23 protein-coding genes and 2 pseudogenes are annotated in these 46,213 nt (G+C 49.5%); 18 read left to right on the top strand and 7 right to left on the bottom strand.

Annotated elements, in window-relative coordinates; all coding sequences use genetic code 11:
• Positions 1-14: 14 nt before the first annotated feature.
• A complete protein-coding gene (locus tag Xenpb_RS20520; RefSeq protein WP_255523164.1) occupies positions 15-155 on the top strand; it encodes a transposase in 141 nt (46 codons plus the stop codon).
• Positions 156-177: 22 nt separating this feature from the next.
• Here Xenpb_RS20520 and Xenpb_RS15790 read toward each other — a convergent pair whose 3' ends face one another.
• Positions 178-891, bottom strand: coding sequence for a conjugal transfer protein TraG N-terminal domain-containing protein (locus Xenpb_RS15790; RefSeq protein ID WP_255523162.1), 714 nt, complete (start codon positions 889-891; stop codon positions 178-180).
• A gap of 56 nt (positions 892-947) precedes the next feature.
• On the opposite strand from Xenpb_RS15790, the pseudogene Xenpb_RS15795 reads away from it, so the two are divergent.
• The 16 genes and pseudogenes from Xenpb_RS15795 to Xenpb_RS15875 form a co-directional block, all read left to right on the top strand.
• A pseudogene (locus Xenpb_RS15795) lies at positions 948-1,298 on the top strand (DUF3438 family protein); the annotation flags it as partial.
• On the top strand, positions 1,288-3,090 hold the full coding sequence (locus Xenpb_RS19700; protein ID WP_222943016.1) for a TIGR03752 family integrating conjugative element protein: 1,803 nt from the start codon (positions 1,288-1,290) through the stop codon (positions 3,088-3,090). The pseudogene Xenpb_RS15795 and the gene Xenpb_RS19700, both read left to right, overlap by 11 nt.
• A 337-nt stretch (positions 3,091-3,427) precedes the next feature.
• Positions 3,428-5,131, top strand: coding sequence for a ShlB/FhaC/HecB family hemolysin secretion/activation protein (locus Xenpb_RS15810; protein WP_187655197.1), 1,704 nt, complete (start codon positions 3,428-3,430; stop codon positions 5,129-5,131).
• A gap of 10 nt (positions 5,132-5,141) precedes the next feature.
• Positions 5,142-5,681, top strand: a complete 540-nt coding sequence (locus tag Xenpb_RS15815) for a toxin-activating lysine-acyltransferase (protein ID WP_187655198.1) — start codon at positions 5,142-5,144, stop codon at positions 5,679-5,681.
• Entirely contained in the window at positions 5,678-19,732 is a 14,055-nt protein-coding gene (locus Xenpb_RS15820; protein ID WP_187655199.1) for a hemagglutinin repeat-containing protein, read from the top strand. Before Xenpb_RS15815 ends, Xenpb_RS15820 begins: the two co-directional genes overlap by 4 nt.
• The gene (locus Xenpb_RS15825; protein WP_187655200.1) at positions 19,716-19,964 is read left to right on the top strand and encodes a hypothetical protein; all 249 of its coding nucleotides are present in this window, start codon (positions 19,716-19,718) and stop codon (positions 19,962-19,964) included. The genes Xenpb_RS15820 and Xenpb_RS15825 overlap by 17 nt, the downstream gene beginning before the upstream one ends.
• Positions 19,965-20,222: 258 nt before the next feature.
• Complete coding sequence (locus Xenpb_RS15830) at positions 20,223-21,158, top strand: hypothetical protein (protein ID WP_187655201.1); 936 nt, start codon at positions 20,223-20,225, stop codon at positions 21,156-21,158.
• A gap of 4 nt (positions 21,159-21,162) precedes the next feature.
• Positions 21,163-21,462: a hypothetical protein gene (locus Xenpb_RS15835; protein ID WP_187655202.1), complete on the top strand. Its 300-nt coding sequence runs from the start codon at positions 21,163-21,165 to the stop codon at positions 21,460-21,462.
• A 39-nt stretch (positions 21,463-21,501) separates the two neighbouring features.
• Complete coding sequence (locus Xenpb_RS20085) at positions 21,502-22,428, top strand: hypothetical protein (RefSeq protein ID WP_255523163.1); 927 nt, start codon at positions 21,502-21,504, stop codon at positions 22,426-22,428.
• Between the two features lie 207 nt (positions 22,429-22,635).
• On the top strand, positions 22,636-23,565 hold the full coding sequence (locus Xenpb_RS15845; protein ID WP_187655203.1) for a hypothetical protein: 930 nt from the start codon (positions 22,636-22,638) through the stop codon (positions 23,563-23,565).
• Entirely contained in the window at positions 23,549-23,788 is a 240-nt protein-coding gene (locus tag Xenpb_RS15850) for a hypothetical protein (protein WP_187655204.1), read from the top strand. The genes Xenpb_RS15845 and Xenpb_RS15850 overlap by 17 nt, the downstream gene beginning before the upstream one ends.
• Before the next feature lie 4 nt (positions 23,789-23,792).
• Positions 23,793-25,661 (top strand): VENN motif pre-toxin domain-containing protein, encoded by a 1,869-nt coding sequence (locus tag Xenpb_RS15855; protein WP_187655205.1) that lies wholly within the window; start codon positions 23,793-23,795, stop codon positions 25,659-25,661.
• Positions 25,661-25,864 (top strand): hypothetical protein, encoded by a 204-nt coding sequence (locus Xenpb_RS15860; protein ID WP_187655206.1) that lies wholly within the window; start codon positions 25,661-25,663, stop codon positions 25,862-25,864. Before Xenpb_RS15855 ends, Xenpb_RS15860 begins: the two co-directional genes overlap by 1 nt.
• A 141-nt stretch (positions 25,865-26,005) precedes the next feature.
• Positions 26,006-26,254, top strand: coding sequence for a hypothetical protein (locus tag Xenpb_RS15865; RefSeq protein ID WP_187655207.1), 249 nt, complete (start codon positions 26,006-26,008; stop codon positions 26,252-26,254).
• A gap of 65 nt (positions 26,255-26,319) precedes the next feature.
• Positions 26,320-26,544: a hypothetical protein gene (locus tag Xenpb_RS15870; protein ID WP_187655208.1), complete on the top strand. Its 225-nt coding sequence runs from the start codon at positions 26,320-26,322 to the stop codon at positions 26,542-26,544.
• A 150-nt stretch (positions 26,545-26,694) separates the two neighbouring features.
• Positions 26,695-27,753, top strand: a complete 1,059-nt coding sequence (locus Xenpb_RS15875) for a hemagglutinin repeat-containing protein (RefSeq protein WP_187655215.1) — start codon at positions 26,695-26,697, stop codon at positions 27,751-27,753.
• Between the two features lie 218 nt (positions 27,754-27,971).
• On the opposite strand, the gene Xenpb_RS15880 is transcribed toward Xenpb_RS15875, so the two are convergent.
• The 6 genes and pseudogenes from Xenpb_RS15880 to Xenpb_RS15905 form a co-directional block, all read right to left on the bottom strand.
• A complete protein-coding gene (locus Xenpb_RS15880; RefSeq protein ID WP_187655209.1) occupies positions 27,972-31,022 on the bottom strand; it encodes an RHS repeat-associated core domain-containing protein in 3,051 nt (1,016 codons plus the stop codon).
• A 53-nt stretch (positions 31,023-31,075) separates the two neighbouring features.
• Complete coding sequence (locus tag Xenpb_RS15885) at positions 31,076-35,533, bottom strand: SpvB/TcaC N-terminal domain-containing protein (RefSeq protein WP_187655210.1); 4,458 nt, start codon at positions 35,531-35,533, stop codon at positions 31,076-31,078.
• A 52-nt stretch (positions 35,534-35,585) separates the two neighbouring features.
• Positions 35,586-43,220 (bottom strand): neuraminidase-like domain-containing protein, encoded by a 7,635-nt coding sequence (locus Xenpb_RS15890; protein WP_187655211.1) that lies wholly within the window; start codon positions 43,218-43,220, stop codon positions 35,586-35,588.
• 663 nt (positions 43,221-43,883) lie between these two features.
• Positions 43,884-43,988, bottom strand: a pseudogene (locus Xenpb_RS15895) (IS1 family transposase); the annotation flags it as partial.
• Positions 43,989-44,508: 520 nt separating this feature from the next.
• Entirely contained in the window at positions 44,509-44,760 is a 252-nt protein-coding gene (locus tag Xenpb_RS15900) for a YdgH/BhsA/McbA-like domain containing protein (RefSeq protein ID WP_187655212.1), read from the bottom strand.
• A 128-nt stretch (positions 44,761-44,888) separates the two neighbouring features.
• Positions 44,889-45,800, bottom strand: coding sequence for an NAD(P)/FAD-dependent oxidoreductase (locus tag Xenpb_RS15905; RefSeq protein WP_368666833.1), 912 nt, complete (start codon positions 45,798-45,800; stop codon positions 44,889-44,891).
• A 305-nt stretch (positions 45,801-46,105) separates the two neighbouring features.
• Between Xenpb_RS15905 and Xenpb_RS15910 the strand changes: the two genes are divergently transcribed.
• A partial coding sequence (locus Xenpb_RS15910; protein WP_304952540.1) for an IS1 family transposase occupies positions 46,106-46,213 on the top strand: 108 nt, incomplete at its 3' end.

Consider the following 46,213-nt stretch of genomic DNA (forward strand, 5'->3'; position numbering starts at 1 on the left):
ACAGCAGATGTCAACTGGAATGGCTTCCCGCTTATAGTCCGGATTTGAACCCGATAGAACACAAATGGGGCGGAGCAAAAGCGGTAAGGAGGCAAAAAAGATGTTCAGTTGATGAGTTGTTTACGGAGCATATTGAATATGTCAGGTTATGTTGATTCTGCTATAGTATCTGCTCCCTTATGCTGTTACTTTCCCTTCGACAACATCTTCTGCATCACCATTTGCCCGAACAGGCCCGCTGACTGCCTGACCTGTCCCACCCCCCTGACTCATCATGCCCGCCATATCGCCCATCTGCACCCCTGCCCAGGCCAGTGCTCCCTGCCAGATCATCGGCAGCACAATAAACAGCGTGCCTATCACCAGCCCCATAATCAAATCGTCCGAGGTATTCTGAACCCCCGCCAGATTCAACAGGCTGTGGGTGTCTGAGCCATACAGGGCGTCCAGTAAATAGCTGTCCAGCCAGCGGGCCGTTTCCCACCAGAAGGTCAGGAAATTCAACGCAAACAGGGCGAACGTCAGTGTGAGTACCGTCTTAAATTCATAGGCGGCAAACAGCAAAACCAATGGTATCAGGATATACAACGCCATCAGGATCACTGCCTGTATCATCGGCAAAACCTGACGCACCGCATCAAACGCCGGCATGCTGAGGAATCCCCCCAGCAGGGTCCCCGCAGAAGAACCCACTCGATTTGATCTGTCCCAGACCATAAAATCGGTATTACCGCCATATCCCGCATACACATAGCCGTCCTGAGACATTGTCAAGTTAACCGGACTGACTAAACGGCGGATCACCGCTTCTTGATATTCGCGGGTTTCCTTGCCCAGCATTTTGAGGGCTGCCGACAAACGCAGCCAGACTCCCGGATCAGCCTGGGCCAATACCCTGGCCTCCAGCCCGGTTTTAGGGGTTGATCACCAGGCCTGACAGGTGGGATACCGTCGAGCCGGTCATGGGAATTTAGCCCGTGAACCTGCATTTGGCCTCATCCATCACCACCCTCTATCCGTCAAAGCCGATTGAAATTATCCCGCTGGCTGGCTGGAGGCTGCACCATCACACTGTGGTAGCACTGAAACTGCGCAATCCCACCCAACGAAAAATCACGCCCGATCCGCGAGAATTACAGGGGCAGTTTGTCGCGGCCACTTTTCAGCATCGTTGGCTGGCTGAAACGGGGACGCCGGAGGATACGACAGTATTGTACCTTGTCACAAAAGGGCAGCCGGATAATACCTTTATCCCTGAGCCGGCATCGGTGAAACCGGGAGGCCGCCATGGAAGTTAAGTCTAATGCGTTGGTGAAAATACTGGTGCCGACAGTATTGCTTATCGGCGGGGGTATTGGCATCAAAAGTTGCCGTTCAACGGAAAGTGCCGTGCCCGGCACGACGGCGAATAATGTACTGGCCACGCTGTCACCGGAGGAATTACAGGCGCTGGGTGTCGGGGGCGATACGCCGGAAGATACCCTGCGTACCCTGATAGGCGCCCTCAATAAAGTGCGCGCAGAGCAGAAACGCTTAGGCCAGCAGAATGCCGATATTTTGAAAGAAAATAACCAGTTAAAGCACCAGTGCCTTGATGTTGCCAGCCAGATAGATGCGGCGGTTGCCGCCATCCGTCAGGAAGATGAACAGCGCCGGCGCGAGTTACAGGATGAGCAGCAGGGATTACTGTTACAGATTGATTTGCTCACCGAGCGGTTAAATTCAGCGCCTTTGTTTTCTCAGGACAGCCCAATACCACTTGGCTTGGGGCTGACAGGGAGACAGTATGCTGCTAACCCTGTCATGGGGCAGGACGAACTCATTTGGGTGACGCCGGCCGATGAAAAACCGGTTGATCCCCCAAACGGGGTTTACGGCAAACCGGCCACTAAATTCCCGACCGCTTTTTTAAGTGAACAACCAGCAACTGAGCAAAATAAGCCACAGCATTCCTCGCTTAAGGAAGAAAACGAAAAACCGGTCTATACCCTGCCGGAAAATGCCACGCTGGCAGGCAGTCAGGCGATGACCGCGTTATTAGGCCGGGTGCCGGTCAATGGCACAGTGACTGACTCTTATCCTTTCAAGATTCTGATTGGCAAAGACAACCTGACGGCCAACGGTATCGAACTGCCGGAAGTGGAAGGGGCCGTGGTACACCGATTGTCAAAAGGCTTGACACAAGCGGCGGAATTGCAGGATTTCACCCATGACGGTTATGCCCTGGCATTGTATCAGTGGAAACAACGGGATCAGGGGCAAACCACCGATCCGGCCACACTGTATGATATTGACTGGCTGGGCAGTCGCACCTTCTTATCCGGCGGTTATCCCACCTGTCAGGCCTGGTGGTCAACCCCTAAAACCGGGCTGAAGGCCAGGGTATTGGCCGAGGCTGATCCGGGATTGTGGTTGCGTCTGTCGGCAGCCCTCAAAATGCTGGGCAAAGAAACCCGTGAATATCAAGAAGCGGTGATCCGCCGTTTAGTCAGTCCGGTTAACTTGACAATGTCTCAGGACGGCTATGTGTATGCGGGATATGGCGGTAATACCGATTTTACGGTCTGGGACAGATCAAATCGAGTGGGTTCTTCTGCGGGGACCCTGCTGGGGGGATTCCTCAGCATGCCGGCGTTTGATGCGGTGCGTCAGGTTTTGCCGATGATACAGGCAGTGATCCTGATGGCATTGTATATCCTGATACCATTGGTTTTGCTGTTTGCCGCCTATGAATTTAAGACGGTACTCACACTGACGTTCGCCCTGTTTGCGTTGAATTTCCTGACCTTCTGGTGGGAAACGGCCCGTTGGTTAGACAGCTATTTACTGGACGCCTTGTATGGCTCAGACACCCACAGCCTGTTGAATCTGGCGGGGGTTCAGAATACCTCGGACGATTTGATTATGAGGCTGGTGATGGGAACCTTGTTTATCGTGTTGCCGATGGTCTGGCTGGGGGTATTGGCTTGGGCGGGTGTGCGGATGGGTGATATGGTGGGCATGATGAGTCAGGGAGTGGGACAGGTCAGGCAGTCAGCGGGCATGTTCGGGCAGATGGTGATGCAGAAGATGTTGTCGAAGGGAAAATAGTGAGACAAGTTTTTTGTCATAAGGGGAATTGCTACCCCGTCAGAATACTCTGAAAAACGCACCATTTGTTATTTTTTCTAATCATATTTGTCGGGCTTTTATTTTTTGGATATGCAAAATGCAGATGAATATGCTTAATGCTATACATGGTGTGTTTCATTAATGTTAATTAATTAACGTTTTGTTGCATAATTACAGTTAATCAGTCTGAATATTGGTCTTTTAATTAAAAATTAATCAAACGGGTTGAAAATAAAACATCCTTAACCATAATTACCCTCTCTCATACTTCTTTCAACATCATTCAATAATAATTAAGTATCCGACTGGTTCAATTATGGCAACGGTAACTCGCAGCAATCTGTTCGCAGGGTTGGCCGGATGGGCTGTATTCGCTATTCAGCCTGTGCAGGCAGATGATCAACCCTTTATTCATCAAAAACAGCAGCAACAAGCGTTAGAGCAACGCCTGGAGGCAAAGGCACCGACGGTGCGGCTTTCAGCCGCAGATGAGACAACCTCTGTGTCTGCCCCGAAATTTCCCAAAGAATTCCCCTGTTTTGTAATCCATAAAGTCACCTTATCCGGCCGGGAAGACTTGCCGCACTGGGTGCCGCTGCAACGGCTGGCCGAACAGGCTAAGGGGCACTGCCTAGGTGCGCAGGGGATTGGTGTTTTGATGAGCAATATGCAGAATCGGCTGATATCACACGGCTGGGTGACAACACGTATTTTGGCACCAGAGCAGGATCTGAGCCAGGGTGAACTGAAACTCAATGTTGTCGCTGGCAAAATCCGGCAGGTGCGCTATACCGATGAGTCAGATAAATACGCCACGCTGTATACCGCTATGCCTGCCCATAACGGCAATGTGCTGGATTTACGGGATATCGAGCAAGGCCTTGAAAACCTCCAGCGTATACCTAATATCCAGGCATCCATGGAGCTGGTGCCGGGTGAGCAGCCGGGCGAGAGCGATATCGTGATTAAACGCCAGCAATCGCGTTTCTGGCATGTGGGTGCCTGGGTGGATAACAGCGGTACCAAAACCACCGGACGCACGCAGGGCGGGCTGATGTTTGCGCTGGATAACCCGACGTCGCTAAGTGATCTGTTTTATCTCTCTCTGAGCCGTGATTTGGCTTTTTCCCACCGCAAGGATTCCACCAACTATACCGCACATTATTCGGTGCCGTTCGGTTACTGGCAGTTTGCGGTCACCGGCAGCAAATATAACTACATGCAAACCGTACCGGAACTCAACGGGGATGCCAAATATCGCGGAAAAAGCCGCAGCCTGAACGCGCAATTAAGCCGTGTCCTGCATCGTAATGCCCGTTCAAAAACCATATTAACTTATGGCGTGAATGTGCGCGAAACCCGCAATTTCATGAAACAGACCGAAATTGATAACCAGAAACGCCGCACCAGCAGCTGGAACCTGGGGCTGGATCACCGCCATTATATCGGCGCGGCGATACTGGATGCGGGTATCCGTTATCAAAAAGGCACCCGCTGGTTTGGAGCGCTGCCGGCGTATGAAGAGCGCAATAATAAATCTTCCTTAAACTACGCCACGGCAAAATCAGAAATTATCCAGTTGTCGGTGGCACTGAATATTCCATTTAAGCTGGGTAGTCAATCCTTTCAGCACAAGATGGAATACCAGAAGCAATGGAGTAACACCCCGCTGACACCACAGGATCAATTCAGTATCGGCAGCCGCTGGACGGTGCGTGGTTTTGATGGTGAACGTACACTCAGTGCTGATGAGGGCTGGGCATTGCGTAATACCCTGTCATGGCAGACTCCACTGCCGGATCAACAGCTTTACCTAGGGACGGATTACGGCCGGGTCGGCGGACATGGGTCAGAAATGATTATCGGGCGCACACTGGCAGGGGGTGTTTTCGGTTTGAAAGGCCATATCCGTCCGGTGAATCTTGCCTATGACGTGTCGGTCGGTACGCCGTTTTCCAAACCGGATGGGTTTAAAACCGACCACGCCCACGTCAATTTCAGTCTGAACTGGCAGTACTGAGGGGGCTGTGATGCTAATTGGTGATTATGACGTGCGTGCCCCCCTGATCCTTGGCGGGCACGAAAATGACACAGAGATGCTGGGCGCCACAACCTGGCTGTGGATACACTCCTCTCTGCACCGGGATGCGCCGTTAAATTCGCTTGCCACATTGCTCCTGCCTTTTATTAAAGCCCAACAGTATGTGCTGGTCAGTCAGCAGGGCCAGCCCGTGTTTTACCTGAGCTGGTCACGGTTTGATGAAGAAACCGAACGGTATTACCTGACGACAGATGACGGGGATAACCGCAGCCTGGCATCGAACCGGGGTGCTCGGATCTGGATTGTGGACTGGGTAGCCCCGTTTGGCCATAGCCGTGTGATGGCTGATTTAATCAAACATGACATTTTTCCTTATCAGTGTGTCCGGGCGCTTTATCACAAAGGCTCAGAGCGCGGGGCGCAGGTGATCCGTTTTCGAGGGGCAGGCGTCAGCCGTGAACAGGCCGCCGCATGGTGGGACAACCATCCCCTGACCGTAGACTTACCTGAAAGAGGGACTGCGCGATGAATAAACATTGCTACCGCGTGATTTTTAATAAAACCCGTCAGATGCTGATGGTGGTGTCGGAGTTAGTCAGCAGCCATACGGCCGGACAGGCACGGAACCGCATATCGGTGCCTTCATTATCGTCAGCCCGTGTTGCCTTAACACCTCTGGTGTTCGGAGTCTCACTGGCGCTGGGGCTGGTCAGCCTGAGTGCACAGGCTGACATTGTGGCGGATAATAATGCACCCGGTACGCAGCAGCCCTCGGTTATTGCCACAGCCAACGGCACACCCCAAATCAATATCCAGACGCCGAATGGTGATGGGGTTTCCCGTAACCAGTACAGTCAGTTTGATGTAGAACAACGGGGTGCCATCCTCAATAACAGTGGCATCAATACCCAAACTGAACTGGGTGGCCTCATTACCGCGAATCCGTGGTTAACCCAAGGCGAAGCGAAGATCATCCTCAATGAAGTGAACAGCCGCAACCCCAGCCAACTGAACGGCTTTATTGAAGTGGCCGGTCAACGAGCGGACGTGATTATCGCTAACCCGGCCGGTATTACCTGTCAAGGTTGTGGTTTTATCAATGCCAGCCAGACCACGTTGGCGGCGGGGAAAACCCTGCTGGAAGGTGGGCGCCTGAAAGGGTTTGAAGTGGATGAGGCGCATAAGGGTATCATCAGCGTGGAAGGTCAGGGGCTGAATGATACCGGCAGTGATTATACCCGCCTGATTGGCCGCGCCGTCAATATTAACGCCAAACTCCACGCCAACCATTTAACCGTGACAACCGGGCACAACCGGGTGGATGCCCAGGGCAATGTGACCGAAATCTTGTCAGAGAGCCAGAAGAATAGACCGGCGTTCAGTCTGGATGTGGCGGCCGTGGGCGGTATGTATGCCAATAAAATTAAGCTGGTAGGCACCGAACAGGGCGTCGGGGTACGCAATGCCGGACAGTTAGGGGCGCAGGCCGGCAATTTGACGCTGGATAGCAAGGGCAAATTGACGAATAGCGGGGCGATAACGGCGTCTTTGGATGTCGCTATCGCCGCTCAGGGGGCACTGGCGAATCAGGGGGATATCACGGCGGCTCAGGATATCACGCTTAACACCCGCAATGAGATTGAAAATCAGGGGCGGATGTTGGCAGGGCGTCATCTGGCGCTTGAAAGTGCTGCCTTCAACAGTGGTGAAAAAGGCCAGTTGATTGCCGGTGTCGATAAAAACGGTCATCGGACTCAATCCGGCAACCTGACCATTCAAAGTCGTGGCTTCCTCACCAATCAAGGCACGATAGCAGCGTCGGATAACCTGACTGTCGACAACCAGGGCGATTTGACGAACCAGGGGCGGTTAGTGGCGGGCGGCAATCAATCAGGCCGCCTGAAGCTCAACAGTGGCGGTCATCTTACTAACAGCGGGATGATAGACGCCTCTGCGGAGGTTAAGGTTGAGAATCAAGGGAATTTCATCAATCAGGGCGATATCACGGCGGGTCAGAATATTTCCGTCAACACCCGCGATCACCTGGATAATCAGGGACGGATGTTGGCAGGTCGTCACCTTGATATCCACAGTGCGTCGTTGGCAAGCCATAAAAATGTTCAACTGCCCACAGATCGCCGGCAACACAGTGTCCTGGCCGCCGGCGCTGATAAAGACAGCAAATTAACGCAGCCGGGTAACCTGACACTCGATATCAAGGGGAAACTGGATAATCACGGTATTGTGACCGCGTCAGACAATATCGACATTCAGAATAAAGAGGCGCTAACTAACTCCGGTGATATCAGCGCCGGGAAAGGTATGACGATAAAAACCCCGGGCGAGCTGGCCAACCAGGGCAAAGTGTTGGCCGGTCATCATCTCACTATCCAAAGTGCGTCCTTAACGAGCGGTCAGAATGGGTTACTTTCTGCGGGAACGGATAAAACGCAACCGGGCAAACTGACTATCAACAGCCATGGCCAGCTGGTTAATCAGGGGATGATGACCGCCACGGAGGATATTGTTATCGAAGAACCGGCGACGCTGGATAATCAGGGCGAGATAAACGCTGACCGTACTATCAGGATCACAACACCCGGAAAGCTGACCAATCAGGGCAAAGTGCTGGCCGGCCATGACCTCGCTATTCAGAGTGCGGCGTTAGAAAGCGGCCAGAAAGGGGTGCTGGCGGCGGGGATGGATAAAACGCAGCCGGGCAACCTGAAGATCCAGAGCCAGGGCAAACTGGGCAACCAGGGCATTATCACCGCTTCCGAGTCTATCCATATTGAGAATGAAGGCGCTTTTACTCACTCAGGCGATATCACTTCGGGGGGTGATATCACGCTAAAAGCCCGTGATGATCTCGATAATGCCGGAAAAATGCGCGCAGGCCGTCATCTTAATATCCACAGTGCCGCGTTAGTCAGTCATCAGAACGGGCTGCTGGCGGCTGGTACGGATGATCAGGGCAACCTGACCCGGCCGGGCAATCTCATCATTGATAGCCGAGGCCAACTGGTCAATCAGGGGGTGATGACGGCATCGGTAAATATCACCCTCGATAATCAGGCTGCGCTGGAGAACCAGGGGGAGATAAGTGCTGACCAGAATATCCGGATCAACACCCCGGGCAAGCTGACCAATCAGGGCAAGGTATTGGCCGGCCATTACCTCGATATCCACAGTGCAGATTTAGACAACCAGACAGCGGGTAAACTGGCCGCGGGAAGGGATAAAACCCAGCCAGGCAACCTGAAGATCCAGAGCGAGGGCAAACTGGACAACCAGGGCATTATCACCGCCTCTGATAATATCCATATTGAGAATGAAGGTGCTTTTACTCACTCAGGGGATATCACTTCGGGGGGCGATATCACGCTAAAAGCCCGAGATGATCTCGATAATGCCGGAAAAATGCGCGCAGGCCGTCATCTTAATATCCACAGTGCCGCGTTAGTCAGCCATCTGAACGGGCTGCTGGCGGCTGGTACGGATGATCAGGGCAACCTGACCCGGCCGGGCAATCTCATCATTGATAGCCGAGGCCAACTGGTCAATCAGGGGGTGATGACGGCGTCGGCGGATATCACCCTCGATAATCAGGCTGCGCTGGAGAACCAGGGGGAGATAAGTGCTGACCAGGATATCCGGATCAACACCCCGGGCAAGCTGACCAATCAGGGCAAGGTATTGGCCGGCCACTACCTCAATATCCACAGTGCAGATTTAGACAACCAGACAGCGGGTAAACTGGCTGTGGGAAGGGATAAAACCCAGCCAGGCAACCTGAAGATCCAGAGCGAGGGCAAACTGGACAATCAGGGTATTATCACCGCTTCCGAGTCTATCCATATTGAGAATGAAGGTGCTTTTACTCACTCAGGGGATATCACTTCGGGGGGCGATATCACGCTAAAAGCCCGTGATGATCTCGATAATTACGGGAAAATGCGCGCAGGCCGCCATCTTAATATCCACAGTGCCGCGTTAGTCAGCCATCAGAACGGGCTGCTGGCGGCGGGTACGGATGATCGCGGCAACCTGACCCGGCCGGGCAATCTCATCATCGACAGTCGCGGTCAACTGGTCAATCAGGGCGTGATGACGGCATCGGATGATATTGATATCCAGGATCAGGCTGAGTTGAAAAATCAGGGAGAGATAAGTGCTGGCCGTGATATCAAGCTCAACACCCCGGGCAAGCTGACCAATCAGGGCAAGGTGCTGGCGGGTCATCGCCTTGATATCCACAGTGCAGATTTAGAAAACCAGCAAGAAAGTAAACTGGCGGCGGGTATAGATAAAACGCAGCCGGGCAACCTGAAGATCCAGAGTCAGGGCAAACTGGACAATCAGGGTATTATCACCGCCTCCGAGTCTATCCATATTGAGAATGAAGGCACTTTTACTCACTCAGGGGATATCACTTCGGGGGGCGATATCACGCTAAAAGCCCGTGATGATCTCGATAATGCCGGGAAAATACGCGCAGGCCGCCATCTTAATATCCACAGTGCCGCGTTAGTCAGCCATCAGAACGGGCTGCTGGCGGCGGGTACGGATGATCGCGGCAATCTGACCCGGCCGGGCAATCTCCTCATCAACAGTCGCGGTCAACTGGTCAATCAGGGCGTGATGACGGCATCGGATGATATTGATATCCAGGATCAGGCTGAGTTGAAAAATCAGGGAGAGATAAGTGCTGGCCGTGATATCAAGCTCAACACCCCGGGCAATCTGACCAATCAGGGCAAGGTGCTGGCGGGTCATCGCCTTGATATCCACAGTGCAGATTTAGAAAACCAGCAAGAAAGTAAACTGGCGGCGGGTATAGATAAAACGCAGCCGGGTAACCTGAAGATCCAGAGCCAGGGCAAACTGGACAACCACGGCATTATCACCGCGTCCGAGTCTATCCATATTGAGAATGAAGGCGCTTTTACTCACTCAGGCGATATCACTTCGGGGGGCGATATCACGCTGAAAGCCCGTGATGATCTCGATAATGCCGGAAAAGTATTGGCCGGACGTCATCTTAATATCCACAGTGCCGCATTAGTCAGTCATCAGAACGGGGTGCTGGCGGCCGGCACGGATGATCGCGGCAAACTGACCCGGCCGGGCAATCTCCTCATCGACAGTCGCGGTCAACTGACCCATCAGGGCGTGATGATGGCATCGGATGATATTGATATCCAGAATCAGGCTGAGTTGAAAAATCAGGGAGAGATAAGTTCTGGTCGTGATATCACGCTCAAAACCCCGGGCAATCTGATCAATCAGGGCAGGGTGTTAGCCGGCCATCACCTCGATATCCACAGTGCCGCGTTAGAAAACCAGAAAAAAGGGGAATTGGCGGCAGGCACAGACCCTCATGGCAAACCGACTCAGCCGGGTAATCTGACCCTCGACAGTCGCGGTAAGGTCGTTAATCAGGGGGTGATGGTGGCGTCGGATGATATCGCCATCGACAATCAGGCGGATCTGGACAATACGGGGGAGATGAGTACCGGGCGCGATATCCGGCTTAAAACGCCCGGACATCTGGCTAACCCGGGCAAAATGTTGGCAGGCCGTCATTTGAATATCCACAGCGCGTCCTTATCCAATCAGGAAAAAGGGGTGCTGGCCGCGGGTGTCGATAAAGCAGGCAATCTGTCCCAGCCGGGTGATCTGACGCTCTATAGCCCGGGTGAGCTGACCAACCTGGGACTCATTACGGCTTCGGACACGATGACCATCCAGGAGCAGAGTCAACTGGATAATCAGGGGAACATGACCGCCGGCCGGGATCTGTCAGTCAGCATCCGTGATCACCTTGCCAATCAGGGTAACATACAGGCCGGCTATCATCTTGATATCACCAGTGCATCACTGGACAACGCCAAACATGCGGTATTGGCGGCAGGTATTGGTCACAATGGTAAATCCGCGCCTTCGGGCAATCTGGTGCTTCACAGCCGTGGGCAATTGACCAACCGCGGTGTGATAAGGGCGTCCGGTGATGTGACCCTGCCTGATCAGGGTAACCTGATGAATGAGGGAGACATCACCGCCGGGCAGGACATGACAATTACCACCCGCGAGCACCTCGACAACCAGGGGCGCATACTGGCCGGGCGCCACCTTGAAAGCCAAAGCATGTCATTGTATAGCCACCAAGGCAGTACCCTGGCGGCGGGTATGGATAACACGCTCAGACTGACCCAGCCCGGTAATTTGACCCTAAAAGTCACAGAGACCGCCCGGCTTCACGGCCAGAATCTGGCCCATGATCAGTTATCGGTGAACGCAAAAGATCTCTCACTGGCGGGCAGTCAAACAAATGCCGGCGATCTGACACTGACGTCTGACACGCAGTTACATTTACAGGATGCCCACGTCAGTGCCCGTCAGCACCTCACGTTATCGGCTCCGGAACGGATTGATAACACGCGTGGCCGGTTACGGGCTGAAACGCTGACCCTCCGCAGCCAGAAACTGCACAATCATCAGGGTAAAATTACCCAGACCGGGCAACAGTCGCTCATCCTGGAACATCAGGCCGGGATTGACAATACGGCCGGGATAATTGAATCCCGCGGACAGGATTTGAGGTTGAAGGCGCAGCGTATTACGCATGATAGCGGCAGACTGATCCATGCCGGAACCGGCGTGATGACCATTGACACGACCCACTTTCAGGGCAAAGCAGGCTTCCTGATTTCTGACGGTGCATTGAAACTGGATGGGGGGGATTACCATCTGGTGAACAGCGAGACGTCGGCACAACATATCACGGCCCATATTCAGTCACTGGATCACCGTTTAGGGAAGATGACCCAACGGGGCACCGGTGCAATGACGCTGGATGTTCAGCATGAACTGGATAATGGCAGCGGAACGATTTCTGCCAATGGCACGGTGAAGGTCAATGCAGAGTCACTGAATAACCACACCCTGACGGAAGAACAGCAGAATAATCATCAAGAGAACCCGCAAAAACAGGGGCTGGATCAAGGCGAACTGAATCACCCGTCGGGCCAAATCATTGCGGCCGAAGACGGCCAGCTTCAGGTCACCGTAAAAAATCGGCTGAATAACCAGCAAGGCCAGTTAGTGGCCTCAGCCGGTATGACCGTGGTGGCTGACGAGATTAATAACCGTCAGGGGAATATTGCGGCGTCGAACGGGGATATCACCCTGACCACCGGGCAGCTCACCAATACCGGGGGGAAAATTGCCGGTCAGCACAACCTGCAACTGACAGCTCAGAAGATTGATAACGAAAGCGGCCAAATCCGGGCGGGCACGGCGGATATCGATACGTACCAGCAGCAACTGAATAATACCGCGGGTCTTATCGCTGCAGAACGGCATATGACGTTACGGACCGGTGAATTGCTGAACCGCTACGGGTCGATACGAAGCGGCCAAAACCTGACCATCGACACCCACGGTCAGCAACTGGATAACCGGAACAGTGGTCAGAACGGCGGTGTGTTCAGCCAGGGGGCTTTGCGCCTGACTGTCGCGGACCTGAATAACCAGTCAGGCCATATTGAAAGCCATGACCCACTGAATGTGAGCGGAAACACTATCCTTAACCAGCACGGTCAGCTCCTGGGCGGGAAAGACACTCAACTGCGTGTGGATGCACTGAATAATGATCAGGGTTTGCTACAAAGTGGCGGCAAACTGACACTTAACGCAAAATCCTTAATTAACCGCAACAGTGGTGATCATCACGGGATCACCAGTAAACAGGCTATGGTGCTGAATACCGGGGCGCTGGATAACGAAAGCGGGGGAGTGGCCTCATCAGGCAGCCTGGATATCACGGCGGACAATATCAATAACCGGCAGGGGTTATTGGCAGCGCAGGCCCGGCTTGCCCTGACAGGCCAAAGGTTGGATAACCAGTCCGGGCGGATCGCCGCCCGTCAGGATTTATCTGTCGATACGCAGGGGCAGGCACTCGATAACACCGAGGGTGTGATTGACAGTCAGGCTGAGCTTAAGGTGAAGAGCGGGGATCTGAAAAACCAGCGCGGTACCTTGCATGGCAAATCGGCCATTCTCACCACCAACCAACTGGATAACCGTCAACAGGGTAAGATCCTGAGCGAGGCCGGGCTGCGTATTGATACGGGTGAGCTGCTCAATACTCAGGGACAGATATTGGCGCTGGGCGATTTGACCGCGCACGTCAATCACCACATGGATAATCAAGCCGGTTTAATCCGCAGTGGCGGTGATGCCGAACTGAGTGCGCAGGAAATCCACAATCAGGACACGCAGCAGCAGGATAAAGGCATTGAGGGTAAAAATGTCCTTATCACGGCAGACAAACTGTACAATACCAAAGGGCAACTATTCGGCACCGAAGATGCCACGCTAAAACTGGCTTCGGCGCTCAATAATACGCAGGGACAGTTACAGGCCAACCAGAAACTGACTGTGCAGGGCAGCCAGCTAGCGGTGACCAATACGGACGGTGAGATCAAAGCCGGTAACGCATTGACGATGGAGGCAGACTCTGCCACCGGTGACGGAAAACTGCGCTCACTGGGTGATATCCAACTGACCCTGCTGAAAGATTTTATTCATACCGGTGAAATCATTGCCAATGGGCGCTTACGGCTGAGCAGTCAGGGCAATGTCATCAATAATGGCCTGATCAGTGCCGGCACCTTAGCGGGGGAGGCGGATAGCTTGACCAACGAGGCAACCGGGAAAATCCTGGCGGATCGCCATCAATGGATCGTCAAAAATAAACTCGTCAACACCGGGTTGTTGGATGGTGCCCAAACCTACCTGCGTGCCGCTGAGCTGACCAACCAGGGCACCGGGCGGATTTATGGTGATCATATCGCGATTGAAGCAGGGACGCTGAATAACGGGGTGGATGCCGGGACAAAGGCAAAATCGGGCAATGCCAACGAGATCATGGCCCAAGGTCAATCAGCGGTGATTGCGGCCCGCCAACGCCTTGATCTGGGTGTAGGAGAGTTAAATAACCAAGCCCACAGCCTGATTTACAGTGACGGTGATTTTGCCTTCGGCGGTCAGCTGGATGACCAGTATCAGGCCAGTGGAAAAGGGAAAGTTATCAATAACCACAGCGCCTATATGGAAGCGATGGGGGAGATGCGGCTGGCGGCTGACACCATCAATAACGTCAATGACCATTTTGAGACCGAAATTGAGCGTATTTCGCAGACGCCAATGGAGGAATATCAGGTCTGGGGGCAACGTTATGATGCGAAAAATCATCATATCACGATTGATAATGATGAAGTGGATCACGTCTGCGTGGATGACCTGGGATGCCGGGATAACTTTCAGATTTACCGATACACCCGCACAACAGAAGAAACCCGGGTGAAAATAACCGATCCGGCGAAGATACTGGCCGGGAAAAACCTGGTCATCGATACCACGACACTGACAAACGATAAGAGCCAGGTGGTGGCAGGGGGATTGCTGACGGTCACGGGCGGGGAGATCCATAACCTGGATATGCAGGGCGAGCGTTATATCACCGATAAAGGCCAGGTGGAGAATTTTTGGCGGATTAAGAAAAAAGGGCGTGACCGGCAAGGTTGGGGGTCATCGCGCTATGAACCTAATGCGCAAATCCAGGCCATCACCCTGACCCCCGGGACGATCCGGTCATCACAGGGCACGGTGATGCTGGATGGCCAGCGGCCGGCTGATTATCAGGGCACCGCGGCACAGATGACGCCAGTTCGTGGCGGGCAAATCAACGCCGGCCTGACGGAAGCGGCAACCCCGCTGCGTGAAGTCGCATTACGGCCGGGACAGCGGCTGGAAGTACTCATCCCGCCCGCGGCGGTGACGGGACAAAGGCCGATAATCACGGGTGGCTCAGCAGAGACACCGGTTATCTCGGGGGAAAAACTGACTGAACCGGGTAAAACCTTCACGGTGGGTGAACGATCCACTGTGGGTGAGAAACTGACCGGCGCCGGTGAAAAAAACACCGGGCGGGATGAAAAAATCACAAACGTGGGCGAGAAATCCATTGGCGTGGCGGAAAAAATCACCAATGTGGGCGAGAAACCCATTGGCGTGGCGGAAAAGATCACGAATGTGGGTAAGAAACCCACCGGTGTGGCGGAAAGGATCACCCATGTGGGCGAAAAACCCATTATCGTCCGCACGGAAGTGCCGAATTATCAGTTACCGGATAACAGCTTATTTAAACTGAATCTGCCACCCGAAAATACGCCACCCACACAGTCGGTAGCGGTGATCGACAACCTGCCGCTGATTGAAACCGATCCGCAGTTTACCCAGCTAAAAAAATGGCTGGGGACGGACTATATGCAACAGCAGCTGCGCTGGGATCACAATAACCTGCACAAGCGGTTAGGTGATGGTTTCTATGAACAGCGCCTGATCCGTGAGCAGGTGATTAACCTGACCGGTAAACGTTATCTGCCGGGACACCAGAATGACGAGGAGCAATTTAAGGCGCTGATGAATGCCGGCGTGCGTGCCCAGCACGCCTTTAATCTGGCGCCGGGGATTGCCCTGAGTGCGGAACAGATGGCCCACCTCACCGAAGACATGGTCTGGCTGGTCAATGCGACTGTGACCTTACCGGACGGCCGCCGGCAAACCGTACTGGTTCCCCAGGTGTATGTGCGCACGCAGGCCGGTGCACTGGATGGCGCCGGTGCCCTGCTCAGTGGCAGCCAGGTCAATGTGCAACTGCGTGGCGACCTGCTCAACCAGGGCCGGATTATCGGCCAGGATATCCACATTCTGGCAGAGAATATCCGCAACCAGGGCGGGCTGCTGCAAGGCAACCAGATTGATTTGCAGGCCCGGACCGATATGATCCAGCGGGGCGGGGCGATGGGTGCCAGTCAGTCACTGACGATAGGGGCAGGGCATAATATTGATATTGCCAGTACCACCCGCCGTGGTGAAAATCAGGTCGGCAATAACCGGTTCAATGCCACTTATGTAGATAACGTTGCCCGGGTGTATGTGCAGGGCGCGGATGGCAAACTGCACCTGCGGGCCGGCAAGGATATTGATACGTCGGCTGCGCAACTGATGTCACCGGGCCAACACAGTGAGATCCAGTTAGAAGCGGGGCGGGATATTCAGTTCGGGACGGCCAAAACTGCGCAGGGTGAACACCTTGAATGGAGTCGGGATAATTATCTGACCCACACAGGATCAGGGGAAACCGGTACGGACCTTCACAGTGCCGGACAGGTCAGCCTGCACGCCGGGCGCGATGTTAACCTTCGCGCCACCGGTATCACGGCCGGTAAGACACTGCAAGTGGCTGCCGGGCGGGATGTGGCGGTTGTGGCGGGTGAACAGCAGCAAACCCATGACGAGTACCTGAAAGTGAAAGGCGGCAACAGCTGGGTTTCCTCGACGACCACCACAACCCGGGAGCAATATGACCGCACCCAGGCAGTCAGCAGTACCCTGAGTGGCGATACGGTAAACATCCAGTCCGGCCAGGATACCACCGTTCAGGGCAGCAATGTGGTGGGCACCCAGGATGTGACGGTAAATGCCGGTAATAATCTGACCATCACCACGGCCGAAGAGACCCATCACCGGTTCTCCCAGCAGGAGGAGAAAAAATCCGGCCTGATGGGCACGGGAGGCGTGGGCTTTACGATAGGCAGTTCGGCATTCAAACAGTCCAACGACAGCGATGCCCTGTTGCAAAAAGGCAGCACCGTGGGCAGCAGTGACGGCCATGTTACGCTGCATGCCGGCGAACAGGCTACGCTGCATGGCAGCGATATCATTGCCGGTAAAAATATTGATATTGAAGCCCAAGACGTGGCTGTCACGGCCGCGGAAAACAGCCATACCGAACTGAGCAAAACCGAGCAGAAACAATCGGGCCTGACACTGGCGTTGTCCGGTGCGGTCGGCAGTGCCGTTAATACGGCAGTACAGACAGCCAATGAAGCCAAAGACACCAAAGACAGCCGCCTGCAGGCGCTGAAAGGCACGCAGGCCACGCTGTCGGGGGTACAGGGTTATCAGGCCTGGCAGCTCAGTCAGGCGGAAGCCGCCAAAGCAGATGCGATTAATCAGGCGGGCGGCAACGCGGAAAAACCGACAGACACTATCGGTATCCAGCTTTCCTATGGCAGCCAGTCGGCGAAATCCGAAACCCGCACAGAGCAGACACAGTCACAGGGCAGTCAGCTTAATGCCGGGCGGGATATCCGTATTACCGCAAAAGGCGACAACGCTCAGGCAGACAGCGGCAATATTCAGATTGCAGGCAGCAGTCTGAAAGCGGGCCGTGATGTCGCACTGGAGGCAAAACGGGATATTTCGCTCACGTCCGCTGAAAATACCCAGACGACGCGCGGTGAAAACAGCAGCAAAGGCGGTAGTGTCGGTGTGGGATTGACCGCCGGTCAGGGCGGTTACGGCATCAAATTCTCTGCCAGTGTCAATAAGGGCAAGGGGCATGAAACCGGCGACGGCGTCACCCATAGCGAAACACTGGTTGATGCCGGTCATCAGGTCAGCCTGAAATCCGGTCAGGATACGACACTGAAAGGGGCACAGGTCAGCGGGGAGAAAGTGACAGCCGATGTCGGCCGTGACCTGCATCTCGCCAGTGAACAGGATAAGGATAACTACGACAGCCAGCAGCAGAATGTCAGCGCCGGGGCCAGCTTCACCTATGGCTCCATGAGCGGTTCGGCCAGTGTCAATGCCAGCCGCGACAAGCTGCACAGCACATTTGATTCGGTGAACGAGCAAACGGGCATTTTTGCCGGTAAAGGGGGCTTTGATGTCAAGGTGGGCGAGCACACCCAGCTTGACGGCGCCGTAATTGCCAGCACAGCGGATAAAGACAAAAACCGCCTGGAGACGGGCACGCTGGGCTTTAGTGATATTGAAAATAAGGCGGAATATAAGACTGAACACCAGAGTGTGGGTATCAGTACCGGCGGCGCGGTGGGCAGCCAGCTGGGCAGCAATATGGCCTCGAACCTGCTGGCGGGCAGCAATCAGCGTGACAGCCAGTCATCGGCCACCCATGCGGCGGTGAGTGATGGCACGATTGTGGTGCGGAATGCCGATAAGCAGACACAGGATGTGGCTGACTTAAGCCGGGATACCGATAATGCCGCCAATGGCCTGAGTCCGATTTTCGACAAGGAGAAAGAGCAGCAGAGGCTGGCGCAGGCACAGGCTATCGCTGAAATCGGCACCCAGGTGATGGATATCTACAATACGCATGAAGCGATGAAGGCGACGAAGAAAGCCACGGCAGACCTGAAAGATCCGCAAACGCAGCAGCGGCTGAAAGAACAAGCCAGAACTCAGCTGGCGGCCGAAGGTCAGGCCATTGATGCGAAATCTGTTGCTGACCGGGCATATCAGCTCGCCTATGACGGCGCCATCAGAGAGCAGGGTGCGGATATCGGCAGCAGCCAGCGTCAGGCGGTGACGGCGGTCATCGGGGCGTTGCAGGGTTTAGCGGGCGGCGACATCCCATCGGCCATTGCTAGCGGGGCAGCGCCGTATCTGGCCAATAGTGTGAAGGCACTGACCTATAAGGGTAAAGCGCATTATGATGATCTGACGCCGGCAGAAAAAGCCACCAACCTGATGGCGCATGCAATCTTAGGCGGGGTTATCGCAGAAATAAAAGGGGGCTCTGCCACTGCCGGGGCAACGGGCGCGGTGAGCGGCGAACTGGCCGCTTCGGCTATTATGAGTGCACTGTACGGAGATAAGAACCCGAAAGATCTCTCACCGGCGGAGAAGGAAACCGTCAGTAATTTGTCGACCTTGGCAGGCGGAATTGCGGCCGGGCTGGCTACTAATTCTACCGCAGGGGGTGTGGCCGGGGCGCAGACAGCGAAGAATGCGATTGAGAATAATGCGCTGGGCGCAATGGCCGGCTCTAATCTGGGATTCTGGTTCGGTGACACACCGGACTGTGATATGGCCTGTAAAGCAGATATTGAGAAAATCGTTGCTGATGCGAATCTGACTATATCCTTGGTCTCAATGACCATTGCCGGAGCGGCTCCAGGTGTGTTACCCGCAGAAATGCTCACAACTGGCGTGATAGGCGCAACTACGAATGCAGGCATTCAGTACGGATTCACAAAAACCGTTGATCCAAAAGATGTGGCTTTTGCATTCTGGACAGGAGCAGTTACGGCGGAAACAGGATTGTGGGGAACCATAGGCTGGAATGCCGGTATGGGAAGCTCTTTAAGTGCCCTGAAAGGCGATGATCCCCTTATGAGTGCAGCGAGTGCTGGGATAGGGGCTGGATTGGGGTATGGAACTGGCAAGATGTTAGGCTATTCCCTTAATAAGGCAGGATTATGGTGGACTGGGGGTTGGAATCCAAAATTCAATCCTAAATTGCAGGGTGGTGCGATAAAAGGCCAGTTAAGTCTTTCAAAGGATATGCAACCAAGCATTATTCCTAGTATCGGAGGTAATGCGGGAGCATCTGGTACAACTGAATTATCAAACATACTGATCCAAGAGGAAATAAAAAAAGAAAAAGCTAAGGAGGAAGGTAATGCATCAAAAAAATAAACAAATAATATTATTTATAGTTGCAAGTATTATGTGGACGTTCTCTTTATTTCTAATATTTATATTCGGTTTTTTTGTTGGTAAATGTGTGATATGGCTTTTTATGAGTGGGGAATTCTTTTTTTCATTTGAATATGTAAAAAAAGCCTTTAGAGCAGCGATTATTGCAGGGCCAATACTTGGGATAGGTACTTGGATTGCTTATTATCATCCTTTTAAACGACGAAGATAATACAGTCCCGGCTTTGAGCCGAGATCGCTTTTTTAACCATCAGTTATTCTCAACGATCCGGATATCAATATCCTGGCAGAGAATATCCGCAACCAGGGCGGGCTGTTGCAAGGCAACCAGATTGATTTGCAGGCCCGGACCGATATGATCCAGCGGGGCGGGGCGATGGGTGCCAGCTAGTCACTGACGATAGCGAAAGAAACACTGACGATTGATGTTCCACAACCGGACGGCACAGTCGCTCATTATGCGTTTCCGATGTTCCAGTATGGGAAAGCCGATGCACTGACAGATAACCTTGTGTATAAGGATGGTAAATACCAGCTATCAACTCGTGCAGGTGGTTTGATACAGGCAGCAGGCGGGGCAGTTGAGATTATTGGTGGTGCAGTGTCTTGTGGTACAGGTATTGGCTGTGCAGTTGGTGCAGTTATGGCCACACAAGGAATTGATAACCTGTATATCGGTTCGAATATTCTGGAATCAGGCAAACCTATCAAAACAATGGGAGCACAAGGACTTGAAGCATTGGGTGTCCCACCAGAATATTCGGAAATTACCTATGCAGCAATTGGATTGGGTGGCTCTGTAACCACGGTATTGACATCACCAAAAACAGGGAAAACTGTGACGGTGTTGGTGGATAAGGGTAGTCGGATCACAAGGTCTTTCTCTGAAGGGAAAAATGCCCCACACGTCACAGTTGATTCAAAATCGCCAATAGGCACAAAGATAGATAAAAGTGTTGTTGTAACGAATAGGGAATTTTTACCTGATGGAGTGGTGAAGACTTTCAGGGATAGAAAATACGAGACTGTTATCACACAAGAGCCAATAACTGTATTCAGAAAATTTGGAGGCACGGATAAGCAAGCTAAATTAGATGGTGGGTATGCAACAACTGAACGAAATGTGGGGAGAAATGATACCGCTGTTTACAAAAAGTGGAGCACATCTAGATTTGAAGCAGAAATAGAAATTCCCCAAGACACTAAACTTAATATAGGTATTGTAGGGAAACAGCCGCCTTCTAGTGATACTCCTAAGTATAGAGGGGGAGGGGATCAGATCTTATTACCACGAGATTATCCTATGGATTGGGTAAAATCCATACGAGATGGTAAAACTGGTAAAGTTTATACTTATGAAGAGTTTAAAGTTGCTTTTCCTGATCAAGTAACAAATAAGAGGTGATAAGATGTTAGAAAGTAAGGATATACATGATATTGATAGATTAATAACTTTATTAAAAAGCGTTATTATTTACTTGAAACAATTGGGATATGAAGAAACATTTTGCCCAGATTTAAAAAAATCTATCAATATTCTTGAAAACAAGTCTATGAACGGTATGTGTAATCTACATGATTACATCATGGGAGAGTTTAGAATGATGGCAGATAGAGGACAATATGGGGAAGAATATATAGACTCCCTGACTAATGAAATTTCCATGATTGTATCGAAAAATTCTCTCTTTAATAAATTCAATGGATAGATATAGCTTATTTTTTAGTGGCTTAGAAATGGATTTCCTTTGAATTTTCCGTCGATTACGGCAAAAAATGCGATTGAGAATAACTATTTGTACGAAGACGAAAGCCGCCGTTTTGATAAAGAGTTGGCCGAGTGTAAGGCCAAAGGAGGGGACTGCGGTGCTGTCATTCAGAAGTATTTGGACATCAGCAATAAGAATAGTGCCGAATTAGAGGAAAAATGCAAAGGAGGCGGTATTACCTGCGTGACTTATGAAGAAATTATTCAAGCAAATACGAATGTGGCGTTTGATGAGGGATCGTTACAAATTCGATTGTCAGAGAAACTAAAAGATCCCGATGCCATCAAGATAGTGCAGTATTTGAATGGTAAGGATTTACAGTTTTTGAAGGATAATATTACTACTTCAAACAGAGTTGCCGCTGTCGCCTTAGATCCAACTTCATGGCCTGTGATGGTCTTTGGTGCAAAGGCGATGATTCAGGGGGCAAAAGGAAAGGAACAACTCATTGCGGCAGGAGTCACCAGTGGTGTAAATGCAACTATTCAATATGGCACAACAGGAGAAGTGAAGTTATCTGATGTAATTGGAGCAGGTGTTGTCGGCGCTATTACAGCAGGGAAAGGTTATAACCCAACCGTTACTTGGAATGCAGTAGGCGGCTATTACACAGCAGAAATCAAAGGAGATGATCCTTTCTTGAATGCAATAATAAGTAAAGGCGGAGCCAGTGCAGGATATGCTATCGGTAATACTATCAAGGTTCCATTCAATAAAATTTTTAATCCTGTGTCAAAAGAATATGAATGGGTTCCAACAGGTGTATGGACAATTACTAAACCAGTGAAACAGAGTTCAATTCCTTCTATAGCGGGTAATATAGGTGATTCAGTAACATCAGGTGTATTTAACGATAGCATGGGGAAAGCTATAAAAGATAAGGTGCAACAAGATGAAAAAAAATAAGTCGATATTAGCTTTATTGTATTTATCTTGCTCTTTTTTTCTCTTCATATTTTTCATGTGCATACTAGCTGCAACACTTGGTTATTGGATTGGAGGTGGAAAAGAAATTTTCACCTTCATTAGTAGCAACGTTAGTATGTACTTAAAAGTCAGTACATCTGGATTTCTAGTCGGCTTTGTGCTTTGGTTATTTGATATTCGTTAGTTGTGGAGAATAACTATTTAACCGCCAAACAAATTACGTCGTGGCAGGAAAAATACGAAACGGCTTCGACGGATAAAGAGAAAGACCGTTTAATTGAAGGTCGTAATAAAGCAGACAGCGACCAACAACAGAAAGCGGTAGAAACCCGAATCACCAAAGAGTATTTGGCACAAGAACGAGAAGCGCTAATCAAACTTCAACAATCCCCGGATTGTTACTCGTTTTGTCAACAGATGACAGCAGATAGCCTCAGTAAACTTAGTCCGGTCATTGATAACTACGAAGTGTTACAGAAAGGCAATAATGCTCAGCGCGCAGTGGTTGCCACAACGATAATTGCGGCACCTTGGGCAGGCAGAGCTGTGGCACCAGTGGTGGGTAAAGTGGCACCTGTATTTGGTGATGGCGTAGGTAAAATGATGCTGACAACGGGTACGATAGGGGCTGGTGCAAATGCAGGAGTCCAATACTGGTTTACAGGAGAAGTTAATCCGATTGATGTGGGATTTGCCTTTGGGACGGGAGCCTTTACTGCCTATACAGGATTTTGGGGCACTGTTGGCTGGAATGCGGGTATGGGTGGTGCTGCCAGTGCGGTGAAAGGGGATGACTTGTCCACTATTGGTCTGAATATGTTCAGTGCAGGAACAGGAGCTGGCATAGGGTATGGCGCAGGTAAAATTATTAGTTCAGGAGTGAATCAGTATGGATTATGGAAATCGGGAGGCTGGGATCCGAAATATAATCCTAAATTGCAGGGAGGAGCAATAAAAGGTGACTATGGGCTTTCGAAAGATATGAAACCGAGTGCTATTCCTGGCATTGCTGGAAATATAGGTTCAGCCTTCACAACAGAAACTACCAATACTGAGATTCAAAAAGGAATTAACTATGTTAAGGAAAAGGAGAAAGGTAATGAATCAAAAAATTAATCAATTTGAATATTTTTTTGTTGTGACCATTTTATCTATAGTAGTGTTCTCTCTCATGGGACTGCTTATTTACTGTATAGTTGATAGCATTATTTGGTTATTTATTGGTGGTGATTTTCTTTTTTCGATTGAATATGTGAAGAAAATTACTAAAGCAAGCGTATGGGCAGGATTAGTAGTTGGAATAGGTGCTTGGTTTATAGAATACAAGTTACGTAGATGACGTTATGGCCTCGAGCCTGCTGGCGGGCAGCAATCAGCGTGACAGCCAGTCATCGACCACCCATGCGGCGGTGAGTGATGGCACGATTGTGGTGCGGGATGCTGATAAGCAGACACAGGATGTGGCTGACTTAAGCCGGGATACCGATAATGCCGCCAATGGCCTGAGTCCGATTTTCGACAAGGAAAAAGAGCAGCGACGGCTGGCGCAGGCGCAGGCCATTGCCCAAATCGGCACGCAGGTACTGGATATTTACAGTACACACGAAGCGATTAAAGCGACAAAAACCGCTACGGAAAAACTGAAAGACCCGCAAACGCAGCAGGCCCTGAAACAGCAAGCCGAAGCGCAGCTGAGGCAGGAGAACGGGGAAATCACAGCGGAATCCATTGCAGACCGGGCGCATAAAATTGCTTACGACGCGGCACTCAAAGCACAGGGTGCGGAAGTTGGCGGCGGTCAGCGTCAGGCCGTGACGGCTGTCGTGACTGCCCTGCAAGGACTGGCCGGCGGGGATATTAAAGCCGCCATCGCTGGCAGCGCGGCGCCTTATCTGGCCAATGCGGTCAAGGAGCTGACCTACAGCGGTAAGCCGTATGAGCAACTGACGGCAGAAGAAAAAGCGACCAATCTGGTGGCGCATGCGATTTTGGGCGGCGTGATTGCTGAGATGAAAGGTGGCTCTGCTATGGCGGGTGCAACGGGGGCGGTCAGTGGTGAACTGGCAGCGTCGGCGATAGCCAGTGCGCTTTACCCAGCCAAAAATCTGAGTGAATTGTCGCCAGATGAGAAGGAAAAAGTCAGTAACTTGTCTACACTGGCAGGAGGGATAGCGGCAGGACTGGCAACGGATTCCACGGCAGGCGGGGTAAGCGGGGCGTCGGCGGCGAAGAATGCGATTGAGAATAACTTTTTGAGCTTTGATGAGGCCCGTGCGTTTGATAAAGAAATGACGGCCTGTAAAGCTGCTGGCAGCGATTGTCAGCCTGTCATTGATAAGTATGCAGCGATACACAAGGAAAACTCAGAGCGATACCGGAAAACTTGCGAAGAAAACTCACTCGTCTGTGCAGCGGGTGAAGACAAGCTCAAAATAGATGGTGGTATCTCGGCGGCATCAAGACCTAAATGGTTGTATGGTTCGCTGAATAATGAGGAAGTTAAAAACGCGGTGCTTTATGTCAATAGTCAGAATGCGGAATATGGTAACAAGCATACGGACAATTGGGATAGGGCAGGTGCTTTCATTGCTGAACCCGAGAATGTAGTTGGCTTGATAGCGGGAGGACGTTCTTTAATAAATTCAAATGCATCCGCAGGAGCGAAAGTAGTAGGTACTGGACTGAGTATGGGCGCGAATGCTGGTGTTCAGGTTTACAACGGTAATACCGGAGATAAATTTGATTATACGAGCTTATTCCTCGCGGGTTTCACCGGTTGGACGGGAACTGGCCGATCATTGCATACGAATGTCCAGTTAAACGCGGGTAGTGCCTATTTCAGTAGTCAAGTAGCAGGTCAGAACTCAGAGGCGGCAGTCGTTGGGGCCGCGTTTGGTACAACATTGGGTTACGGATTTGGCTCTGCAATTACAAGTAAGTTAGAAGCCAATGCAATTAAAAATTATTTTGGGATGCCTGCAAGCCGAGACGCATTTAAATATGCAGAAAAACCTGTGTATTCCAATTTTATATCTGGGGAAGCTAATTTTGGTCCGCTTCCTGGTATATCAGGAGGATTTTTGGGTTCTATTTTCTTAGAAGCTAGTGGGGCTGAAGTAAACAGTAATATCACAAATGGTCAAACAATACGTGGTAATAATATCAGCAATAGCATGACTAACGACAAAGTAAATAATAAGGATGAAAGATAATGAAACGTCCTTTAATTACTTTGATCTTGTTGATACTTGCGTATGGGTTAACATGCTCATTTGGTCTTATAGCACTGGAATGGATTTTGACTGATAAAAATATTTATCAGCTCGATTGGATAAAAGGTTTTAAAATGGGAAGTACTCTCGGTGGAGCTGGCGGCGCAATTATTTGGTTAGCATACCGTTCTAGATGGCTTTGACTTCAAAGATCCCAGCCAAGCAAGGTGATGGTAAAAACGGCCCATTTAAGAAAACAGTATACGACCCGAAAGTATTTACAGACCAAAAAATGTTAGAACTCGGTCAGCAAGCAGCTGCTAGCGGGTAAGCAGACACAGGATGTGGCTGACTTAAGCTGGGATACTGATAATGCAGCGAATGGCCTGAGTCCGATTTTCGACAAGGAGAAAGAGCAGCAGAGGCTGGCGCAGGCACAGGCTATCGCTGAAATCGGCACCCAGGTGATGGATATCTACAATACGCATGAAGCGATGAAGGCGACGAAGAAAGCCACGGCAGATAGGAATTTGGACTATCACAAAGCCTATGAAACAAAGTTCAGTCCCATCAGTGGCTGGCAACGTTGGTGATTCAGCAGTATCAGGTTGGTTCAACTCTACTGTTGGCGGAGCAATGCAAGAAGGAAAACAGCAAAATGAAAAAAAATAAAATGAAATCAATAGTGATTATGTGTTATCTGTCATTTTCTTTTTTCTTGGCTGTCTTCTTGCTGAGTGTTATCTCACAGGCCTTTAGTTTATGGTTTATAGACAAAGCCGATATTTTTTGTTCCATCAAAGACAATATAGGAGTTCATTTGCAAATTGGGGGAGCAGGTGCTTTAGCTGGGTTTGTACTTTGGTTATTTAAAATGTATTAGTCAGAAAAATCCTAACTCAAGCTCTGGAATCTTTTTACTGCGAAAAACCCAGTTGAGGCAAACTACCTGCACGCTGACCAAGTCGATGATTTTGCAGCGAGGGCAAAAGGGTGCGAGGCGCGCGGCGACTGCAAACAGCTTGTGAAAGAAATGGAAGATCTGAGCCTCAAACAGCAACAAGAACTGATTGTAGTCTGTGCGTCAAATCCGGCTGCCTGTAAGGAAAAATACGGTGATATTCCTGCCAATGGTCTGTTAGTGCGTCAGGCGATAGATCGTGTATTGGGTGAAGATGTGCCGTCACGCATGAAAAATGACATGTCTTCCTTACTGGCTCAGCAGATCGAGGCTGAAGGCGTGGTCTCCAGTACGGAATTTGCGCATCAGTTGATTACCGGCGACAGCGTGCAGATTGACCCGGGGCAGGACAAACGCCGCCGGGAAGAGACATTTGAGTCGAAACAGTCCGGCCTGACACTGGCGCTGTCCGGCACGGTGGGCAGTGCGCTCAATACTGCAGTCAGTACGGCCCAGCAGGCCAGAACCGAAGGGGACGGGCGGCTGAAAGCGCTGAAAGGCACCCAGTCGGTGCTGTCCGGGGCGCAGGGTTATCAGGCCTGGCAGCTCAGTCAGGCGGGATCCGCCAAAGCAGATGCGATTAATCAGGCGGGCGGTGAGGCGCAAAAACCGACCGACACTATCGGTATCCAGCTTTCCTATGGCAGCCAGTCGGCGAAATCCGAAACCCGCACAGAGCAGACACAGTCACAGGGCAGTCAGCTTAATGCCGGGCGGGATATCCGTATTACCGCAAAAGGCGACAACGCTCAGGCAGACAGCGGCAATATTCAGATTGCAGGCAGCAGTCTGAAAGCAGGGCGTGATGTGACCCTGGCCGCGAAACGGGATATCGTCCTGCAATCCGCTGAAAATACCCAGACGACGCGCGGTGAAAACAGCAGCAAAGGCGGTAGTGTCGGTGTGGGATTGACCGCCGGTCAGGGCGGTTACGGCATCAAATTCTCTGCCAGTGTCAATAAGGGCAAGGGGCATGAAACCGGCGACGGCGTCACCCATAGCGAAACACTGATTGATGCGGGCAATCAGGTCAGCCTGAAATCCGGTCAGGACACCACGCTCAAAGGGGCGCAGGTCAGTGGCGAGAAAGTCACCGCCGATACCCACCTGGCCGAACAACCGGTTGAATGAACTTCTTCCCTGGCCTGAGAACCCGTTTAGCTAAATCCCACTTCGTTTTTATCTGACAAAGCAAGGTGAGATCACCGGACGCTTACCACCATTCGTTCTTGATCTAAAAATTAACTGAACAGAGACCCTGTACGGGGTCTCTACCCACACATTGGAAAAACCCACTTTGTCATGGATGACAAAGTGGAAATGAACATTATTGTTATGCTTCGGAATTGTTATGCTTCGGATTCATTATGACGCGCTGAGGCGTTAAAGAAGAAGTTATTAAAAGCCCGTTTAAAACCGCTCCAGGTAACCCGGCTAGCGGCATTGGCAACGTCCTCCCCAACGGCATGATGAGCGGCCGCGGCTGTCCCGCCAATGGCTGCACCAATCCATTCACCGGGTGTACGGCTATAAGGCAATAATACTTCAGAAATATTTCTCCCTACACTTTCTCCTATCATTCGGCCAAACCAGCCTCTGGAACTGATAGCGTGGGAAATGGCAGAGCTAATGCCTCTTCTGAGCAGTAACCTGCCTATAAACCGATAAGGGCCATCCCATAGATTACCAATGAGCCTTCCCCATCGAGCACCATACATAGCGCCAATCGCTGCCCGTTCCCCAAGCTCAGAACTTCCCTGATGGCGGCCAAGTAATATTCCGCCAATAATTGCGCCTGATAGTGCTCCTAACCGCTCTGGCGCGCTGACATTACCGGGCCTGAGCGTATCCAGCGTACCTTGTCCGGCAGGTGTGGCAATACTGATAGCCATGCCCGTGTTATGTTCTCCGGCTAAAGCCATTAATCCTCCAACGGCTACCGCTGTTCCTGCGGAAATGGCTGTACCTGTCGAAGAGCTGTTAAATAGTGCAGACGTAACAAGCGATGTGACAACAAAAGCGCCTACCTGAACGGGAACAGAACGTTTACGCGTCAGATAACTTAAAACTTCCCCAATTTTTTCTGAGATGTTGTTCGCGAAAAACCCCATCACCGCCCCGGAGACAAAACCACCAATTGCAGCCCCGACGATCCCCCAAGGCGTCGCTCCCGCAATCGTTGCAGCCTTAATCCCCAAACTTGCCATCCCCACACCCAAAACAAAAGTTCGCAATCCTCGGTTTAATTTCAAAAAAGTATCAAAGGAAGCGCCTTGTTCAAGAAGGTGTTCTGTCGTGATGTTGACTGCCCGTCGATAAGCTTTTTTCCCTATCCAGGCAAGGACTCCCTGACCGGGGAAACGGCCATCAGAATCAGAAAAAACGATGGGGTTATTCCTGCACATTCTGAACAAATTGAGACCATCGACCTCACCAGCAGGATCTACACTCAACCATCGCCCTGTCCACGATTGATAATAACGATAGCCGTAGTAATACAACCCTGTTGCATCCCGTTCTTTGCCAGAATAACGCACAGTTTTGTAATCAGCTTCTGACTGACTTCGGGCTGCCCACACGGCGGTTCCCCCATAGGGGTAATATTCTTCCTGACTAATGATCTGCCCGTCACTGTCCAATTCCAGCCCGCTACTGCCAATCAGGTTGCCATAACTGTAGCGCAGCTGATCATTGCTGATATCCGCCGGTTTGCCTGTTTCCCAATGCAGCACCCGGACTTGTGCCTGACCCGCTTCACCAACAGTGATGACCTGCAAAAACTCTTTTAATGTATTGCCGCTATATGTCGTGCGCCATTCCAGCTCTGGCAAATATAATGTTCGCTGTATTTGCTCACTGTTACCTGTTTTCTGAATATGAGTCTTAATGACACGCTGGCTGTCTGCGTCATAACGGTAGAATTCCTGATCAGGCGTCGTATTTTCCCTACTGACCAATATCACTTGTTGCAATTCGTCACGAGGTGTCCAGAAAAGATCCTGACCGGAAACAAGCTGGGTCTGATGTCCGCCGGGGGTGAACAACATATCCACCTTAGTTGGATCTTTCGCCAGCTCTTCCAGTACAGCTCGGTTGCTGTGATCTGAGACTGTCATGTTCGTTGTGTAGTTATTATCGGTGATCGGTGAATTATGGCGAATTCTGGTCAGATTCCCCCCACGATCGTAGTCGTAAGTGCGAGAGTAATTAGTATAAGTATTGTTATCAATCAGAGCGGGGATGGGTAACTGGTTTTTTTGTCGGCCAATATTTGCCATTTCACGCCCAGTGACGGAAACCAGCTGGTACAGGCTGTCGTAGGTGTAAGTATTTTCCGGTACAATTTTCTGGTTGCGCCAAAATCGGGTAATTTCAGCATCGTTAGTTGATTTCAGCACATTTCCGACAGGATCATACTCATAACGCAGGTTCTGTAAAATTTTCTCCCCAGCGGCATGACCGGCAGGACGTTCTGTTTTTATGCCAATAATTCGTTGCGTCTCGGGTTCATGTGTATATGTGGTCACTATCCCGTTACCATGTTCTTCCCGTAGCTTCTGGCTGGCAGCCGAATAGGTCAGGGATTTCACGATAACCTGTTCTTGTTTCCCCTTCAGCGCCAACCAACTGCCTTGAAGTAGACCGGCCACATCATAGGCGATACGTTGCTTGTTTCCGGCAGCATCTGTACTCGTTAATACCGTGCCGGTGGCATCTGTTGTGCTGACAGAAGTGAAGCTTTCCGGCGCCAGCACGTTTTTCCAGCCAGATTCATCCATACCTTGCCAATTTGCTTCTCTGTCATCTTTCAGTAATTGCTGTGTGATGGACAAGGGCATGCCGGTTAATGATATGCTGTTGGTCTGATTCATTCCGGTGGGATCATAGTGGACCACACACTGCCCGGCCAGATTGTTGCCTTTTTCTGCCGGAGTATTTCCTGACCAGATCAATCGCTCCGTGATACAGGTGTTCTCTCCTTTTACCTGCTCGGTAATACTTAATAAGCGTCCCGGAAGGTTATCACTTTCATACTGAAACGTTCGGCTAACGCCATTGGCGCTGACAGCTAAAACGGGGCGCCCGGCAACATCATGCATGGCGACACTGGTTCCAGCATCCACACTTTGCGTACTCAGTACTTTCTTACTGAGTGATGACAAGCGAATAAGATTTGGTGTAATGGCGTTCTTGTCACTCGCTGTCTGCTGGCGTTCATAAAATCGCGGATCAATACTCTGGGTCAGCGCACCTTGGGCATCATATTGATAACCGGTGATGCGTTCATCTGTTACCTGAGGTGTATCGGGGTGCCGATACCAAGCTATTTCGCGTACTGTCTGACCACGGTTGTCCAATACGTTGACGGATGGCGTATTACTGTGAACGAAATTCTTCATAATTCATTCCTAAATGAAGTGATGCATGTTCAGCGAACAGACACCACTGAACTTTATGCTGTCATTTCACCGGTAGTGTCATTTTCATCTTCATTCACCACAAACCAGGGGGTGAATAAGGATCGACGTAACCCGCCTTTGGCCGTGATAACCTGATATTCACGCCCCAAAGGATCATAGCAATGGGTATCGGCATACATATCCTGCCGGGCACTGTCATCACTGACGTACTGCCAACTATTCAGGAAATACGGTTGATACTTACGCAGAGCCTGCCCTTTTCCGTCATATTCTGTACGTCCGGAAACTGCCCAACGGAAATCTGTCATCGCCGTTTTAGGTTCACCATTACTTTCAGCCACAATGGCCCCGTACTCATCACGTACCCAGGTTTCACCACTTTCATGGCGTACTGCTGTTTGTAATGTTCGCCCAAAGCCATCACTAAACGTAAACGTTTGACGTAATTGTTGTTCCGGATCGGCATCATAGCGGTCGGTGATTACGCTCAGGATATGGGGTGGGTTCTGTGAATTGGCTTGCATTGGTATAGCAGAGGAAGGATTATTTTGTTGCCAGCGGCGAAAAGCAAGCGACAAGAGATAACCATCTTCAGTGATGATCCCAGCCGATTTTAGCTCTTCATAATTAGAAAAGTTGATATGATTAGAAAAATTGACCCGAACCATCCAGCTCAGAGGGACATAAACCATCAGTCCTGCGACAGGTATGCCGGGTTTCAATGCCAAGGCATCATCCACCGTTGTGGGGACAATAAAGGGGACAGTTTCATTTTCCTGAGGGGTATATCCTTGTCTTTCACCGTTTTCAGTCCCCCAGAAACGGAAGCTGGTTACCCTCCCCAGTGCATCAAACGTTGCGGTGTGATAGTTATCATTGATATCTGTGGTGTTATCCGCAACCATGAATCGATAATCGTAATGCGCTTGCATACGCAGGCCAGCCGCATCCTCTGTCGCGGTGATAACACAGTAATGGTTATCCCACGTCACTGTCGTTTTACCTGTGAGCTTGGTTTCGCGTTGCACCAATGGTCGATAGAATCCGTCTGCATTGGCGTATTCTGTAAATTCCCTTTGTCCCACCCAGACACTGAAATCTGTATTTTCACTGAACGGCACATTTGCAACATTCCAGCCAGCATCATTCAGCTGTTTTGTCAGCTCCTGCTCATCCATGACCGTCTTAAAAGCCGCCAGCGATCGTTCATCAAACTCTGCGGTTTCAGTGTATGCCACCAGCGGAGGAATGGCGGGCCGTTCTTCTGGACCGGTATATGCCACACGTTGATGTCCCAGATAATCGGCTGCTGCATCAGGCAACAACAATGCTCCTGCCCCTGTGGCAGAAAACCATTCAAGGGAAAATCCACCGTCCGGTACTTTATCTGCATGATAAATACGTGCGTCACTGCGTGAGGTATCCATAAGCCCTGTGATCCACGTATTATCATCATGATTCAGATGATAATAGGAAGAACGCTGGCGTGTCAGACGAAGGCACATCTGCTGTTCGTCGTAACTGCTGGTGAAAAGTGTTTCGGGCAGGGTATCCGGATAAGGCGATAACTCAGGCGGTGGACGTCTCGGATAGGCAATCTCGATATTGTCCTGCGGAAATCCTAACGCATCAGATTTAAGGACGATCTTTTGGCTGCACTGTGGATCGGTAGCAACCCGCTCATATCGGTATTGGCGGGATTCGGCCACCGAAACCAGTACCGCAGGAATGTCCGATACCATAACCGATAACAAACGTACTTGGATGCGGGATTCATCCACTGAATAAGGTGTACTGGCCAGTATAGAATCATCATCCCCATACAACTCACTCCGTAAGCGTTGTCCTTTTAACGCCCGAAACAACCAGTATTCTTCCTGTTCGTTCGGCATGATGGCGATATCATCACCGGATTTTTTGTCATAACGGGTAAAGCGTGGGGTAAAATGGGGAAATGCCTGTTGATCCCCCTGCCAATATTCAGTGGACAGAAGAATATCGACTTCTCGTACACCAGTGCCGTACCAATTAACAGTACGCGAAGGTGCCGGTGGTTCAGCATGTGCCCCCTGTGTCGCACTCGCCCGTGAATCAATGTCAGTTTGCGTCACACGCCCAAAACCACGAAACTCCCGTTCCAGACCATCCCAGGCACCATGTGAGTAATTATAATGGCTAGTCAATCGGTTACCAGAAATTTCATCCAGAACTTCCGTGCGCCACAACACATGCACAGGGAACGGTAAGTAGCTGACAGCCGTAATCCCAGATTCAGAAACCTGTAATTTCTCATCCAGCCAGAACTGGGCAGAGCTGCGATAATATAGCGTGGTTTCTGTTCCCATATTGTTATTGACGGCATTCAGCAGCCAAGGCTTGAATGTGGTCATATCCAATCGCCAGTGCTGCACATCCATATGGGGGACCGTCAGAATAATGCTGGCGGTACCTAATCCTTGTGTATCCGTTATTTGTAACCGACAAGTATTATCAAAACGTACCCCATCCGGCAGATCGATACGCTGAGGTTCAGCAAAACGATTGCCGCTTTCATTGGTATAGAGTTCAAGGTAAGTATTGCGGGCATAAATAAAATCGGTGGTGCCTGAGCCATCTATGTCTACCATATACAGTCTGTCGGGGTTAAAAGTTTCCCCTCTAATCTGGAAGCCTGTCATAATCAGCGGTTCACCAAATTTTCCATGCCCCAGGTTCGGCCAGTAGCGCACGCTATTTGCCGTCACTTCCACCAGATGTGATTGCCCGGAGCCTGTCATATCACTGAATGCGACAAGATGACGCTCATTTCTGCCGGGAACCGGCAGTGGCATATCTGACAAATGAATCACATCCTGAGCGCGATCCCACCCTGCCCGATTATTTGACCAGACACGTACACTATTTGGCCCGATAAGCGCTAAGTCAGGCAGCCCTGCCCCGTCAATATCAGCCAGTTTTGCCTGCGGATGGAAATATTCCATTGGCACAGCGGATAATGGAATAAAGGGTGTCCATTCACCTTCCGGTGACATTGTGTGGTAGCCCCGTAACCCTGTTGCAGTAATAACCCAATCCAGTCGCCCGTCACCGTTTATGTCCAACAACATCGCGCTTTCCTGTTGTGCTGGAATATGTGGCAGTGGTTTCGCATCCTCATAGGTAACCACATTCGTTCCTTCGGCAGTGATATCCCGTATCGGAGCACGGTACCACCAGGCTTTCTGAGCATCCTGATAAAGTACGCCGGAAATTCCTTCTCCATATAAATCAACCAGTTGGTATGGCTGCAACGGGTTCATTTTTTCTAACTGTGGCATGGACTGCCAGTTCAAATTCACGCCATGATTAACACGTTGATAATCCATTTCCAGTGGGGACATCATCACCGGCGTACCGTCTGTTTCATGTGCCAGTCTGCGGGCCGTTTGCAGTAAGGAAACCTTGTTGTTCAGGTCATAATCCAGAATAAGACGGGAAACCAGCGCCGGTGTTTCTTCTGCAACATTTTCCCCTGCCAGCGCTTTTAGCTGATGAAACATCAGAATTTGGCGACACAAGCGACGGGTTCGAATTTCAAACCCATATTCATAGCGGGAGAAACTATCCGGACGACAACGCCATTTTTCAGAAACATTAAATTCGGGTACGGAGTTCAGCGAAGATGAACGCTCACCGTAATCAAATACCAGATGAAACAACCAGTCATTGTCAGCAGGGATACCTGATTTTACAGCGAAAAAAGCGGTTTCCGGCTGAGTATTGCCATAGCTGACTTTTGCCAGATAACGCTGGGCCGTAACACCTGAATGCTGAGCAAGCTCATTCTTATCACAGCCAAGATCGTCTTCTGCCCGATAGTGATAATAGATATGTTCCCCAGTATGAGTGACTGTCTCCTCCATAAGCCAACGGGCAATTTTGGTTTCATCTTGCGGGTCGGTAATACGTGCATGATGATGCTTACCCAATAGGTGCACTAAACCATCCGCAGTAAAAAGTACCCAAAAAGAAGTCTCTTCTTCACGTTTTTGCTGAGGCTGCCAGTACTCTAAACGGACGATTTTTTCTGCCACGCGGGACTGATAGCGGGTAACGATATACGGCTGTGTCAGAACAGTCCCCAACAGTGAGGTTGCGGTGCGTTGCTCTGGTTGCCCTTGGCTATCCGGCACAATACTCAACACTTCCCCATCCGGCCCGAGATACTCATCTTGTCCCGTATAGTGTGGAACGCCCTTGGCGGTACGCAGACTGATAAAGCCAACCCCACATTGCCAACCCATCCCAAATGACCCATTGCCTGCAGTACTGCTGTAATTAAGTGATAGCACCGGCACCAGACCACGCCCGACAGAGACCGGTAAGGGCAGTGAAAATGACGCTCCCCCCTCCGCTCCGACGGCGTTGAATGCTTCTCCCATTCCTCTCAGTGATCCGCCGCCAGAGGGCAACGACGGTATTTCAAGTTTCAAAGGTGTTGAACCCTGCATAAAAACTCCTTAAACAGGCTCCCTCAGGAGCCTGCTTATCACAATGTTTTAATTAAGAATGGATGGTGTAACGGATATGCAGAATGATATCGTTCAGGCTCTGCAACAGCGCCTTCTGCCGGTCGGTCGCATCCGGGAAGCTCAACGTCAGGCTGCCACTGTCATTCACCGGAATACCTTCAAACGGCAGGTAACGGGTATCACTGAAATCCAGCACAAATTGCCCGCTGTCATTCATACCGTGGGAGAGAGCAATGGCGCTGCAACCGCGTGGCATTACCACGCTGCCGCCATAGTTCAGCACTGCCCGGATATCTTCATACGGGCCGAGCAGTGCCGGCAAGGTGACACTCACTTGCTTCAACTGGCGGGTACTGCCTAAACTTTCGGGGTAATCGCCGAAAATATCCAGGTCGGCCAACCGTATTGAGGCTTCCATCTGGCGGTTGCTGAGTTTCAGCTCATTGCCAGAAATACCCACACTGCCTTTGCCGTCACGGAGGAACTGGGTGAGTTTTTCGGTCAAATTAAAGCTGTCTGATGGTAAGGCTTGGTATACCTGCGCCAGCGACACGGTGCGGGTTACTTCCAGTGCCCGTTCATCGCGTTCCAGCCAGGCTTTTTCCATTTCAGCTAGGTTCAGTAGCAACGTTTCACCGGCCATCAAACCCGCGGTAGTACCGTTCCAGGCACCGCCCCGGATGAAGGTCACACCCTTGTCGTTCAGTTCGCGGCGCAGCGCTTCCTGTGCCATCAGGCAGAAGGATTGGGTCAGGTCAAAGAATTGGTAGTAGATGGCGCTCAGCTTGCCGCGCATCCAACTGTAAAGCGCTTTGTTCGTGAATTTACGCTGTAATAATTCTAACTGAGCCTGAGTTTGCGCCTGTTGGGTTTCCTGATATTCCACCTGCATTTGTGCTGCTTCGCGACGGATTTTCAGGGTTTCCAGTTGAGCATCCATTTGTTTCACTTCACCGTCAGCGTTATCACGCTGAATTTCCCACTCCTGACGACGGCGGCGATAGATTTCAGAACGGCTAATTTTTTCCGCAGAATATTGGGAAGCTGTTGCTGAAAGTGACATGACAGACGCAGCGGCGTGCAGTGGTGCTCCCCAGTGGCTTCCGCCACAAGCGAAACCGAATACATTGGGTGCCAAATCGACCGCTCCTCCGGCGGTTGAAAGCACCTGACCGGCCAGAGATTGACTTGCCGCTGCATCAAACAGTGACATGGCCCGCTGCTCTCCGTGGTTGATATCTTCGTCATACAGCCGCTGGTATTTCTCCAGACGATTTTGTGCACTGCGTCGGCTTTCTTTCAGTACGGCAATATCGGCATCGACTTCATCCACTGTCCGTTGCTGGATACGGATGCTCTGTGTCGCCAGCTCCATGCCCTGCTGAAGTAACAATGTGGTGAATTCATCAGCATCATCATGCTCTGCCATATTGAGCAAAGAAGCCCCAAACTGAGTCAATTGCCCCACCAGATTGCGGGCCCGCTCCAGCATGACCGGGAAACGGTATAACGACAAGGTGCCTGTTGGCAATGCACTGCCGTCCTGAGACGCTTGTACCATGCTGGTGAGCAGCGCTTTCGGATCGGTAGGTTCGGCGTAAATCGCCAGCGATAACGGCTGCCCGTCAATAGACAGATTGTTGCGCAGATTAAACAGGCGCAGACGCAGAGTTTTCCAGTAATCGGTGAGCGCCGGGTTATATTCCGGCAGGAACAGCCCGACCAGCGAGTTAGCGGTACGGGGCTGCGTGGGAACATCTCCACGATTCAACGCCGCAAGGTCTTGCTGATAAGCCGCCCGCATAGTTTTGCTGGCTGCGACGGAAAGGGATGGTGCAGCCCATTGACTACTGCCGTAATCCTCCGGCTCATCACCGAGTAGCTCCAAGGCACGCACGTACCACATTTTGGCTTCATTCAACGCATCGCGGGTCAGTTCGCGATAGGCCATATCTCCCCGCATAATAAGTTGATCCAGCAGGCGCATAAAGGTGGCCACTTTATAGTGCGTCGGATCATGCTGGGCAACGGCATCCGGATCAACCGCATCCAGCGGATTGGCATGCCAGGAAGTAGTCTCTTCCAGCGGGCGACAGTTCCAGATCCAGGGCGCAATTTCCCCGTTAACGATATAACCAGCCGGATTGTAGACGTAGTTCATCCATTTGGTGGCTTCATCGAATTGTTTTTCCTGTAACAGACGCTGGAAGCACATCATCGGGGTGTAGTAGAACAGTTCCCAGTAATAGAGGGCACAGGCGCTGTTAAAATCCAAGGGTTCGATGTTCTGTCCTGAGATAACAACACCAACATCCCTGTCAGCACTCCAACCAGATATTTTGGTAAATGTGGTCAATGCAAGAGTAGTGTTATCTACCTTTAATGTACCGGACTGTAACCGACCTTTTTGACATTTCAGGTATACACCTAAGCCTTTCTCTCTGTCATAGGGGAAATTAATTGGATCAGAGAATTCCTTTTCTAAACGGGAAATAGGAGCAAATAGAGTAACTTGTTGTTCTGTATCCCCCAATATACCACTCCAGAAAATATGATCTCCCATTTCTATGGATTCGTCAGAACGACCACGATTCAGTATAAAATCAGCCCTACGGTTGCTTCCATGCTTGTTGGCATGATATTTAGGAATAGTTATCGTGATATAGCTTCCACGTCCCAACTGATGTTCCTGAATATTTTGGGTTTCCATACTGAGGATGGTATCAATGCCGATATTCGCTCTGGACACCAGTTGAGGGGCCAGCAGGGTATTGAGACGAATGCGATAAACCCCGATTTGCATATACTGCACACCTGTATGAGTTTCTCGCAGACAGAGAATATTACCCGGGTTGTAGTTGCGCCTTATTACATTCAGAGTCTTGCTGATTTTACCTAGCACACGACCATCTTTCGCTTTCGCCTCAAAGGTGATATTGACCGGTGCCGAGTTATTGCGATAAACCAGCCCTGAAGCATCAATAACCAAGGGATTAAAGGTGTATTGCATGGCATCAAAACTGTTGGCCGGCAAGGAAGCTGCATCGGTACTGGCGGTAAAAGTCTGGGTTTTACTGCCGGCTACCACCGTAATTTTGATATCGGTATTATTAATACCTGTGTCAATATCCAGCCAGCCAGATGATTGATAAGAACTAAATATCTGGAAGCCAAAATTATTATTACCATCAACAGCATAACTGCACTTTTTAAAATCACTGGTCTTATTGCTACCAACAGTGAAAACTGCGCGCAAGGCACTGTTTGGAGAAAATGGAAACTCGAAAAGTCGATTATGATAACTCTCACTCTTTCCTATCGTTCCAGTGCCCATATCAACAGGTGTCAAAATCAAACGCCTGCTATACATTGACCCGTAAAGACGATCTTGTACTGATGCAATATAGTTTTTCGTTTTATTATAAACGGCAACTGGGCCTCCAAGATCAGAGTAACCACTATAACGCTTAAGGGTATTTGCGATAATAAATGCATTGCCATACTGTGACTTTCCATCCACACCAGCAAGCTTCATTGCGCTGATTTGTTTGTTTCTGATGACATTGCCACTGCCATCATATCTGATAGTAAAAGCTGCGTTATGTAGTGTAATAGTAAGGTTATCGCTGGAGTATTTACTGGTTATCTGCGGAATATTCCCGTTCTCCATCACCGTCAGACTATAATCACCGATGGCAGAACCCATCTTCAACGAGGTAGGTACTTCAAAATCCTGCGCAAAACGATAGCTGGCCTTTCTTACCAAGTTGTTGTCTTGAGTATTAATGATATCAAAGGTATTTTCCAGTTGGCTGTAGCGGCTCAGTGCTGTGTTCTCCATCTTTTTCAAGGAGCCATCGCTGTAAATCGTCATCCCTGCTACGTTTTTGTTGCTGCTGCCAAAGTCGCCATAACTTTCCCCGGTTTTGTACACGAAAACCAACAGCGTATCCTCGCCCTGAAAGCCTGAGGCCGCCAATCCCAATCGTTCAATTTCAGGTTTTTTGTCAGTGACCGCCATCACCTGCGTCGTGATATCGTAAGACCAGGGGGCACTCCAACTGCCGTCATGGCGCAAGAACGCGAGTTTCAGTGTAAAACGGTCATAGGTTTCCACTGGGTCAATACCATTTTTCGCCACTTCATCTTTTTCTACCCAGATAAGGTGCAAACGTTCCCTGAATATGACCGGACGTATTGCATCCCTGTATGGGCTGACTGCCGTATCAATCTTTGTCCACTCTTTCCAGGCATTGGCGGCCAGTTTACCCGCCTGCATCCGTGAGATATCCACGTTACGCCAGTAGTATTCCGGCAGGTTCTCCCGCGTTTGTCCGACAAACCAGGTCAGCCCTGTGTTGCTATTGACGTTGTCGTGATAGGCGCTGACAACTTTCAGATCTGCCACGGTTTCAAAGCGGGTCAAGTAAGTTTTAAAGGCATCCTCCACTGTGTCCCGGCTGAGCTTACTCTGGCTGATGTTTTCCAGCAGTTCATCCATCATCCGGGTCTGCCCGATACGCTGGGTCGGGTCAATGTAGTTTTCCGGATAATAAACCAGCCGCGACACCCCACCCCAGGTGCTGTAACGGTTATTCACCGTCCAGTCGGTAAAGAACTGACGGGTTGATACATCGGCACGGGCATTGGGTTCTATCCGGTTCAGTGCCCGGTTGATATAGAGCTGAATACCGGCAATGACTTCCGCCAGTCGGGTGGTTTTCACGGCAGAAGAAACCTGATTATCAATCAGGAAATAGCTGTACAGGTCATCCCGATTTTGCAGGAACACACCTTCTGGCTGGATATTCGCCAGAAACCAATTGCACAGCACGCTACTCAGGCGCTCTGCGGTATGATCCATCAGTGCCTGAGCCTGTTGTTTGCTGAGGCTGGCTTCCATATTTTCTGCCAGTTTTTGCCACTCATCCCAGGAAGGTAACTCTGACTTTGCCTCGTTCAGTACAGTCACGTAACGGATATTCACCAGCGTTCGGATAACTGATGGCATGGTGTGTAATTCTGAGGCTACATCTATCCATTGCAGCACAGAGTTGATGTTCTGCCAGCTTTTAAGACTGCTCACCCCGGCACAGGCCACGGCTTGTGTCACCACACTGATGTCCAGCCCCATCACGGAGGCCAGTCTGTCTGCCGTGAGTGTCTGCTGGCGCAGCATATCTAGCGTGTCAGAGCTGGGATTGCCCAATCCATTAATCCACTGGTGGAATCTGTAGAGTAAGAATAGAGTATCAATATTATGCTGTCCGGCGGGTTGACTTTTTGCCCCCAGCACGGCGAATCCGGAGATGACCAGCACAGATAGCTCTGCTTCACTGAGGCGCAGTGTCTGCACGGAAAGCGATAACTGTGCCATCACATGGCAGAATTGTGCCAGTTGGGTAGTTTCATTGGCACTTAACGACTCTTTCAATACCAGTGTCATAAACCCGGCAATATTCAGGTCGCCCGGTCGCAGGTTATCGGTCCACAACAGGATATACCGCGCCATATCCGGTGACGCCAGATGCAGCGTTGCAGCAATAAACGGCGCGAGAATTTCAGCCTGAAACTCCCGATTGTTACTTTGCGCCATATCTTCACTAATACGCGGTCGGAGGGTATTAATCAGGTTACTGATTTCCGGTGAAATATTTCCGCTGAACTCTGGAGTACATAATAACCAGATCTCTTCAGTGGTGATTTCCGCCTCGGTCAGCCACTGCGTCACCCGATACAGCCAGATAACCAGCCGTGACAACTCTCCGGAAGACAAAGAAGCCGTTGTTTTGCCATTGAACGGAGAAAAACCATAAAGCATACACAGCTCATTTACCGTCAACTGATGGGCACGGGCCAGTAACGTGAGGCGATAAAGTGAAGAGATAACGGAGACAGAAAGCGTGATGTTATTTGGGGTATCCACTACACCCGCCAGTTTGCCCAGTTGATACAGCTCACCGCTGTTGATACCCAACCCACGCATCAGGGACGAACGGGCAAAGGTAGCCTGCTCTTCACCGGGATCAATGCTGACCGTGTTGCCGTCGGCTTCAAAGATTTTCCCTTTCAGCGGCGGTGTATTAAAGATACGGTTAAAATGACTGACACTGTCGTCGTCGGCATATTGATTAATGACCGATCCGTTCAGCACCTGTGCATCATCAAAGCTCAGTGCATAACGGTGACTGTAGAACAAAGTATGGAAGACTTTGGTCAGAACTGAGTCGTTTATGATGCCCTGTGCATTGTCACTGAGTACGATAGTTTGCAGTTCATTCGGTGAAAGTCCGCTAGCCAGGCACAAGCGAATGGCTTTATTCAGTTTGAGCGCAAAAATAGTCAGGGGATAAGACTCAAAAGTGAATATTCCGCCGCCCTGATTTGTGGCGCTAGTGGAAGAAGTATAGCGATAAGCGTATATTTTCACACCTTTTCTATATTCATTATCAGATATGTTACTTAAGTAATTGCTTTTGAAATTAGTATTGGCTACTAGGGGACCGGAAAGGTTGCCGACAACTCCACTTGTCCCTGAGTTTTTTCTAAGAGTAGCCCCAAACTCTCTCGATACCTTAAAATTAGCACGTATAAAGAACTTATTATTTCCTTCATACATCAAATCAAAGTAATTTACATGTTTATCATAATCATCTGTTTTTACACGTGTTATTTTGTAAGCTTCTAGTTTACTTTCATTATTTACCACTAAGCCCGTTGAAATATTATCCACATAAACAGAGGTGCTGTCAGAATAGTCATTCTGCAACATCCCGAGGTATTTTTGCACCTCAGAAAGCTCAAGACCATAATACTTAGCTATCCATGATTGTGACGCGAAATTCTCGGGCGTAATATTTTCACCGAAGTTTTTCGCAAATAAAGCCTCAGCGTTCTCTTCCGTAATCTCTTCGATCAAAATGTTATAAAGTTCCGGCGAAATATTTGCCAGAATAGCCAGTAATGACGCCCCTTCCGCCTGCCCCATGACCTCCGGATTGCGAGACAACGCTGACAAGGTGCTGTCATGCGTCATAATGACTTGACGAATAGTCTCATAAGGCTGATGGTAAGGCGTGTCAATAGCCTGACGGTAAGTCGACAGGTTCTCCATCAATGTATCCGAATCCTCTCCAGTCTTACGGGTAATATGTTCCAGCAACAGCTCATTAGACAGTGACAGGGTGGAGATTTCTGCATCCATATTATTCTGACTCAATGTCAGATTAGCCAGATCCGGACGACGGTTATCAAGATGGTAAGCAGAGCTTTTGAAATGCAGGTCTTTCGCCTCACGGTACAATTCTGTGAGATAGCCAGCCGGCGAAAACATGGAAGCTACAGAGCCCGGTTTCACAAAGGAAGAAGAGCGGGAACCAAACATTTCATCATAACTGCGTGAAAGGCTGTCTTGTTCAATACCCAAGCGGATGGCATTGGATAATTGCGGGTTAGCTCGGGTGAAAATACGGGCTTCCAGCAGACGATGACGTTTTTCTTGTTCAACGGCTTCGTGATGGAGATAGTGGGTTTCCCCCCAGCTAAGCCGTTCCTCGAACATTTTTCTGAGTTCGCCGAATGAGAAAGGCTGAAGATCGGCGAGGGTCATTGATTGACCTTCGCGAGTTTGATTGATTTTATTCAGTAACAAATCTGTACTGTACATAATAACCTCAATTATTTTATAAAAAGGTGTTTCAGAAAGTTTAATGGCTAATATCTTGTAGACTACTATCTTATTTACGATCTAATTTTCTTTATTTGATATTAATCATATTAACTACGATGTTATTGAGAAGGGGGGAGGGCATGTTTTTACTCATTTTTATTTTCAACACTTAATTTATAATCTGGTTGAATAAATAACGTTTCACAAACAAAGAGTGATTTAAAACGTTATGCCTTTCCTATCAATGTCACACATGAGAATTTCATTTCCTTTCAAAAAGCATCAGAAAAATAATGAAAGTTATTATGTAAATCCAATCACAATAAAAATCATCAATGTCTTGAGGGTAAAATAAGAATGATATGGGAGGTTTACATGGTTATGCCACTGATAATTATAAAAAACCTTATTTATATTTAGTGAATAAACCTCATATAAGAGGAATGTTAAAAAACAGAATATTATAAATAACCCCATTGTGTTACATGAAATGGTTCTTAAATAGCTCAGGCTCAATGTAACCTTTATTGGTTATTCGTATAGATGCCTATTAGACTAAGGTGGAATTATTAAAATTCAGCCGAATTTTACGCAATCATTACTATCTTCTTTTGTTGTTCTTTCTTTTCAGGGTCATGTATTGAATAGTTAGATCACTCGCTAAACGTAGTTTTCACGCTCAATAAATGTCCCTATCACTTTGTCGTGCATTTCCTCCGATTTGGAATAGCCAAGCGTTTTTCGATTCAACCTTTTTATGCGGGTATCCTCCGTTTCTTTTTCCATGTCCTTTAACGTCTTCTGATTTGTGACAATAACGACAATGAACATCAACTTTAGCCATGTTTCACCATAAAAAGGCAGAAAGGTATCACAACAACTAACCATTCAATACATGACCACATTTCTGTTATCCTTTTATGCTTATTCTTTTTAAATATATTATCCCGTTGGAAATAGTAAACTCTTGTAAGCAGTGGATGAATTAGGGCGGTTTATTATTTACATCCGGAAAAATAGTTTTTTTTATTCAATTCTACACAGATATCATACTATTTTAATGTAGCGCCCAGTTTTTTTTTCGAAAATCGTGTTAGGATTAACTTCCTACAACCTACACTTTTAAGTCGAAGTAACTGGGCTTGGGTTTATGTGCTTCCGAAAATAGTTGTCATTGAACAGAGTTAAGGCTAATTATTCAGTACTAGATCACTCCTAAATATTTATCCAGATACATGTTAAGATGTCTATAGGATAATTCCATTATTGGATGGAAAAACATCAGCTATCTATATATTTCGGCAGTTCCATTTAAATGGTTTTTACCAACAGCAGAAGTAATTCGGAAATGTTTTGCTCCAGCCTCACTAGCTTTTTTGGATAATTTATCAATGAGTGTATCCAAAGTTTCTGCCCCTGTTACGGAAATAACGCCAATCTTCTCTCCTACAGCGGATTTGACCTCGCTCGCAGCCGATGAACCAAATGAAATAGCACTTAATAAAAATAACGGAGTTATATATCTTGAAGTTTTCATCTTGTAATCCTATGTTAATTTTCAGTTTACGAAAAAGCTGTATAGTATTTTACATATTGACAGAAACTTTAGGTCAAGAGACATAGAGAAAAATATAATTATATTAATTTAATACAAATTAATAGTGGTTAACAATTATTAAGATGTAACCATTTCTCCGCGTCAAGCGCAGACATACACCCTGAACCCGCAAAAGTAATGGCCTGACGATATTTGCTATCAGCAACATCCCCAGCGGCAAATACACCAGAGGTTGATGTCATTGTTTCAAGCGGTTGACTCTTGCCATTGACAATAATATATCTTTCTTTCAGTTTTAACTTATTCTGTAAAAATGCGGTATTTGGAGTATGACCTATTGCCATAAAACACCCTCCAATGGGGAGGTCATATAAAAGGCCATCAATTTTATTTGTTAAAGCAAGCCCCTTAAATTTTCCCTGATATTCGATATACGCTTTTACCTCGGTATTCCAGAGTATATCGACTTTCTCTTCCTTAACTTTCGCCATCAGCCTATCTTGCAGGATTTTTTCAGCCCTGAGTTCATCCCGCCGGTGAATAAGAAAGACCCGTCTGGCGATATTGGAAAGATACAGGGCCTCTTCAACGGCGGTATTGCCACCCCCGATAACGGCAACATCCTGCCCTTTATAGAAAAAACCATCACAAGTCGCACAGGCCGACAACCCTTTACCCTGTAAGTTATTTTCAGCCGGTAAATTTAAATAACGTGCGGTTGACCCGGTTGCAATGATTATACTCTCTGCCTGATATTTATTTTTCTCACCGGAGACGAGAAAAGGGGTTACATTAAAATCGACTGAAACAATGTGGTCATTGATTATTTCCGGAACAAATTCTTTTGTATGGTTATCCATCCTTAACATCAATTCCGGGCCTGTTGTCCCTCCCGGCTCTCCCGGCCAGTTTTCAACATCAGATGTATTCATTAATTGCCCTCCAACCTCCAAACCGGAGACTACAATAGGGGAAAGGCCCGCTCTGGCGGCATATATCGCCGCAGTATATCCCGATATCCCGTGGGGCCTGTTCCTATAATTAGCACTTTCGTATAAAAAGACATTAAATGCTCCTTGTTTTACCCGTAAATGATAACCTTGGAACCAAAAGCTGGATTAACAAAATAAATCAGCCCCATAATTTCCTGAATTAATTCAGACAGGGCTACAAATTTTGAGAAACCAGACTCTTAAATTGTGATAGCGAAACAACGCCAATCAGAGAATCTACAGGTTTTCCATCTTTATAAACTAATGTCGTGGTCATGTATTAAATAGTTAGTTGTGGTAGACTTCCCGATTCTTAGTGATCAAGGTAAAGCATGGCTAAAGTTGACGTCTATTGTCGTTATTGTCACAAATCAGAACAGGTCAAAGGGCATGGAAAAGGAAATGGAGGACATCAGCGTTATCGCTGTTATGCCTGCTGC

The organism is Xenorhabdus sp. PB62.4 (assembly GCF_014467285.1).
Lineage (GTDB): Bacteria > Pseudomonadota > Gammaproteobacteria > Enterobacterales > Enterobacteriaceae > Xenorhabdus.

Coding starts and splice junctions, on each gene's coding strand:
- Xenpb_RS19700 (WP_222943016.1), top strand. CDS start 1,288: ATGGAAGTTAAGTCTAATGCGTTGGTGAAAATACTGGTGCCGACAGTA.
- Xenpb_RS15810 (WP_187655197.1), top strand. CDS start 3,428: ATGGCAACGGTAACTCGCAGCAATCTGTTCGCAGGGTTGGCCGGATGG.
- Xenpb_RS15815 (WP_187655198.1), top strand. CDS start 5,142: ATGCTAATTGGTGATTATGACGTGCGTGCCCCCCTGATCCTTGGCGGG.
- Xenpb_RS15820 (WP_187655199.1), top strand. CDS start 5,678: ATGAATAAACATTGCTACCGCGTGATTTTTAATAAAACCCGTCAGATG.
- Xenpb_RS15825 (WP_187655200.1), top strand. CDS start 19,716: ATGCATCAAAAAAATAAACAAATAATATTATTTATAGTTGCAAGTATT.
- Xenpb_RS15830 (WP_187655201.1), top strand. CDS start 20,223: ATGTTCCAGTATGGGAAAGCCGATGCACTGACAGATAACCTTGTGTAT.
- Xenpb_RS15835 (WP_187655202.1), top strand. CDS start 21,163: ATGTTAGAAAGTAAGGATATACATGATATTGATAGATTAATAACTTTA.
- Xenpb_RS15850 (WP_187655204.1), top strand. CDS start 23,549: ATGAATCAAAAAATTAATCAATTTGAATATTTTTTTGTTGTGACCATT.
- Xenpb_RS15855 (WP_187655205.1), top strand. CDS start 23,793: ATGGCCTCGAGCCTGCTGGCGGGCAGCAATCAGCGTGACAGCCAGTCA.
- Xenpb_RS15860 (WP_187655206.1), top strand. CDS start 25,661: ATGAAACGTCCTTTAATTACTTTGATCTTGTTGATACTTGCGTATGGG.
- Xenpb_RS15870 (WP_187655208.1), top strand. CDS start 26,320: ATGAAAAAAAATAAAATGAAATCAATAGTGATTATGTGTTATCTGTCA.
- Xenpb_RS15875 (WP_187655215.1), top strand. CDS start 26,695: ATGGAAGATCTGAGCCTCAAACAGCAACAAGAACTGATTGTAGTCTGT.
- Xenpb_RS15880 (WP_187655209.1), bottom strand. CDS start 31,022: ATGAAGAATTTCGTTCACAGTAATACGCCATCCGTCAACGTATTGGAC.
- Xenpb_RS15885 (WP_187655210.1), bottom strand. CDS start 35,533: ATGCAGGGTTCAACACCTTTGAAACTTGAAATACCGTCGTTGCCCTCT.
- Xenpb_RS15890 (WP_187655211.1), bottom strand. CDS start 43,220: ATGTACAGTACAGATTTGTTACTGAATAAAATCAATCAAACTCGCGAA.
- Xenpb_RS15900 (WP_187655212.1), bottom strand. CDS start 44,760: ATGAAAACTTCAAGATATATAACTCCGTTATTTTTATTAAGTGCTATT.